A 49,310-nucleotide genomic window follows, 5' to 3' on the forward strand; every position below is an offset into this window, starting at 1 on the left:
CCGGATAACGCGACGCTGACAGGAAGGACACGGGCCTGGATGCACCTGTGGCCGACGTCGATGACGCTAAGGAACGGGTACGGATAACACATGGTGCCCCTCGCCGAGGGCTGGCGCTCCGGCGCGGCCGGCTGGGACGCGGCCAGGCGCAAGGCCTTCGCCAACGACCTGACCCATCCTCAGCTGCTCGCCGTCACCGCGTCCTCCAACCGGTCGAAGGGCGACCAGAGCCCCGACCTGTGGCAGCCGCCGGAGCGTTCGAGCTGGTGCCAGTACGGCCGGGCCTGGACCACCGTCAAATCCGCGTACGACCTGACCGTCACCGAGCCGGAGAAGAAGATGCTCACCACCATGCTGGACACCTGCGCCTCATGACCGGGGCACGGCAGTGGCAGGACGAGGTGCTCGCCGGGCCGGGCGGTGCGATGACGGACGAGGTCGGGGTGATCACCGGCCCGCTCACGCTGCGCTCCACCGTGGCCGGGGACCTGCTGCGCATCGACGTCCAGTACAAGGACGCCGACGAGTGGTACACGCTCACCGGCAGCCCCCTCCCCCACCACGGCGGCCCCGCCGCGCTGCACGCCGCCGCGCTCGCGGCGATCCGTGCGGGCGGCGGCGCCCAGGTCCCCGGCTCCGCTCCCGCCTGAGCGCTCAGAGGACGGCGATGCCCAGCGGCCTGGCGCCCGCGGGAAGGCGGCGGGTGCTGCCCTTGTCGAGGTCGACGACGGTGATGCCGTTCCAGTAGCCGTCACGGGTGTAGCCGCCCGTGACGTAGGCGGTGCGGCCGTCCGGGGAGACGGCCACGTCCTCGTGGGGACCGTCGAGCGGGTGGACGCGCTCCGCGCCGTCCGGGGAACGGACCGTGAGCGAGGGGCCCTTGCCGTCCCCGGGCCGCACGGCCCCCGTGCCGACGACCAGGAGGCGGCCGTCGGGGGTGCCCGTCGCACCGTGCTGATGGGTGTCGGCGGTCATCGGCTCGACCGCGGTGGCGCCGGTCCGCGGGTCTACGACGGCGAGCCGCTCGCCCTCGAAGGGCAGCAGCAGCCTCCCGTCGGACGGCCGTACGACGGCGTAGTGCGGCTTCAGCCAGGAGGCGAGCCCGCCCTCCGTCCCGTACGGGGCCACCTCGATCCGGCGCGGCCGGAGCGGGCCCGCCTCCACCACGGTGACGTCGAAGGAGTCGTGACCGGTGACGTAGACCTCGGCGCCGTCCCTCGAGACGTCCACGTCGAAGGGGCGCCGGCCCACCGGGACCACGGCCGTGACCTCGGACTTCGCCGTGTCGACGACCTCCAGCACCCCGGTGGTCCCGGGCACGTTGACCCCGACGTAGGCGCGCGCTCCGTCGGGCGAGAGCGCGATGCCCATGCCGCCGCCGCGGTACTCGCCGTCCGTGACGGGTCCGGTGCCGGTGCGGTAGGGGATCAGGGCGGTGCGCCGGCGGGTGTGGGTGTCGACGACCGCGACCCCCTCGGCCGTGGCCACCCAGGCCCGGCCGTCCGCGCCGACGGCCAGCCCGTACGGCGCCCTGCCCACGGGAACCGAGGCGACCGCGCCGCGCTCCGCGTCCACGAAGGTGACCGTGTCGGCGCCGAAGTCGGCGGTCAGGAGGGTGCCCTGGGGGGTCCGCGCGGTGGACGGCAGCGGGGAGGCGGCGGAGGGCGCCGGCGCGGCCGGGCGCTGCGCGGAGTCCTGCGGCTGCGGGGTGCAGGCTCCGGCCGCCAGGACCACGGCCAGCGCGGCGAGGAGCGTACGGGTACCCGTGGCGCGGCGGCTCATCGGCCGGCCTCCCGCTCCGCCGCCTCCCGCAAGAGGCGCGCCATGCCGTCGAAGCCGCGGCGCGCGGCGTGCTCGTACGGGGTCACCCCGTCGTGGTCGCCGAGGGCGGGGTCGGCGCCGGCGGCGAGCAGCGTAGCGACGATCTCCTCGTGGCGCGGGCCGCCGTCGCCGAGGATCACGGCCTCCAGCAGGGCGGTCCAGCCGAGCCGGTTGACGTGGTCGGCGTCGATGTCCGTCTCGTCCAGCACGGCGCGCACGTACGCGGTGTGCCCGCGCTCGGCGGCCGGGATGAGGGAGATCCCGCCGAAGCGGTTGCGCAGCTTCAGATCGGGCCCGGCGGGCAGCAGCAGCCGCATCATGCGGACGCTGCCGGTGACGCCGGTGACCAGCCAGGGGCTGTCCTCGCGGGAGTCCTGGGCGTTCGGGTCGGCGCCCGCGGCGAGCAGCAGCCCCGCGGCGTCCAGGTGGTCGCCGAGTACGGCGAGCAGCAGCGGGGTGCGTTCCTGCGCGTCGCGGGCCTCCACGGCGGCGCCCGCGGCGAGTGCCGCGGCCACCTCGGCCGCGTCGCCGCGCCCGGCGGCGGCGAGGAGCTGTCGGTCGTGCGGGGTCATGGTGTCCCTCTCGGCTCCGGGGCGGGGAGGGACCACGTACGCCCTCCCGCTCCCCCGTTCCATGGTCACCGCGGCGGGGGCCGGGGCCGGTCCGCCCGCCGGGCGGAGCCCGCGAGCGGTCCGGACGAGGCCCCAGTCATCCGATCGGCCGATGCGCGGAACGGGAGCCGGAGGGTGTGTTGCCGACAGGGCCGGATCAGGCCTCGTACTCGGTGAGGTCGATGCCGTGGATCTGGAGGAGGTAGCCGTCCTGGGGGTGGGTGGTGTCGCGCTCCAGCACCATGCCCAGTTTGCGGATCACGTTCTCGGACTCGTCGTTGCCCGACCGGTTGATGGCGACGACCCGGTCCAGCCCCCGGTCCTGGAGGGCGAACTCCAAGGTGGCCTGGGCGGCCTCGGAGGCGTAGCCCTGGCCCCAGTACTGGCGGCCCAGCCGCCAGGTGATCGCGACGGCCGGGTACACCTCGGGCAGGTACTCGGGCAAGGAGAGGCCGACCGCGCCGATCAGCTCGCCGGATCCGAGGAGCTCGACGGCGAAGATCCCGAAGCCCTCCTCGTCCCACTCCTCCTCCCAGCGCTCGATGTCCTCGGCGGTCTCCTCCAGGTCGCGGACCGAGCCGTCGCCGATCCACCGCATCACTTCGGGGTCCCCGTTGATCTCGGACAGGGGGACGAGGTCGTCGTCGTGCCAGCGGCGGAGCAAGAGGCGGGGGGTGAGGATCTCGGTCATGCGGCCCATCCTGCCGAACACCGGTGCGCAGCGGTAATCGGGGCCCTCATCCCGGGGTCGCGGTGCCCTGCGGCTCGGTGACGCTGATGGCGTCCAGCTTCGCCCGCAGGTACGTGTGGGAGTCGACCGGGTCGTGCACCACGCGGCCGACCGGGGCGGGCAGGGACTCCACCCGGGTGTGCGGGTCGCACTCGTAGAAGTAGACCAGCGAGATCAGTTCCTCGGCCGGTGCGTCGGCGGGCGGCGGCAGTACCCGGTGGCGGCCCGCGCGCCAGCGGTCTCCCGTCCAGCGGGCCATCAGGTCGCCGATGTTCACGGTGAGCGCGGCCGGGTCGTACGGGGCGTCCTGCCAGCCCTCGGCGTCGGTGTGGATCTGGAGGCCGCCCGTGCCCAGCTGCCGGTCGAGGACCGTGACGGTGCCGAAGTCGGTGTGCGCGCCGATGCGGAACTGGCCGGGCAGGGGTGGGCCGACGACCTCGGTGCCCGGGTACCAGTTGACGTTGAAACCCCAGGTGGGGTGGGAGGTGTGGCGGGTGAAGTGGTCCTCGGCGAGGCCGAGGGCGGTGGCCAGGAGTTCCAGCAGCTCGTCCGAGAGGGCCCGCATCCGGGACAGGTACTCGGTGACCAGGGGCCGCAGCGCCGGCACCTCGGCCGGCCACGCGTTCGGGCGGAACCACTCCTGGTCCACGGACGGGATCCCGGTCGGGTCCTCCGCGGCCCAGGACCAGGACTCCTTGAGGTCGGGAGGGGAGGCGGTGCCCTCCGCGTAGCTGTTGGCCTCGGCCCCCGGGCCGAGCCAGCCCCGGCCACCGACCGTGACCGCGTACGGCTCCTTCGTACGGGCCGGCAGCCGGAAGAACGCGGCTGCCTCCTCCCGGATCCGCGCGGGCAGCGCCGGGTCCACTCCGTGCCCGGTGACCAGCAGGAATCCGGCCGCGCGCAGGGCCTCGTCGACGCGGGCCGCCGTACGGGCCTGGGCGCCGGCGTCGCCGGAGCGCCACGGGCCGAGATCGATCACGGGTACCTGGGTGCTCACCATGCGGGGACCTGCCTTCCGAGCGGGATCCGGGCGTCCGGGAGAGAGGTTAGCGCCGTACGGGGCCGGGCGGTGAGGGCGCGGGGGCGTGTCCCGGCGCCACGGGGAAGGTCGTGATCCGTCCCGAAAGGGACCAGAATGAGACTCGGGGCTCACGGAGGGACGGAGCTGTGAAAGTTTCCACCAGGGAGGTCTTCGGGGCTCCGTGCTGGGTGAGCCTGATGGCCCGCGACCTCGGCACCGCGCAGCAGTTCTACGGAGCGGTCGCGGGCTGGCGGTTCCGGCGGGGCCGCCTCGGCGAGGCCTTCTCGGTCGCCGAGCTCGACGGGGTACCGGTGGCGGGTATCGGGGCGCTGGCGGCGGACCTGGGGGTCGCGGTGGCCTGGACCCCGTACTTCGCCGTCGACGACGCCGACGTGGCCGTGGACCGCATCCGCGAGCGCACCGGCACGATCGCCGTCGGCCCGGTCTCCTTCCCCTCCGGCGGCCGCGCGGCGCTGGTCGCCGACCCGGACGGGGCGGTCTTCGGGATCTGGGAGGGCGATGTGTCCTCGGACTGGCGGGTGGGCCAGGGCCCGGCCCCGGCCTGGCTGGAGCTGCGGACCAGGAACGCCTTCGACGCGGCGATCTTCTACGGCGCGGTGCTGGAGTGGGCCACCGGCCGGGTCGGCTGCTGCGAGGTCTCGTACGAGGAGGACCAGGTCGTGCTCCGGCAGGGCGGGGAGCCCGTCGCCCGTCTCAACAGCGGCCCCGTCGAGCTCGCCGGCTACGCGGCGCACACCAGGCCCCGCTGGCACGTCCACTTCCGCGTCCCGCGGCTCGGGCCCGCGCTGGAGGCGGCTCTGTCCCTCGGCGGGCGGACCGTCTCGGACGTCACCTCGAACGCGACGGAGCGGTGGGTGGCGATGCGTGACCCGGACGGGGCCCTGTTCACCCTCACCACGGCCCTGAAGGACGAACCGGACGGGCCGGGTCAGGGCGGTTCCGGGATGAACGGCAGGTAGTCCTCCCCGGGAGGCGAGGGGATCACCGTGTAGCTGGCCTCGGGAAGTTCGTTCCACACCCCGGGGAGGTCTCCCAGGGGTTCGGAGACCACGACCCGGGTGGCGTCGGAGACCTCGCTGAGGAAATGCGTCTCGGGGTGCAGGCGCCGGACGGTCTCGGCCTTGCTGCTGTAGTAGAGCGAGCGGGACCTGCCCTGGCTGGAGTAGCGGAAGGCCCACACCCGCTCGCCGTCGCTCACGGCCACGGTCATCTGGAGCGGGTCCGCCACCCCGTGTTCCTTGCCGAGGCGCTCCACCAGGCCCGCCATCCGGGCCACGGCGCCGGGGACGTCCTGGTCGAGGCCGTAGGTGACCGCCAGGTAGAACATCACCTCGGAGTCCGTGGAGCCCTCGATGGAGGAGAAGAGCGCCGGGTCGACGGCCATGCACAGGTCGCGCTGGAGGCGTTCGAAGTCTGTGATGGCCCCGTTGTGCATCCACAGCCAGCGTCCGTGGCGGAAGGGATGGCAGTTGGTCTGCTGGATCGCCGAGCCGGTCGAGGCGCGGACGTGCGCGAAGAACAGCGGGGAGCGGACGTGTCCGGCGAGTTCGCGCAGGTTGCGGTTGTTCCAGGCCGGTGCGATGTCGCGGAAGACCGCCGGGGTGCCGTCCCCTACGCCGTCGGCGCTGTACCAGCCGATGCCGAAGCCGTCCCCGTTGGTCGATTCGACGCCGAGGCGGGCGTTCAGGCTCTGGTTGATGAGCGAGTGCTCCGGGCGGTAGAGCACGGCGTCGAGCAGCATGGGGGAACCCGAGTAGGCGAGCCAGCGACACATGAGCACCATCCCCTTGTCGGCCTGGTCCGAGCCTAAGCCCGGGGCCGGGGGGCAGGCGCGGCTGGGGCGCGGCTGATCGGCCGGACGGCCCTACGGGGTGGCGGTGATCCGCGCGCACGCGCGCACGACGGCCTTCAGATCGCCGCTCGCACGGTACAGCCGCCGCTGTACTTGCGCCCCGCTGCCACGCTCGAAGAGCTCGTCGATGCCCCGGAGGGCCGCCGCCGCGTCCCCGTGGTCCTCCAGGGCGTCCCGTACGTGGCCGAACAGGGCGTCGACGGCGGCCCGTGCGGAGGTCTCCCGCATGGTCGCCGGGTGGATCAGGGGGCCGTCCAGACCCGAGCGGGCCGCCCGCCAGGACGCGAGGCGGAGCAGGCTCACGCCGATGCGGGCCGGCGGCTCCCCGGCTTCCCAGGCGCGGGCCGCGGTTTCCACGAGGCCGCGGACGAGGGTCGCGACCAGGACGGTGGTCTCGGGATGCAGGCAGACGTCCGCCACCCGGGTCTCGACGGTCGGGTAGTTCACCCCGAGCCGCGCGTCGAAGTAGATCATGCCGTTGTCGCGGAGCACTCCGGTGTCCACCATGGCGGCCACCTGCCCGTGGTAGCGGTCGGCGCTCCCGAAGATCTCGGTGGGGCCTGCCGAGGGCCAGCGGTTCCACACGCGGCTGCGGTAGCTGCCGTAACCGGTGTCCTCGCCCTGCCAGAAGGGCGAGTTGCCGCTGATCGCGGTGATCACGGGCAGCCAGGGGCGGATCCGGTCGAGGACGGCCACGCCCTCCTCGTCGGAGGCCACGGAGACGTGGACGTGACAGCCGCAGGTCAGCTGTTCCTGGGCGGTCATGCCGTAGCGCTCCGCCATCCACGCGTAGCGCTCGCCTGGGCTGTTCGAGGGAATCACGCGCACCGGTGACGTGGCCAGTGCGGCCACCGCGGCCCCGGCCGCCCGCGCGTGCCGGGCGGCCACGGACCGCCACCGGGTGATCTCCTGCGAGAGCTCCTCCATGGCGGTCACGGGACGCGTCGCGAACTCCACCTGCTCGCGTTTCAGCTCCTTCTCGAAGATGTGGTCGGTGCCGCATGCCGCATCGCGGGCCGCCCCGTCCAGGACCAGGGCCGCCACGGACAGCGGCTCTCCGCTCTCGGCTCCTACGAGGAGGAGTTCCTCCTCCACACCCACGCTCCGCACGCCCACCGCCCATGTCCGAGTCCCGCGCTGTGCCGATGCTGCACGACTGCCCCCCTCACGGCCTGTCATGCCCGGAAGGGTCGGCATCACGCTCAGTAATGGTTCGAGATGCGATCGTACGGTACTGCTGCTTCGCTGGATCCGCCCGCTCTCCCCACGGATCTAGGAGTGATCATGAGCGTTGCAGGCGGTTCGCAGGGCCGGTCCCAGCAGTTGCGTGCCAAGGCCAAGGAGCTGAACGAGGCGGCCCAGCGCGCCACCGACCCGGAAGAGAGCCGGCGGCTGCGGGACAAGGCCCGGCGCCTCCAGGAGCAGAGCGAGAAGGAGGGCGGCATGGACGACCGCGGGATGGACCCCATGTAGCCACCGTCCCGCGGAACCTCCTCCGCGCCCGGCTCCGGCCGGTGTCCGCCGCGACCGCTCGTCGCCGCGGGCACCGGCCGGGCCCGTTCCGGCACGGCCTGATCGACGAGACACCCTCTGGAGACGCAGCTGCCGGAGACACGGCTGGAGGCACCGGCTGGAGACGCACCTGCTAGAGACGCACCTGCCATTGCGCGGTGGAGCGCAGGGTGCGGGCGATCCCGGGGTCGCGGACCGAGGGGGTGCGGTCCTCGGCCGTGACCGTCAGCCGGTGCGTGCGCAGGTCGAAGAGCCACAGCTCGGCCACCGCCACCTCGGTCCGGCCCTCGAACCTCTTCAGCTCCCGGCCGTCCAGGTACCAGCGGACCACGAGCTGTCTGCCGTCCGCGCCGGTCAGCCGGGGTACGGCGGCCTTCGCGGTGTGGCGCAGCCGCAGGGTGCGGTCCGTCGGGGTGAGCGGGGTGACGGTCCTCGCGTGCCGGTGGAAGCCGGCGATCATCGCCTCGATGCCGGGGAGGTTGAAGGGCTTGCCCAGGACCCGCATCAGTGAGGCGTCGGTGGGCCGGTGGAGCCCGGTGACGAAGTAGCCGCCGCCCTCGTACGCGCCGACGGCGCCGCCGTCCGGCGACTCCTCGCCGAGCCAGCGGTACCACTTGGCGCGCTGCGCGGCCATCCGGTCGGCGGGGAGGGTGGAGCTGTTGGAGTCGGCGGGCTCGGGGCCGGTGTACTTCTCGTAGTCCGGGACGCCGGGGTAGAAGTACTCGTCGGCGAGCTTGCCGAGGGAGTGGCCGGTCTCGTGGATGGCGACCTGGCCGGACTTGGCGTGACCCGCCGAGGCCGTCGATATGCCCTCGTAGCCGAGGGTGGCGCTGGGCTCGTTGTAGCCCGCCCCGCCGTACTTGGCGCTGTTGGCCAGGACGAGGACCAGGTCGGCCGCCGGCGCCTTGGCCACGTAGGTGTCGACCTTGGGCTGGTCGATGCAGAGCAGCCGCTCGATGTCCCCGCACCAGAAGTACGAGCCGAGGGCGGTGTCGCGCACGGTGGCCGGGTCGGGGTCACCGGAGACGCCGGATTCGTTCGAGACCGCGTCGACCGTCCAGACGTTGAAGAGGTTGCGGTAGGTGGTGTACGGCTCGACGGCCGTCACCTCGTCCCATTTCTGCCGGGCGTCGGCGTGGAACTTCGCCAGTTCGGCGGCGGTGTATCCGTCGCCGACGACGACCACGTCGAGACGGTCGTCCGTGGGTCCGTTGTCGATCATCTTGGTGACGTCGCCGTCGGCCGACCGCTCCGCCTCGGAGAGGCGTGCGGTGGACTTCGCCCGGCCGCCGGCCGGTACGAGGGTGTGGCCGGAGCCGGCGTCGCCGCCGTGCTCCGGCCCCGGTATCTCGACCTCCACCCGGGCTTCCGCGGGCGCGCCGGACGCGCCGGCGGGTGCGACGGCCAGCAGCATGGCGCTCGCGCAGATCCCCGCGACGGCCGCCCGCAGTGCTGCGCGGACGGTCGGACGCCTGACTGGGACCATGAAGTCCTCCCCCGGGAAAGAAAGTTAAGCAGCTGGATCAATTTGCTGAATCGGTTGCTTAACCTAGGTGGCGCGCGGAAGGTGCGCAATGGCCTCCTCCCCCTGAATACTGGGGAGTTCGAACAACCAGGGGGACTCCATGGACGAACCGGCCCAGATCGGCCGCCGGGTTCAGCGCATGCGCACCGGACTCGGCCTGACCCAGCGCCAGTTGGCGGGCAGCTCGTACACACCTGCCTACATCTCCACGCTGGAGGCGGGCAAGGTCCGACCCTCGGAAACCGCCCTGCGCTTCCTCGCCGAGCGGCTGGGCACCTCGTACGAGGAACTGACCACCGGACGCCCCGCCCATCTGGGCACCGAGCTGCGGCTGGCCCTCACCGACGCCCAGCAGACCCTCGCCACCGGCGCGGCGGACGAGGCCGCCGTGCGCTACCGGCAGCTCCTGACCGACGCGGAGCAGCTGGGGCTGGCCGCGGAGCAGGCAGAGGCCCAGCTCGGACTCGGCGACTGCGCCCTGGAGACGGGGGAACTGCCCGGGGCGATAGCGCACTTCGAAGCGGCCGAACGCCTGCTGGCCGAGCAGCCGCTCCCCTCCCGCGCCCGCCCCATCCGCGGCCGCGCCGTCGCGCACCTGCTCGCCGGCGAGCTGCGCTACGCCTGCTACCTCCTCGAGTCCACCATCGACGAGCTGGGTACGAGCGGGCTGGCCGATCCCGAGGCGCTGGTCCTGCTGTACGCGGCGGTGATCGGGCCGTACATCGACATGGGCGCGCACGCCCGCGCCGCGCACGCCGCCGAACTCGCCCTCGCACTGGCCCCTCAGGTCAGCGATCCGGCGCTGGTGGCGGGCATGCACCGGCAGGTCGCACGGACCTTCCTCGCCGAGGGGCGGGTCGCCGACGCGGACGCCTCCCTCGCCAAGGCCCAGGCGATCTACGCACAGCTGCGGCTGCGTACCGATCTGGCGCACTGCCACTGGATGCGCGGCTACGTCCAGGCACAGAACGGGGAACTCGACTCGGCCGAGCGGGAGTTGCGTACGGCCCGGGAGATGCTGGCGGCCAGGCGGGCCGCGCTGTACACGGCCCAGGTGGAGGTGGAGCTGGCCGACGTACTGCGCCGGCTCGGCCGGTACGAGGAGGCCGCCGCGCTCCTGTCGGCGCTGCTGGAGCTCGGGGACCGGCACGGCGCCGTGCACGCGGGCGGCGCGCACCGGCTCCTCGGCCTGATGGCCGAGGAGCGCGGTGAGACCGAGTCCGCCGAGGAGCACTACGTACAAGCGCTGGCCCTGCTGGAACGCAGCGGGGCCACGGGTGACCTGGCCGATCTGTGCCGGCTGCTGGGTGACCTGCTGCGGCGGGCCGGGCGGACCGAGGCCGCCCTGGACGCGTACCGCACGGGCCTGGGCCACCGGGCGGCGCCCGGCACCACCACGCTGGGTCCGGCGCCCGCCGCGCCCGCCTTCGCGACCTCTGCCGTCAGTGGTTCTCGGTGGGCTGGAGGTCGCGCGGGATGAGCGCCCAGGTCGTCGCCGCGGCGGCGACCGCCAGGGCTCCGGCCATCAGGAACGCCGGGGTGATCGCCAGGGTGTAGGCGTGCGAGGCGGTGTCGGCGAGGGCCTGCCCGACGGCGCCGCCCAGCCGCTCGGCCGTGTGCGCGGCCTCGCCGACGGAGCCGCGTACCGCCTCGGCACTCGGACCGTCCAGGTCGAGGACGGGGAGGTTGCCCCGGTAGAGGGCCGCGGCGGCGGACCCGAGGATGGCCACGCCCATGGCCGAGCCGAGTTCGTAGCAGGTCTCCTCTATCGCGGCGGCGCTGGACACCTCGGCGGCGGGCGCCGCGGAGACCAGGGTGACCGAGGCGACGGTGGTCGCGATGCCGGCGCCCGCCCCCATGACGGTCAGGGCGACGGCGAAGGCGGGGTAGCCGAGGCCGGTGAACTGCTGGAGGGTCCACGGCAGGGCCATGCCCGCGGCCAGCACGACCAGTCCGGCGCCCAGTACGTGGCGGATCGCGAAGCGGTGCATCAGGGTGGGCGCCACCATCGAGGCGCAGATCAGCGCGAGCGGGGCGGGCAGCAGCCGCAGGCCGGCCTCCAGCGGGGTGTAGCCCTGGCCGTACTGGAACCACTGGGTGACCAGGAACAGGATCGCGCCCATGCCCACCATGGGCAGGAAGATCGCGGTGGCCGCGACGCTGAAGGCGGGCTTGGCGAACAGCCGCACCTGGAGCAGCGGGTGGTCCAGGCGCAGCTGCCGGCGGACGAAGACGGTCAGCAGGACGGCGGCGACGAGGAGGAGCGCCCAGGGCAGCGGGTCGCCGACGCCGCTCTTGCCGAGCTGCTTGATGCCGCCCGCGAGGGCGAGCATGCCCACGATGGACTGGGCGACCCCCCACCAGTCCCAGCTACCTGCGGCGCGCACGGAGCGCGATTCGGGCAGGTAGCGCAGTCCGGCCGCGACGATGAGGGCGGCGACGGGCAGGTTGAGGAGGAAGGCGGAGTGCCAGCCGTGGTCCTGGACGAGCAGTCCGCCGACGACGGGGCCGAAGGCCATGCCGCCGCCGAAGACGGCCGCCCAGACGGCGAGCGCGAAGGCGCGCTCCTTGGCGTCGGTGAAGACGCTGCGCAGGATCGACAGGGTGGACGGCATGATCGCGGCGCCGCCGACGCCGAGGAGGGCGCGGGCCGCGATCACGTGCCAGGCCTCGGTGGAGAACACGGCGATCAGCGAGGCCACCGAGAAGATGCCGAAGCCGGCCATGAGGAGCCGCTTGCGGCCCCAGCGGTCGCCGAGGGCTCCGGCGGTGACCAGCAGGCCGGACAGGGCGAGCGCGTAGACGTCGATGATCCACAGCTGCTGTACGGCGCCGGGCTGGAGATCGCCGACGAGCGAGGGGAAGGCCACGTTGAGGATCGTGGTGTCCATCGAGATCAGCAGGAGGCTGCCGGAGAGGATCGCCAGGACGATCCAGCGGCGGGGGTCCCGCGAGGGGGTGTGCATGAGATTCCGTTCAGGATCGGGCTGTGTGGCGCGGCCGGTCCCGGCGCCGTCGGCGATCTGGACCATCGAGGCGCTCCGGTCCCTGGCGAGGACGCGCGCGGCGCCGTCCAGCCGTTCTTTTTCCCGCACGATAGTGAGCCTCCTTCGCCTCGAACGATACAAGATTGTCTCACTTGAGGCAAAGCCGACCCATTGAGCGCCTGCCGTTGCGCAGGCCTGTCATGTGGTGCGTCGCTACGATGGAGAACCGTCCCGATCCGCCAGCCGCCAGGAGCCCCCGTGCCGCAGGACCCCGCCGCCGACGCCGCAGCCTCGGCCGCCGAGGCTGCGGCGAAGCACGAGAAGTGGAAGGAGAACGGCGTGGCTCTGCGCGCCTTCTTCTACATCTTCGGCACGCACGTGTTCGCCGGGTTCGTCTGGCTGCTCTTCTACTTGGGGCAGCACGCCGAGAAGTAGCCCCCGGCAGCAGACGCGGCCGGGCGGGACGCCACACCCTTCAGGGAGGCTCCATGCAGGGCAAGGACGAGGTCAGCAGCGAAGAAGGCAGCAGGGACCAGGGCGGCGGGGACAAGGGCAGGGGCCGGAACGAGAGCCCCGAGGAACGCGCCGACCGGCAGTGGCAGGAGCTGGTCCAGGAGATCCGGGTCGCCCAGACCGGTGTGCAGATCCTCTTCGGCTTCCTCCTGACGGTGGTGTTCACCCCGCAGTTCCAAGGGCTCCCGCAGACCGACAAGACGATCTACCTCGTCACCGTCATCCTCGGTTCCCTGGCGACGGGCGCGCTCATCGCCCCCGTAGCCTTCCACCGCATCGTCTCGGGCCGCCGGATCAAGCTCCAGGCGGTCAGCTGGGCCTCTCGCCTCACCTTCGTGGGCATCGTCCTGCTGCTGGCCACCCTGGTGTCGGCCCTCTTCCTGATCCTGCGGGTGGCCACGCACAACGCCCTCGTGCCCTGGCTGGTGGCGGGGGTCGTCGTCTGGTACCTGCTGTGCTGGTTCGTCCTGCCGCTGTGGGCGCGGTTCCGCTACACCAGCGAGGACGCCTCGTAGCCGGTGGGTGTTCGACCGGCTACGGGGCGTCCGCCGGCTACGGGGCCGCCTCGTCCCCGGTACGGGCGCGGGCGCCCGTACGGGTGCGGCCCGGCGTCTGGGCGCGCTGCGGGTGGCGGCGCACGTACTCGTGCTCGAGCTCGTTCATCCGCTGCGTATGGGTGACCAGGGCATCGTCGGACCCGTGCAGCAGGGTCTCGTGGCGCGTACGGTGGATGGCCTCCAGCTCCTTGAGCAGCCGGCCTTCCTCCAGTCCGCGCGCCGACGGACCGCCGTCGTGCTCGGCCATGGCACGTCCACCTCCTCCGCTCAACTGTTCACGTCTTCAGAAGACGGTTGAAGAACGAGCGGTACCGCTGCAACGCCAGCCGCAGATCCTCCGTCGCGACCTGCTCACCGCGGTCCCACTGGGCCTCCAGCCCCTGCTTGTGCTCCGAGAACGTGCGGGCCAGGGTCTGCATCACCTCCGCGACCAGCGTGTCCGCGGACCTGACCGCCTCCTGCGGGTCGTCGACGAAGCGTCCCTGGATCTCGCTCCACGACGTGCGGTACTCCGTCGTTTCCTCCTCGCTGAGGAGGGGTTCGTCCTGGGCCGTCTCGTCCTGGGCCGTCTCGCCGGCGGCGGGCGCTTCGTCCCGCGCCACTCCATCATCCTCCGCACCGGGCTCGTCGTCGCGGTCGGCCGTGGCCTCGCCGGGGTAGACGGGCTGGTCCGTCGCGCCGGCCGCGTCCGTCGAGCCCGTGGCCCCTGTCGCGTCCGTCGCATCCGTTCCGCCGGGGTCGGCTATGTCCTCGGTGGACAGGCGGCCCTCGTCGGGCCGGTCGTTCCAGTCGCCTTGGTCACGCATGTCGTCCGCCTCCTTCGCTCAGCAGTTCGTCGAACAGGGCCCGGTAGTGCACCATCGCCCCGCGGAGCTCCTCGGTCGTCGCCCGGCCCTCGGCACTGCGCTCCTTGACGGCGTGCGCGGCGCGGTAGTGCCCCAGCGTGTCGGCGTGTTCCACCGACAGGTCCCGGACCTGGTCCTCGTATCCGCCGGTCGGATAGCCGCGCTCGCTCATCAGCCGCGACACCAGCTCGTCGGCCTGCGACACGGACCCTTCGGGACCGTCGACGAATCGCTCCTGGACGCCGCTCCACTGGTCCGCGTACTGGCGGCGGCGCTCGGGCGGCAGCTCCTTGATCTCCAGGTCGGCATGGCGTTCCTCGCGGGAGCGCAGTTCGCGCTCGGCCTTCAGCCGGCCGCCTTCCTCCTCCACGGTGCGGGTGTACTCGGGCCCGAACCGGTCCTGCAGGTGTCGCCTGCGGCTCAGCAGCCACAGTCCCGCGACGAGCGCGACGAGTACGAGCGCTGCGGGGACGATGATGGCGATGAGTGTGCTGGTTGACATGGGGGCCTCCATCCCGGGGCCTCGTCGGTTGGCTCTGCGGGCGTCGGCCGACCCACAGCGGTACGTCGTGTTCCGTCAGCCGCCGAACTCGGTGACGAACGCCGCGCAGAAGGCGTCCAGGTCGCCCGGCTTGCGGCTGGTGATCAGCGCGGACGGCCCGGCACGGCAGATGTGGACCTCCTCGTCCACCCAAGTGCCGCCCGCGTTGCGGATGTCCGTCGCGAGGCTCGGCCACGAGGTCAGGGTGCGGCCCCGCAGGACGTCGGCCTCGACGAGCGTCCAGGGTGCGTGGCAGATCGCGGCGACGGGCTTGCCGGCATCGAAGAAGGACCGGGTGAAGCCGACGGCCCGTGCGTTCATCCGCAGCGCGTCGGGGTTGGCGACGCCGCCGGGCAGGACGAGCGCGTCGAAGCCGTCCGCCGTGTCGCCGGCGAGGACGTGGTCGACGGGGTGGGTGCCGGCCTTGTCGAGGTGCCGGAAGGCCTGGACCCGGCCGGGTTTGGTGGAGACCAGCTGGGGGTTCCAGCCGGCTGCGAGTACGGCTTTCCACGGCTCGGTGAGTTCGATCTCCTCGACGCCCTCGGGCGCCGTCAGGAACGCGATGCGCACGTGGGCCACCTCCTTCGGTCGCTTCAGTCGGGCGGCTCCTGCACCGGGGGCCGCTCGCTGGGGGACGGCTCGGCCGGAGCCGGGCCGGGTCCGGGCGGCCGCTCCGCGGGCGCCGGAGAACCGGGCTCCCTGGGCACCGGATCGGGCCGCTCGGGCGTGGGACCGGGGCCCTCGGGTTCCGGTTCGGTGGTCGATTCCATGCGGCTCTCACCTCGGCTGGCTCGGTCCGGGAGCGGCTGCCCCGGTCGCGCTCACATGTGGGGATTCGAGTAGTGCGACTCGATCTGCCGGATGGCGGCGACGTCGTCCTCGGTCTGGCCGCTCCCGAAGTCCGGCGAGTCCTTCACCTGCTGACGCGTGCAGGACAGGTGGACGGCTTCCTCCTGCAGCTCGACGCGGGTGATGAGCCCTGCCGGGATCACCACGCGCCGGCCGAGGATCCACGGGCCGGTGTCGACCACCACGTAGGAGCGGCCGACGTCCTCGGAGTGCTTGTCGATCTTTCCGACCGACCCGTCGGACGCCTCTACCTTGAAGCCGGCGAGATCCATACCGGGCCGGTGGCCCGAATCGCCGCCGAATGCCCAGATGGCGGAGCCCATGACGAACCTCCTTCGCTCTCCCCCTCCGCTCGTCCCGCGCCTACCCGGGGTGCGGCCCCTCATGCGGACGGGTTCGCGGGCCGGGTCCGCCGTCGGGGCGCTCCTGGCACGGCTCAGCAGATGCGCGGCAGTTGCTCCCCGATCGGCAGATCGACCACGCGGGTGCCGCCCAGGCCGGTCCGCGCCACGACGAGGCCCGGGTGGGCATCGACCGCCTCGCCGATCACGGTCGCGCGGCCGCCCAGCGGATGGGCGCGCATGGCGTCGAGGACGGCCTCGGCATGCTGCCGGGGGACGAAGGCCACCAGTTTGCCCTCGTTGGCCACGTACAGCGGGTCGAGGCCGAGGATCGCGCAGGCGTTCGCGACGGCTTCCGGGACCGGGACCCGGCCCTCGTGGATCACGACGCCGGTGCCGGAGGCGGCCGCGATCTCGTTGAGGGAGGCGGCGAGCCCGCCCCGGGTGGGGTCGCGCAGCACGTGGAGGTCCGGGGTGACCGCGAGCATGCTCTGCACCAGGCCGCCGAGTGCCGCGCAGTCGCTCTCGATGTCCACGCCGAATTCCAGGCCCTCGCGGACGCTCATGATCGCCACTCCGTGGAGTCCGATCTCACCGCTGACGATCACCACGTCGCCCGGTACGACGCGCTGCGGGCGCAGGTCCACGCCCTCGGGGATGATCCCGATCCCGGCGGTGTTGATGTAGATCCCGTCGCCGTGGCCGGCTTCGACGACCTTGGTGTCGCCGGTCGCCACCTCCACGCCCGCGGTCCGCGCGGCCGCGCCGAGCGCCTCGGCCACCCGGGCCACCACCGAGACCTCGACGCCCTCTTCGAGGATGAACCCGCAGGACAGGTAGGCGGCTCGGGCTCCGCTCATGGCCAGGTCGTTGACGGTGCCGTTGACCGCCAGGTCGCCGATGCTTCCGCCGGGGAAGAAGAGCGGCCGCACGACGTACGAGTCGGTGGAGAAGGCCAGCCGGACGCCGCCGAGGGTGACGGCGGCGGAGTCCCCGAGCTGGGCGAGCACGTCACCGCCGAAGGCGGGGGCGAAGAGGTGCTCGACCAGTTCGGCGGAGAGGGCGCCCCCGCCGCCGTGGCCCATCACCACCCGCGGCCGGTCGCGCAGCGGGGCCGGACAGGTCCAGCCCGTGATGTCCAGTGCGGTGTCAGGCAACGGGGCTCGCCTCCAGCGGGGCGCTCGGGGTGGTCGGCGCGGCCTTGATCTCCAGCCGCCGGTAGAGGTAGTACGCGGCGCAGGCCCCCTCGCTGGACACCATGGTGGCGCCGAGCGGGCTGCGCGGGGTGCACAGCGTGCCGAAGGCCTCGCACTCGTGCGGCTTGATCAGCCCTTGGAGGACCTCGCCGCTGCGGCATTCGGCCGGTTCGAGGGTGTTGATGCCGGTGACCGAGAAGCGGTGCTCGGCGTCGAAGTCCCGGTAGCGGGCGGACAGCCGCCAGCCGCTGTCGGGGATGACGCCGATGCCGCGCCAGGCCCGGTCGGTGACCTCGAAGACGTCCTCCAGCATGGCGAGGGCCGCCGGGTTGCCCTCCGGGCGGACGGCGCGCGCGTAGGCGTTGTCGACGGTGTGCTCGCCGCGTTCCAGCTGCCGCACGGCCCGTCGTACGCCCTCCAGGATGTCCAGCGGCTCGAAACCGGTCACGACGATCGGCACCCTGTGGCGCGCGGCCAGCTCCGGGTACTCCCCCATGCCCATGACGCTGCACACGTGCCCGGCGGCGAGGAAGCCCTGGACCCGGCAGCTCGGTGACTGCATGATCGCCTCGATCGCCGGGGGCACCCGGACGTGGGACACCAGCAGGCTGAAGTTGGCGATGCCCAGCTTCTTCGCCTGGTACACCGTCATGGCATTGGGCGGTGCGGTGGTCTCGAAGCCGATGCCGAAGAACACCACCTGGCGCCGCGGGTTCTGCTGGGCGATCTTCAGGGCGTCGAGCGGGGAGTAGACCACGCGGACGTCGCCGCCCTCGCTGCGCACCTGGAAGAGGTCGCGGCCGGTGCCCGGGACGCGGAGCATGTCCCCGAAGGAGCAGAAGATCACGTCAGGGCGGGAGGCGATCTCCAGCGCCTTGTCGATGACCTCCAGCGGGGTGACGCACACCGGGCAGCCCGGGCCGTGGATCAACTCGACCTGTTCCGGGAGGAGTTGGTCGATCCCGTGCCGGATGATGGTGTGGGTCTGGCCGCCGCAGACCTCCATCAGGGCCCAGGGGCGGGTCACGGTGGCGTGGATGTCGTCGAGCAGCCGCCGGGCGAGGGCGGGGTCCTGGAATTCCTCGATGTACTTCACTTCTGCGCTTCCTCCTGCGGTGCGGCGGCCCCGGCGGGCTCGTCCGCGAAGGGCCAGTCGTCGGAGCCCGCCGCCGCGGCGGCCTGCTCCCACGGGTCGCCGAACTCCTCCTGGAGCATCCCGAGCTGCGCGAAGAGTTCGAGGGTCTGCCGGGCCGACTCCTCGTCGAGGCGTTGCAGGGCGAATCCCACGTGGACGATGGCGTACTCACCGACCTGGAGGTCCGGCAGGTACTCCAGGCACACCTCCTTCTGCACGCCGCCGAAGTCGACGGTAGCCATGCGGGTGCCGTCCTTCTCCCCGATGTCAAGCACTCTGCCGGGTACCGCCAGGCACATGGGCTTCTCCTTGCTGTGGGTGGTGTTCCAGGACCGCCGCCACCATGAGCTGGCCGAGGGCCAGTCCACCGTCGTTCGGCGGGACGTGGCGGTGGCGCAGGACGGTGAAGCCCCGCTCCCGCAGGGTGCGGGTACAGGCGGAGGAGAGCAGCGTGTTGGCGAAGACCCCGCCGGTCAGGGCGACCGTGTCCAGACCGGACCGCTCGCGTGCCAGCCCGCAGAGGGTGCCTACCAGCTCGGCGACGCAGGAGTGGAAGCGGGCGGCGATCAGGGCGGGGTCCACGCCCGCGCGTACGTCGGCCACCACGGCGGCCAGTACGGGCGCCGGGTCGGCGGTGACCGGGGCCCCAGCCGGGTCCGGCGGGACGCGCAGCGCGAAGGCATAGCCAGGGCCGGGGCCCGTCCCCTGCGCGGTGACGGCGGCGCCCTCCAGCTCGATCGCGGCCTGGGCCTCGTATCCGGCGTGCTGGCAGATGCCCGCCAGGGAGGAGACCGCATCGAAGAGGCGGCCCATGCTGGAGGTGGGCACACAGTTCAGGTTCCGCTCCAACTGGCGTGTCAGAACCCGCAGTTCGCCGGGCGGGCAGGCCTCCGTACAGGGCAGGCCGGGCAGCCCGCCGATGCCCGCGGCGCGCAGGTGGGACAGCGCCATGCGGTAGGGCCGGTGCACGGCGGCGTCGCCGCCCGGCAGCGGGACGTACGCGAGGTGGGCGAAGCGGGTGTACCCGGCGTAGTCCGCGAGGAGGAACTCGCCGCCCCACACCGCGCAGTCGTCGCCGTAGCCTGTGCCGTCGAAGGCCACGCCGATCACCCGCCGCCCGCCGTCCAGCCCGTTCTCGGCCATCGCCGAGGCGACGTGCGCGTGATGGTGCTGTACGCGGACCAGCGGCCGGGCGCCGGCGGCGCGCCGGGCCCACTGCCCGGAGCGGTATCCGGGGTGCCGGTCGGCGGCCAGCAGCGTGGGGGTGACGCCGGTGACGGACTCCAACTGCCGCTCGGCCCGCTCGAAGGCGTACTGCGTGGCGAGGTCGTCCATGTCTCCGATGTGCGCGGACAGCCAGGCCCGGCGCCCTTCGCCGAGGCAGAAGGTGTTCTTCAGGTCTCCCCCGGCGGCGAGGGTCGCGGGCACCGGGAGCGGCAGGGCGACGGGCAGCGGGGCGTACCCGCGGGAGCGCCGCAGGGTCAGCGGCTCGCCGTCGCAGACGCGCACGACGGAGTCGTCGCAGGGCACGTGGATGGGCCGGTCGTGCGTGAGCCAGGCGTCGGCGATGCCCGCGAGCCGGTCCAGGGCTTCGCCGTCGTCCGTGACGATCGGTTCCCCCGCGAGGTTGCCGCTGGTCATCACGAGCAGACGGGGTCCGGGAGGGTCACCGGGCAGGCCGAGCAGCAGGTGGTGGACGGGGGTGTACGGGAGCATCACGCCGAGGTCGGGGCAGCGCGGGGCGATCGCCTCGGCCGCTCCCTGCGCCCCGGCCCGGCGGCGCAGCAGCACGATCGGGCGGACGCCCCCGGTGAGCAGGCTCCGTTCCTCGGGGCCGAGGTGCACGAGGTGCTCGACGTCGGCGGGTTCACGGGCCATCAGGGCGAACGGCTTGTCCCCGCGGCCCTTGCGCCGGCGCAGCTCGGCGACGGCTCCGGCCTGGCCGGCGTCGCAGGCGAGGTGGTAGCCGCCGAGCCCCTTGACCGCCAGGATCGCCCCGGCGGCGAGCAGCCTGCGGGCCTCGGCCAGCGGGTCGGCGCCCGACGCGGCCTCGCGGGGCGGGTGCCCGGTGAGCAGGCGCAGCCGGGGTCCGCAGGCCGGGCAGGCCACGGGCTGGGCGTGGAAGCGGCGGTCGGCGGGGTCCGCGTACTCCCGGGCGCAGTCGGCGCACATCGGGAACCGGGCCATGGTGGTGTGGGCGCGGTCGTACGGCAGGCCGGTGACGATGGTGAAGCGCGGCCCGCAGTGGGTGCAGGTGATGAAGGGGTGCCGGTGGCGCCGGTCGGCCGGGTCCGTCAGCTCGGCGAGGCAGTCGGCGCAGGTGGCCACGTCCGGCGAGACCAGGGTCCGGGCGAGCCCGCCGGTGCGGGAGGCGACGATGCTGAACCCGGAGCCGCCCGCGACGGGCACTTCGCAGTGGTCGACGGTGTCCACCACGGCGAGCGGGGGCGCCTCCGCGGCGAGCCGGTCGCAGAATTCCGAGACGGCCGCGGGGGCGCCCTCGACCTCGGCGACGACGCCCTCGGGGGTGTTGGTCACGTGCCCGGCGAGACCGAGGCCGGTGGCGCGGGTGTACACGTAGGGCCGGAAGCCGACGCCCTGTACCACCCCCCGGACGGTGACCCGGCGGCGCTGCACCGCATCCATCAACGGGTCTGCGCCACGGCGGGGTGTGCGTGCGGAGGAAGGCCGTCGTGGTCGTGATCGTGCTCGTGGCCCGGCCCGTGGTCGTGCCCGTGGTCGTGGTCGTGGTCACGGGCACCGTGGTGGTGCCCGTGCCCGTGCCCGCCGTCCTGCCGGTACTGCTGTTGCTGCGCCATGACCGGCGCGTGCGTCTTCGCGCCCGCCCCGACGGCCAGCGCCCGGTCGAGCAGGACGCCCGCCCCCTCGTCCGAGCGGGCCGAGGTGAGCACCACCTCCACCCCGGGATTGACCCGTTGCACGTTCGCGCGGAAGGCGGCCTCGTCGAAGCCGACGGCGCGCGCGATGTCCGTCTTGGTCACCACCACCAGCTGGGCCAGCCCGAAGGCGGTCGGGTACTTCAGCGGCTTGTCCTCCCCCTCGGTCACCGACGCGAGCACCACGCGCAGGGATTCCCCGAGGTCGTAGGAGGCCGGGCAGACCAGGTTGCCGACGTTCTCCACGAACAGCAGCCGGGTGTCCTCGGGCAGCCATCCGTCCAGGTGGCGGCTGAGCATCACCGCCTCCAGGTGGCAGAGCCCGTCGGTCAGCACCTGCTTGACCGGTACGCCGGAACGGGCCAGCCGTACCGCGTCGTTCTCGGTGGCGAGGTCGGCGGTGAGTGCGGCGACGCCGATTCCGCGCTCCCGGGCGAGGAGCAGTTCGCGTTCCAGCAGCGCCGTCTTCCCGCTGCCCGGACTGGAGAGGAGGTTGACGGTGACGGTTCCGCGGGCGGTGAGTTCGGCGCGCAGGGCGTGCGCCGCCTCGTCGTTCTTGGCGAGTACCGCCTGCCGCAGATCGACCACTCGGCACATGGTTCAGGCCTCCTCGGGGATCGGTTCGCGGGGGTGCGCGGGGGCGGGGCCGTCCTCCCACCGCACGCTGAGGATCTGCAGCTCACGGCCCGAGAGCAGGGTGACGTCGGTGGCCCGGCCGCAGCCGGGGCAGCACAGTTCGGGTGGCATGCCCACCGGCCACTCGGCCGTACAGGTACCGCAGCGGGCGCGGGCCGGCACGGACTCCGTGGTGAGGGCGGCGCCTTCCAGGACGGTGCCGGCGCAGGCCAGTTCGAAGCAGAAGGCCAGGGCGTCGGGCACCACGCCCGCCAGCTCGCCGACCTGGAGCCGTACGGCGCTCACCGCACCCGCGCCACCGGCCCGCGCGGCCTCTTCCACCTGGCCCACGACGGCCATGGCGATCGACATCTCGTGCATCGGACTCCGTCCTGCCGGGGCTCATTAGACCGGCCGGACGGGGGCGTGGCGCTCGGCACGCCGACCCTCCGCGCGCCCCGTACGCCATTCGGGCGCCGGGACGTCGCCCGGGCGGGCCGGGCCGTGCGGGCCCGTGCCAGGCCGCGCCGCGCCGGGCTGTGCCACGCCGTCAAGGGCCCGGCGCGGCCGGGGAGGACCCGCGCGTCACATCCGGCGCATGCGGAGGTAGCGCCTGATGTCAGGGAGGACCTGCTTCAGTACGGCGGCGAGGGCGGCGGCGGTCGCGCCGCCGATGAGGGCCTTCTTCATGGGGTTCTCCTCAGTTCACGGCGGGGCCGGTCGTCCTCGGGGCTGGTGTCGGCCTCGTCCCGGAGCAGTTCCAGGACCGCGCGTACGGCCTCCGGCACCGCGGCGGCGACCGGTGCGCTGAGCCCGATGCCCTCCTCGACGCAGGCGGGTTCGCACCCGAGGACCAGGGTGCGCCGGGGCGGTGTGGAACCGGTCCCGGCGCACAGGGTGCCCAGCAGGGCGAGGACGGCGTCGGGGGACATGTGGTGGCCGTCGAGCACGGCGCCGCCGGCTCCGGCCCGGCCGGGTTCGCCGGCCTCGATCAGGTAGAGCGTGCCGGGGGCGCCGCCGCGGGCCGCGGCGTCGACCAGGACGAGGGTGTCGTAGCCGTCGAGGAGCTGGTAGGCGAGGTGGACGCCGCGTACGCCGAAGTCCACCACCTCGACGTCGGCGGGCAGTCGGTGCGAGGCCAGGGCCCGCACGGTCTCGACGCCGAAGCCGTCGTCGCCGAGGAAGACGTTGCCGATGCCCGCGACGAGCGTTCTGCCGCTCATACGTCCTCCAGGGGGGTGACCTCGTCGGGCTGGAAGTACAGGAAGCGGCCCTGTTCCCGGCGGATGTCCGCGCCCGGGTCGCCCTCCACGGTGACGGCGAGGTGCACTCCCCCGTCGACGTCGTGCAGGACGGCCTCGACCAGGGCCGTGCTGCCCTGGAGGAAGAGGTCCTGGGCGTCGGTGCGGCGCAGGCCGGGGCGGAGCAGTACCCGGCTGCCCACGCCCACCGAGGCGCCGCCGATCGTGATCCGGTCCCGGGCCGGGTCGGCGGTGTCGGCCCGGGCCGGGTCCCACCACGGGGTGTCGGGCCTGAACACCGCGTCCTCGTCCGGGAGTCCGGTCGGCGTCCCGGGGGGTTCGCGGAACTCCGGGGGCCCGTCCGGGCCGGTGATCTCCCGCAGGGCGCGGACCGCCCCGTGCAGCCGTTCCAGCACCTCGGGCGGCATCGAGTCGGCCAGGTCGATGACGGCGGCCGCGCGGGCGTCCGTCCCGCGTGCCTCGCGCTTCTCCTGGTCGGTCAGGGCCGCCGTGCGCAGCGCGAGGATCTCGTCGATCTCGGTCGCGTCGTACATCGCGCCGGCGCTCTCGGGGGCGATGGCCGGATGGTCCTCCAGGATGATCGGCGAGGACAGCACCACGTCGGCGCGGCCGCCCTCACCGGCGAGGACCGGCCAGGTGCGCAGGTTGACGCAGTCCGCGACCGCTCCCCTGGCCCATTCGGGCGGGTCGGTCAGGGACAGGAAGGAGCCCGCGCTCAGGCCGAGCATGAGGTGGGCGGAGACCAGCGAGCGGGGCAGGGCGGCGTCGCGGTCGGCGTCCCGGTCCGCCGGCCTCCAGGGGCTGGTGTTCTCGACGACGGCGGTGAGTCTGAACACCCGGTAGGCGCCGTCGAGTTCGGTGGCGCGCAGCCGTACGACGCCCTCGGCCTCCTCGGTGCGCCGCAGCAGTCGGCCCACCACCCGGCCCTCGGTGTCCAGGACGGGTTCGGTCTCCTCGCCCGCGGGGAGCCGGAAGGGCAGGGTGACGCCCTCCCCCGCCAGCTCGGCCACGGGGACCAGGAGTTCGACGCGTTCCTCGGCGCCCTCGTCCCAGGGGACGAGCACCCGGTCGGCCAGGTGCAGTTCGGTGACCTCGGCGAAGGTGCCGTCGTCCCGGGCATGCTCGACCGTACGGCGGCGCGCGTGCAGGAAGCGCAGCTCCACCGCCAGCGTCGCGTCGCCCTTGGGCTCCATCAGCAGCTCGGTCTGCTGGAGGGAGTGTTCGTCGTGCGCGGGGCCCCACGCGGGCGGTACGAGTACGCCGAACTGCCAGCGCAGCCGGTTCTTGGCCGCCGAGGCCCGGTACGGGTACAGCACGTAGCCCTCGAAGAGGACGGCGTCGGCCACCTGCCGGGCGGTGGCGAAGCGGGCCGCGGGAGCGGTCGTCGTGGTCATGGCGCGGTCCTCCCGGTGACGCCCGGGACCGCTCCGCCGAGCCGGAGTCCGGCCACCGGCGGGGGTTTCGCGGTGTCCGCCGCGTCGAGCAGGGCCCGTACGGTCGCCTCCCACGAGGCGAGCGCGTGCCGCGAGCGGAAGGCCAGCAGTTCGGCCATGGTGTCGCGGGGCAGCCTGAGCCAGCCGCAGCCCGGGAAGTGCTGTTCGACCATCTCGCGCCACACGGCCACCGGCATCCGGTACGAGGCCTCGCGGTCCCAGGGCACGGGCTCGACGCGGAACCCGCCGGCGCCGGTGAAGGCCGTGCCGGAGAACAGCATCAGCAGGGGCACTTCGCCCGCCTCCAGGGCGCTGAAGTACCGCGAGGCCGCGATGTCCATGTCGTAGCTGCACGGCACGACCAGGTCCGTCTCGGTCTCCCCGGTGAAGCTGGGCACCATGACCGCGACCTGGGCGAACTGCACGGGCTGGAGGGTGGTGCCCCAGCGGGAGCGTTCGCCGAAGAGGTCGGCGAGGCCCTCGGCCTCGGCCGGGCCGTAGCGGCGCCTGGCCGGTTCGATCCGGAGCTGGCAGCGCAGGGCGAGGGCGTGCACCCGGGTGTCCGGGTCGGCGGTGACGCGCAGCCGGAAGACGAGGGTGGGCCCGGCGGCGTAGGCGTCGGCGCGCACTCCGGTGCAGGTGAAGGTGAGGTTCGCCGGCCCCGGCGTGGCTGCTGTTGTGACGGACGCGGCTGTTGTGGCGGCCGGGGCAGCCGGGACGGCGGTTCCTGTCGCAGCGGTCACGGCGGACGTGGCGGTCGTAGGGGTCGTAGCGGTCGTCTCGGTCATGACAGCCGCGCCTCCGCCCCCGCCTCGGCCCCGGCCCCGGCCCCGGCCGGTACCTTGGCCCGGCGCTCGACCTGCTCGAAGAAGGTGCGCAGCGCGGCCCGGGCCTCCGCCCCGCCGTCGAAGCCCTGCCACAGCAGCCGCATCCGCCCCACCAGCTCGTAGCAGATGTCGATCGGCACCAGGTAGCACTCGGTCCGGCCCTCGGAACGGCGCAGCAGCAGCGCCTCCACGTCGGGTTCGAGCAGGCCGGAGAGCCGGCCCGCGCCGAGCACGGTCTGCCAGGTCTCCGGGTCGAGTTCGCTCTCGGTGGCCCCGGCCGGGCTCGGGTAGAGGGCGACCAGCCGGTCGAGCGCGGCGTTGCGGAAGAAGAACGCGACGCCGACCGGGATCTGCAGGAGTTCCCAGGCACCGTCGTCGAGCCGGTGGGAAGGGTCGGTGAGGTAGCGGTCCGGGACGGCGCGGAAGCGCCCGGTCTTCGCGCCCGGCCGGTCGAACAGCAGGGCGCAGGCGGTGCAGGCGCAGACCAGGGCCCGCTTCTCGGTCTCCACCAGGTGGCGGTGGCCGTCCTCGGCCACCGCCGTCCCGCACAGTTCGCAGCGTTCCGGGCGGGGTTCGCGCGCGCCGGTGAACCGGCGCAGGCCGCTCACGCCGCTCCGGACGCCCGGGGCGCCGGTGCGCGCCGCGGGCCCGTTCACGGCACCCGTGCCGGAGCGGGCGGGCGGGTGGAGATCTGGAGCAGCGCCGGCGGCGGGGCGGCCGCCGCTTCCAGCTCCACCCGGGTCACCTCGGGCGCGAAGCAGGCCAGGGCCTCCTCTACGTCCCGCTGGGCCGACCCGGTGGTTCCGGAGCATCCGCACCCACCGCCGGTGGCCGCGGGGCGCAGCCGCAGGACGCCGGTGGCCTCGTCGAACCCGAGCAGTTCCACCGGGTCGCCCGTGCTGTCCAGGGCGCGGCGGATCCGGGTGCGGACGTCCTCGGGGTGCAGGTCGTGCAGGGCGAGCAGGCTCGCCACGAGTTCGTCGTCGAGCAGGGGGCCGAGGGGGCCCTCGCCGAGCCGTTCGAGGATCCGGGCGAGCCCGGCCCCGTAGAACTCCATGAGGACGCGCACCAGTTCCTCGGCGGCCTCGCAGGCCTGGCGGTCGCCGGTGGCGGCCAGCCGGTCGAGGATCTCCTCGACCTGGCGGCCCGCCCGCTGCGCATCGGCGGCCGCGCTCATCCGCCCAGTCCGCTCAGGCCGGTGGGCACGTGCATCTGCTTGACCGTCTTGCCGGGGCCGACGTACATGTGGACGCCGCAGGGCAGACAGGGGTCGAAGCTGCGGACGGCGCGCATGATGTCGATGCCCTTGAAGTTCTCCGGGGTGTTCTCCTCGAAGATCGGGGTGTTCTGGACGGCGTCCTCGTACGGTCCCGGTGTGCCGAAGGTGTCGCGGGTGCTGGCGTTCCAGGGGGTCGGCGGATACGGGTGGTAGTTCGCGATCTTGCCGTCGCGGATCACCATGTGGTGCGAGAGGACGCCCCGTACGGCCTCGGTGAAGCCGACGCCGAGGCCCTCGTCCGGGACCTCGAACTTCTCCCAGGTCTGGGTGCGTCCGGCGCGGACCTCCGCCAGGCCCTTCTCGGCGCAGTGCAGCGCGATGGCGGCCGCGTACGCCTGGAAGTAGGTGCGGGCGCGGTTGCGTTCCAGCGCGTTGCTCCACTTCGGGATCTTCCACTCGAAGCGGGTCTCGGGCTTGGTCATCGTCTTGGGCAGGGTGATGACCACGCTGTGGCCGGTCGCCTGCACGTAGTCGGTGTGGACCAGCCCGGACAGGGCCGTCGACCACAGGCGCGCGATGGGGCCGCCGCCGGTGTCCAGCGCGAGGTGGTCCTTGCCGTCGAACCAGCGGGGCGACATCACCCAGCTGTACTTGTCGTCGAAGTTCCGTTTCTGCGGAGCGGGGATGGTGTGCTGGTTCCACGGGTGGCGGGGGTCGACCGGGTTGCCCAGCGGGTCGTGCCGGACGAACTGCTCCTGGCCCGCCCAGTCGTCGTAGTACGAGCTGCCCAGCAGGATCCGGATGCCGAGGTTGATCTCGGTGAGGTCGTTGGTCACCAGTTTGCCGTCGACGATGACGCCCGGGGTGACGAACATCTTCCGTCCCCAGTCGGTCATGTTGGCGTAGGTGAAGTCGCAGTACTCGGGGTCGTTGAGCGCGCCCCAGCAGCCGAGGAGCACCCGCCGGCGGCCGACCTCCTCGTAGCCGGGGAGGGCCTCGTAGAAGAAGTCGAAGAGGTCGTCGTGGAGGGGGACGACCCGCTTCATGAACTCGCAGTACCGCATGAGGCGGCTCATGTAGTCCGTGAAGAGCTGGACGGAGGCGATGGTGCCGACACCGCCCGGGTAGAGCGTGGAGGGGTGCACGTGGCGGCCCTCCATCAGGCAGAACATCTCCCGGGTGTAGCGGCTGACCTGGAGGGCCTCGCGGTAGAACTCGCCCTCGATGGGGTTGAGGGAGCGCATGATGTCGGCGATGGTCTTGAAGCCGTGGTCGCCCGCGTGCGGGGCCGGGGTGCGCTCGGCGAGTTCCAGGACCCCGGGGTTGGTCTCGCGGACCATCTTCTCGCAGTAGTCGACCCCGACCAGGTTCTCCTGGAAGATGTTGTGGTCGAACATGTACTCCGCCGACTCGCCGAGGTTGATGATCCACTCGGCGAGGTGCGGGGGCTTCACCCCGTAGGCCATGTTCTGCGCGTACACGGAGCAGGTGGCGTGGTTGTCGCCGCAGATCCCGCAGATGCGGCTGGTGATGAAGTGAGCGTCGCGGGGGTCCTTGCCGCGCATGAAGACGCTGTAGCCGCGGAAGACCGACGAGGTGCTGTAGCACTCCGCGACCCGCTTCTGCTTGAAGTCGATCTTCGTGTGGATGCCGAGGCTGCCCACGATCCGGGTGATCGGATCCCAGGCCATCTCCACCAGGCCGCTGCCGTCTCCGGCCGCCTTCGTCTTCGGTGCCATCGTGTCTGCCGTGACCCTTCTCTTCTGAGCGGGAGTTGGTGCGCTGGGGACGTGGCGGGCGTGCGGGCGCTACCGGGCTGCGGTGCCGGGCGGTGCGGGGCGGTGGGCGCCGGTCACCAGGGCGGGCGGTAGCCCGTGGTCAGCTGTCCGCCGGTGTGCCGCCACTTGGGTTCCCGGTCCACGGTGTGGGCCGTGACCGCGCGGAGCTTGCGGATCAGGGCCCCGTACGCGCCGCTGGTCTTGCTGGAGATCTTGGCGCCGGGGGGTTCGTCCATGAAGGGCATGAACTTGTCGGGGAATCCGGGCATGGTGCAGGCGATGCAGATGCCGCCGACGTTCGGGCAGCCTCCGATGCCGTTCATCCAGCCGCGCTTGGGGACGTTGCACTTGACGACGGGACCCCAGCAGCCCAGCTTGACCAGGCATTGCGGGGAGTCGTAGGTGTGGGCGAACTGGCCCTGCTCGTAGTAGCCGGCCCGGTCGCAGCCCTCGTGGACGGTGGCGCCGAACAGCCAGGTGGGGCGCAGCTTGTCGTCCAGCGGGATCATCGGGGCGGAGCCGGCGGCCTGGTAGAGCAGGTAGGTGAGGGTCTCCGAGAAGTTGTCCGGCTGGATCGGGCAGCCGGGCACGCACACGATGGGGATGCCGGCCTTCGAGGTCCAGTCCCAGCCGAGGTAGTCGGGCACCCCCATGGCGCCCGTCGGGTTGCCTTCCATGGCGTGGATGCCGCCGTACGTGGCGCAGGTGCCGATGGCGACGACGGCGAGGGCCTTGGGCGCCAGCCGGTCGATCCACTCGCTGGTGGTGATGGGCTGGCCGGTCTCCGGATCGTCGCCGAAGCCGCACCAGTAGCCCTCGGGCTTGATGCTCTCGTTGGGGATCGAGCCCTCGACGACGAGGACGAAGGGGTCGATCTCGCCCCGTTCCCCCTTGAAGAACCATTCGATGAAGGTGTCCGCGCCGCCGACCGGGCCGCATTCGAAATCGATGAGCGGCCAGTGCACGGCGATCTTGGGCAGGCCGGGCAGCACCCCCATGACGATCTCTTCGATGCTGGGCTGCATGGCCGCCGTCAGGGACACGGAGTCGCCGTCGCAGCTCAGCCCCGCGTTGATCCAGAGGATGTGGATCGGGGGATCCTCGACGGGGTCCTTGGTCGCTGTGTCCATGGGGGTGCCTCCTCGGGGAGGTGTTTCAGGGAGGGGTGCGGGGCGAGGCGGCTCGTGCGGACCTCACCCCTCTTGCTAACAGCCGACCGCCCCCGGTGCGCCGTCTGGTACGGCCAGTCCAGTGACGCCGGTGCGCTGCCGGGAGGGCAGGGGTGCGGTGTGCCGGCCCGGCACGGTGCAGGCCAGGTGGGGCGGGGTGGCGGCCGCGGGCTCCTTGCGTACGAAGGCGCGGCGCAGGGCGTGGTAGGGGGCGGCGGGGTCGTCGAAGGTCTGCCGCATCCGGGCCAGCTCGGCCGCCCGGTAGGCGGCCAGGGGCCGCTCCGCCTCGTCGCGCTCGCGCCGCTCCTTCTTCCCGGCGATCCGGGAGGCGGTGGCGGGCAGGGCGGCCAGGTGGGCGGCGAGCCGCGCCGTCTGTCCGGCGAAGGCCTGCGGCGGGCAGGTGAGCGTACGGTCGACCAGGCCGAGCCGGTGCGCGGCGGCGGCGCTCAGCGGCAGGGCCTCGGTGGTGAGGCGGTCCGCGACGCCGGTGCCGACGCGGCGCGGCAGGGTGTAGGTCCAGTACTCCGAGCCGTGCAGCCCCATCAGGCGGTAGTGCGGGTTCAGGACGACGCCCGCGCGGCACCAGACCTCATCGGCGGCGAGGGCGAGCATGGCCCCGCCGGCGGCCGCGTTGCCGCCGAGGGCGCTGACGACGAGGCGGTCCGTGGTGGTGAGGACGGCTTCGACGAGGTCGTCCATGGCGTTGATGTTGGCCCAGGACTCGGCGGCCGGATCGGCGGCGGCCTCGATGACGCCCAGGTGGATGCCGTTGGAGAAGAAGTCACGGCCGCCGCCGAGGACGAGGACCGAGGTGGGGCGGGTGCAGGCGGTGCGGTAGGCGTCCAGCAGGCGCCGGCAGCGGTCGGTGCTCATGGCGCCGCCGGGGAAGGAGAAGGACAGGAACCCCACCTGCCCCTGCTCGTGGTAGCCGATGTCGGACCAGCCCGGGCCGCCCGGGCCGGACCGCGCGGGGGCGGGCCGCTCCGGCAGCGGCGGCAGCCGGTCGGCCAGGGCCGTGGTGGCGGGGAGTTTGACGGTGGCGGGCCCGCCCGGTGCGCGGCGGGCCCGTAGTTCCGGGATCCAGACGGCGCCGTCGGCCGTGGCCCGGCAGATCGCGCCGGCCCGGGTGGCCAGCAGTTCTCCGGGCCGGCCGCGCAGCCCTTCCTCCGGCAGGGCCGGGTGGCCGCCGTGCAGGAACCACTCGCCGCCCAGCAGTTCGTCGCGTACGCCAGGCTGGGAGTCGGCGGCGCGCAGCAGGCGCAGCACCCGCTCGGTGGAGTCCGCCCGCCAGTCGATCCGGCGGTGCTCCTGGCGCAGGGCGGGGCGTGCGTGGCCGGTGGACTGGGGGCGGGGGGTGCAGGTGCCGGAGGCGAAGCGGTGGACGGCGAGGAGTACGGCTTCCAGCGCCGCGTCGGCGATCTCACCGCGGTAGAGGTCGCTCTTGGCCACCGGTGGTACGGGGCATTCGACGGAGGCCCAGACGTCGCCCGCGTCCATCTCCGCGTCGGCCTGCAGGACGGTGACGCCCCATCGGGTGGCCTGGTCGTGGAGGGCCCAGTCGAGGGAGGAGGGGCCGCGGTCGCCGACGGGCCCGGGGTGGACGATCAGGCAGGTGTGGGCGGACCAGACCTCTTCGGGGAGGGCCGTCCTCAGCATCGGGGCGAGGACCAGGTCGGGCCGGTGGCTGCGGACGGCGTCGGCCAGGCGGACGTGGGGCAGGGCGAGTTCGACGGCCACGCTGTGGCCGAGGTCGCGCAGCTCGGCGTGGACACGCTGCGTGAGGCTGTTGAAGGCGCTCGCGACGAGCAGGACGTGCACGTGATCCTCCCCAGCGGCGGCCCGGTTCCGTGGCGCCGACGCGCCCCGGCTGAACGGCCGATCGATTCAGCGAATGATCATGACCAGAACAGGACCGGCCGCCTGAGATGCTCGGACACCCGGGCGGGGCGGGCCCGGCGACGAGCGGTGGGTGTCACTCGAAAGCGCGCCCGCCGGGGGCCACTCGGCCGCAGGTCACCCGCGGGCCTCGCGGGCCGGGTCGGGCGGGAGGGCTCAGGGCTGCGTCCGGTGCGCGGCGGCGCGTGCCGTGCAGTTGCGGGCGACCTCGTCGGCGAAGACGCGGGCCAGCGGGGCCAGGGCCGTCCAGCGCCGGACCGCCCAGCCCACGGCCAGGGGCGGCAGGGCGGGGATCGGGACGAGCCGCAGCGGGCCTCCGGTGCCGGGCACCCGCCAGCCGGGCAGCGCGGGCACGACGGCGTGGCCCAGGCCCAGTTCGGCGAGCAGGAGGGCGGTGTCCCAGTCGGCCACGCTGGTGTCGGAGCGTACGCGCAGGCCCGACTCGGCGAAGGCGGTGTCGAGGTGGGCGCGGGAGGCGGAGTTCTCCGGCAGCCGGATGTGGCGGATTCCGGCGAGGTCGGCGAGTTCGACGCGGGGGCGGGCGGCGAGGGGGTCGTCGGCGCCGACGGCGAGCACCCAGGGCAGTTCCATGACGGGGCGCTGCTCGATGCCGCGGACCGGGCCGCCGATGGTGATCCAGGCGAGGTCGAGGTCGTCGGCGGCGAGGGCGTCGAAGCAGCCGCGGCTGGAGTTCTCGGTCTGGAACTCCAGGCTCACGTCGGGGTGGCGGCGGCGGAAGGTGACGACGGCCTCGGACATGAAGTGCCGGACGGTCGTGGCCCCGGTGGTGACCCGCACCGAGCCGCTGTCCCCGCGTACGAGGTCGTCGAGGCGGCGCAGGGCGCCGTCGAGGCCGGCGATTCCGTCGGCGGCTGCCGCCTGCAGGATGCGGCCCGCCTCGGTGGGGACGACGCCGCGGGCGTGGCGCTCCACGAGGCTCGCGCCGGTCTGCTTCTCCAGCCGCCGGACGTGCTGACTGACGGCGGACTGGGTGCAGCCGAGGTCGCGGGCGACGGCGCTGAGGCTGCCGGCCCGGCAGACGGCCACGAACACGCGCAGATCGTCGAGGGTCATGGGAGCCACCCTACGAGACCCAAGTCATCACTTGGGTCTGGAGAGCAAATCAGAGGATTGACTTGGGTTTTGCTCTCGATCAAGATCGATGCAGGGCCCGGGCGGCAACCCGTTCCCTCCCTCGCCGCGGTCCGGACCAAGGGCGAGGGAGGGAACGGGTGCCGACCCACCGAGCGGGTGGGCGGGGTCAGGGGGTGAAGGTCCAGCGCTGAGCGGCCGAGTCGTTGCAGGCGGCGCGGGTGAGCGCGGTGCCGTTGGCGGTGGCGGCGCCCACCGGGGCGAGGCACTGGCCGCCGGTGCGCAGGGTGCTCTGGGCTCCTGCCTGCCAGGTCTGGCCGGCGCTGCCGTCGCAGGTCTGGACGGTGACTCGGGCGGCCTTCGCGCCGTCGAGGCAGACGCCCGAGAGGCCGGTGAGGCGGCCGTCGTTGTGCAGGGTCCAGCGCTGGTTGGGACCTCCGTGGCAGGTGTAGAGGGTGGGTTCGGTGCCCGGGGCGGTGGCGCTGTGCGGCAGGTCGAGGCAGCTCGCGGAGGCGGCGTTGACGAGGGTGGCGGCGGCCGGGAGCGGGGCGGGGCGTCCGGTGAGGGTGATCTCGGCGGCGCTGGTCCAGGGTCCGCGGCCGCCCGCCTCGGTCAGGGCTTTGAGGCGGAGGTAGCGGCCGGACTTGGCGGCCACGGCGGTGTTCTTGACGGCGGCCGTGTCGGCGAAGGAACCGGTGGCCACCGGGCTGCCCCAGTCGGCGGTGGTGTCGGATACGTAGACCTCGTAGCCGCCGATCCGGCCGTTGACCCCGCCGTCCTGACGGGGCAGGTAGCCGAGGCCGTCCACCGTGTGGCGGGCACCGAGGTCGATCTGGATCTCGTGCGGGAGCGGAGCGGGGGTGCCGGTGGACCAGGCGGTGTGCCAGAGCGTGGCCGGGTTCCCGTCGAAGGCGTTGCGGGCGGCGCCGTTCTCCGCGCGGGTCTCCTCGCTGTCGGCGGACACCAGGGACCAGGCCGACCGGTCGATCGGGGCGGAGGACGGCAGCGCCTCGGGCGAGGGGAGGGTGGTGCCGGTGGCCGACAGGCTGAACGCGCCGGACTTGGCGCCGGTCTTGACCCACAGGACCCCGGCGCGGTCGGCGGCGTCGAAGAACCAGCCGGTCGCCGCCGCGTCGTAGGCGGACTTCGATGCCAGGCGGGGCAGGGCGGCACCGTCCACCGTGAGGGCGGTCGGCGCGGAGGCCACGTGCAGGGTGAACTCGTAACCCCGGGAGGCCGGTTTGCCCGTGTAGCTGCCGGTGGGGGCGGAGACGGCGACCGAGACCGTGCCGGAGCCGGCCGCCGGGGCGCTGACGTCCACCCGCTGGCGGGCGTAGGCCCCGGACTGGTGGGCGCGGGTCAGGCCGTCGTCCTCGTAGAGGCTGAAGGAGGAGTTGCCGCGGGGGTGGATGTCGTAGGTGAGGGTGGAGACGGGCTTCTCCCCCGTGTGGTTCATCTGGGGCCACATCGGAACCACGGCGCCGCCCTTGACGAAGAGGGGCAGGGTGTCGAGCGGGGCCTGGTAGCCGTTGAGCCAGCCCGGGCCCGCGTACGTCCGGCCCGTCCAGTAGTCCGTCCAGGTCCCGGCGGGCAGGTAGATCCCGTCCCGGACCGAGGTGTCGGAGACGACGGGCGCGACGAGGAAGGAATCACCGGCCATGAACTGGCCGCTGGTCAGGTTCCCGCGGGCCACCGGGTCGTCGGGGTACTCCAGGACCATCGCGCGGGTGCTCGGGACCCCGCTCTCGTGGGCGACGCGGCTCATCGTGTACAGGTACGGCATCAGGCGCATCTTGAGCTGGAGGTACTTGCGGTTGATGGAGAGGTACGGTTCCGCGAACCGCCAGGGCTGCTTGTCCTGGTAGCCGGCGGACGGGCCGGTCGCGCCCCAGCCGGACATCGTCATGAAGGCCGGGGTGAAGGCCTTCCACTGGAGGTCGCGGGTGTAGGTCTTGGGGCTGCCGCCGAAGATGCCGTCGACGTCCCCGGCCGCGTAGTTGAGGCCGGACAGGCCCGCTCCGGCGATGGCGGGGACGTGCCAGCGCATGTCGTCCCAGGTGCCGTGGGTGTCGCCGGTCCACACGACGGCGTTGCGCTGGGTTCCGGCCCAGCCGTCGACGGTCCAGACGTAGCGGCGGGCGTCGGAGTTCTTCTCGATGCCGTCGACGGCCTGCTGGACGCCGTCGAAGGCGTACTTGTAGCCGCTGCCGATCCACGCCACGTCGGTCTTCACGCCCCGGGTGCCGGCCTTGCCCACCTCGTCGGCGATGCCGCCGAGTCCGGTGGAGGTCCACAGCCCGGTCTGGAAGCCCTTGGCCTTCAGCGCGTCCACCGTCGCCTTCAGGGGCGCCGTGTAGCCGCAGCCGTACCCGTCGTTGGGCAGGAACCAGCCGGAGGGCATGTCGGCGGCGCGGGCGTCGGCGGCGTAGCCCACCACGTCGGGGGTGGTCTGGTGGCGGAGCCGGTCGTGATCACCCTGGTATTCGGGGTTGGAGGCGTTGAAGCAGTCCGCGTTGCCCAGCTCGAAGCCCCACATCGGTGCCATGAAGGGCTTCCCGCTCACGTCGGTGTAGGCGTCGAGCACCGACTTGAGGGAGTCCCCGGTGAAGTACCAGGCGTCGAAGCGGTTCTCGTCGTGGGTGAGGGTGCTGGGGGCGTGGAAGCCGTACGAACCCGGGGCCCAGGTGTTGCGCATGACGCCGTAGCCGTTGGTCGACATGTAGAAGGGGGCCGGGCTGGCGTTGTCGTTCTCGCGCCACCTGTTGTCGACGGCGACCGGTACGGTCTTGCCGCGCAGCGCCCATTCGCCCAGCCGCAGGCCGGTGCCGTAGAACTGCTCGTCCGCGCCCCGGGCCAGGTACTGGGTGGTCCGGCCGGGGCCGAAGCTGGTGGGCTGGGTCTCCTGCCAGACGGGGGTGGTGTTGTCGGCGCGGTAGACGGAGAAGCGCAGGGGGGACTTGTTGACCCGGATGGAGAGGGCTCCGGTGGTGACCCGGTGGTACGCGCCGGCGTCGGTGGAGGTGCTCGCCACGGAACCGAAGTCGGTGGTGGGGGCGAGGTCGGTCCCGGCCGGGTCGTCGGTGAAGGTCCCGTCGGGCGAGAGCCAGAGCCGGAAGATGTCCGCACGGGCGATGACCAGCCGGGCCTTGGCGCCACTGGACGTCGTCACCGTGTAGGTGTTCCCGGACCGGGTGAAGCCGGTGACGTCGCCCGCCGTCGCGGTGGCACCGGCGGGCGCCGCGGCGGCGGGTGAGGCGGCCGGGCCGGCGGCGGCCAGGCCGGCGACGGTGAGGGCGGCGGCGAGCAGGGCGGCGGCCGGGGAGCGCCGACGGGGCAGGGCGCGGGTCCGGCGGACCCGCTCGAACTGGCCGGCCCGGTCCCCGTGGCGGGCTCGGTCGCCCTGGCCGGCTCGGTCCCCGTGGCTCCTTCGGAAGCGTGGCAGTCTCATGGGCAGCTCCTCGTGCGCTCCGGATCGCGGACACAACGCTTTGGCATGCACCCGGCAAGATAGCGCTCCGATGGAGTCACTTGAAGGAAGATGCTCGAACTGGCCTGCAATCAAGCATCTTTGAACATCCGTCCGCCACGGGGCAGGCGGTCAGCAGACCGACCGGTAGGGCAGGTCGGGCACGTTCTGCTCCCACTGCGCGCGGGTGAGGTCCCTGCCGACCCGCTCGCACAGCGCACGCGCCACGGCCTTCGGATCGAGGTCGAAGACCCGGTGCGGGCGGTACGAGGAGGAGACGTGCAGCCGCCCCCGGGGATCGAAGGCGAGGGCGCGCAGCTTCCCGGCCGCCCCGCGCAGCGGATCTCCGAGCCGGCGCCGTGCGGGTACGTCCCACAGCTGGACCCGGCTGTCGCCGACGATCGCGGCCAGGGTCCTGCCGTCACGGGAGAAGCGCAGCCCCGCCACCCGCCCGCCGAAGTCGTCGCCGCGGGTGGCCGCCGTGCTCGACAGGCCTCCGAGGCGGCGGCGCCCTGCGCCGTCCCAGAGGGTGACCGTGCCCTGGAGGAGACTGACCGCCAGCACCGAGCCGTCGTCGCTGAACTCCAGGTCCTGGATGACACCGGGGCCGAGGACCTCGCGCTCGACGGCGCGGGTGGCGAGGTCCACGCGCTCCCCGGCCGAGGTGAACAGGAACGCGCCGTCGGGACTGATCGCGAGGTTGACCGCCCCGACGTCCTCGATCTCGTACTCCTGCCGGCCGGACCCGAGGTCCCACATCTGCACGGCGCGGGAGAGGGCCCCGGGCCCGGTGTTCTTGGTGACCGCGACGGCCAGGCGGCTGCCGTCCGGGGTGAACGCGAAACCGCTGACGCGCAGGACGGGACCGGGCGGTGCGAGCTCGGCGCGCAGCCGGTTCTCGCGGACGTCCCACACCGTCACGCGCGGCTTCTCGTCCTCGTGCCAGGAGGCGGTGGCCAGCAGCCGCCCGTCGCGCGAGTAGGCGGACGTACCGTCCTCGTCCTCGTCGACCGCGTCGCGGATGGGCGGCCCGACCGGGTGATGCGGCAGGTCACGCACCTGGCCGTCATCCGTGGTCCACAACCGGAAGCGGTCCTTCGCGTCGCTGTCCGAGACCCCCACGGTCCCGAGCGTCCGCGCGTCCGGGGCGAAGACCGCGTCGGAGACGTCCGCCTCGGCGGCCGCGTCCTGGAGTCCGTACGTCAGGTCCAGCGAACGGACCTGACGGTCCCTGGCCACGTACCGCAGCAGCCGGCTGTCCGCGTCGAAGGCGAGGGAGAGGTTGAAGGCCATGCCGTCCGTGTCCAGCCGGGGATAACTGAGCAGGGACGCGGAGGACGTGGTCGCGTCGTCGGCCCACACCCGCAGCTGGGTCTCGGTGACCTCGACGGCCAGGGTTCCGTCCGCGCTGAGGGCGGCCACCGACTCCGCGCCGAACTCGCGGACCACGGTGCGGGAGGCCACGTCCCACAGGGTGGACGTGCGGCCGGTGTTCGTGTGGATCAGGCGCTTGCCGTCCGCGCTGAAGGCCAGTCCCTGGTTGCGCTCGCAGGTGACCGTGGGATAGGGGGACTCCCGGCGCAGTTCGGCGGTCCGCCCGGTGGCCGGGGAGTACAGCTGCACGGGTTTGCCCGGCGGGCAGTATGCGTAGGTCGCGCCGTCGTGCGACAGGGCTGCGGCGGTGCTCCCCGGCGCGCGCAGCACCGGCCGGCCGGAGCGGCCGTCGACGAGGACCACCTCCTCGGGGGTGCTGGTGGCGATCGCGACCAGGGCGGCCTCCCGGGAGACCGCGAGGACCCTGGGCGTCCCGTGGTCCGGCAGGAGCAGTTGGCCGGCCTTGCCGGTCCTGAGGTCGATCAGCCGGACCCCCTGGCCCATGGACTGCGCCGCGACGGTCCCCGAGGGGTCCACAGCGGCCGGCAGATCCGGGGTGCCCTCGGGCAGTTCGGCCCGGCCCGTGCGCTTGCCGCCGGCCAGGTCCCAGACCTCCACGCTCTTCTGGGCGTTGAGGACGGCCAGGGTCCGGCCGTCGAGCAGCAGGTCCGCCCTGTCGTCGTAGTAACCGGTCGACACCCGGGCCGGGTTGTTGGTGACGGCGCGCTCGTCCTGGCCCAGGGACCCGTACAAGGCGGCCCGCGCGTCGTCGACCGGGGCGGTCCGCCAGGCCGCGACGCTCAGCAGGGCGGCCGTTTCGGGGTCCGAGGTGCGCAGGCTCTCGGCGATGGAGGCCATCGTACGGGCGGACGCCTGGCGGGCCCGTTCGTCGCCGACGCGCTTCTGCTGCCAGGCGACCAGCCCCGCCACCAGGGCGAGGGACAGCAGGGCCGCCGCGCCCCCGCGCAGCCGCCGGGTGCGCCTTCGGCGCGCCGCGGCGGCCTGGCGGCAAGCCTCCAGGAACGCGCCCTCGAGCCGGCTCGCGCGGAGCCAGACCGGCGCCCCGGCAGCGCAGGCGCGGGCCGCCTCCGGGGCGCTGCCGGCCGGGAGGTCCTCGGCCCGCCTGCCCTGCCCGTCCCAGTGCCCGGCGGCCGCGGTCAGCCAGCGCAGCAGGAGCAGGGCCTGGCGGTCCTGGTCCACCCAGTCGCGCAGCCGCGGCCAGGCGCGCAGCAGGCCGAGCGCGGCGAGCCGCGCGGTGTCGTCCTCCAGGACGAGGAGCCGGGCGACGGCGAGGGAGTCGAACGCGTCGCGCAGCGCGCCGCGTTCCTCGTACGGGCGGCCGTCGAGCCATTCCGCCGTGGCGGCGGTGCGGAGCGTGTCCTGGGAGCCGTCGGCGGCGCTGCCGGGGACGACCAGCCGGAGCGCGATCTCCCGTACGGCCTGCCGGACCGGTTCCGGAAGGCGCTCGTACATCGTCTCCGCGGCGGCGCCGAGGGCCGGCTCGGCCGCGTCCGCGGTGGCGTCGCGCAGCCGTCCGGCGTTCTCCCGGCCCGCCGCGAGCAGGGCTGCGTCGGCCTCGTCGGCCGGTCCGCCCAGCATCCTCAGCAGCAGTCCGGTGGCGGTGGGGCGGTCCGCCGGGGACTTGGCCAGGGCCTCGCCGACCAGCTGGCGCAGGGCGGGCGGCAAGGGGGTGAGGTCCGGGTGGTGTTCGGTGACCCGTACGACGACCTCGCCGATGTTCTCGCCGCGGAAGGGGTCGCGTCCGGTGGCCGCGAACAGCATCACGGCTCCCCAGGCGAAGACGTCGGCGGCGCCGTCGGCGCGCCGTCCGGTGAGCACCTCGGGGGCCATGTAGCCGGGCGTGCCCATCAGGTGGCCGGTGGCGGTGAGCGACATGTCCTCGGTGCGGGCGATGCCGAAGTCGATGACGCGGGGGCCGTCGGGGCCGAGGAGGATGTTGTCCGGTTTGAGGTCGCGGTGGACGACGCCGGCGCGGTGGATGGCGGCCAGGGCGGTGGCGGCCCCGGTGGCCAGCCGGACGAGTGCGTCGCCGGTGAGCGGTCCCGAGTCGCGGACGGCCTTGCGCAGATCCCGGCCGGGGACGAACTCGCTGACGATGTAGGGCCGTTCTCCGTCGGTGCCGCTCTCCAGGACCCGTGCGGTGCAGAAGGACTCCACGCGCTGCGCGGCGAGCACCTCCTTGGTGAACCGGCCCGCGATCTCGGGGCGGGCGACGAGCTCGGGGCGCAGCACCTTGACGGCGACGCGTTGCCCTGCCTCGTCGTAGGCCTCGTACACCGTTCCCTGGCCACCCGCGCCGAGGCGGGCGGCGAGCCAGTACCCGGCGATCCGTTCCGGGTCCTCGGAAGTGAGCAACTCGGCCATTTTCCCCCCTGGTTCAGCGGCCCCCGATGCGCGCGCGGAGGTTACCAAGCGATGCGGCCGCGGGGTAGGGGGACATGGTCCAGGGGCTCAGTGCCTCACAGGTCCAGTGCGCGCGGCCCGCCCGCTGCGCCGCGTCCCGCCGCCGGGAGGACCGCGAGGACCGGCGCGGCGGGCGAGGAGGCGCGGTGGCCGCAGGGGTCGAAGGCCAGCACCACCGGTTCTCCGGGGCGCTGGCGCCAGGAGATGCGCTCCGGTACCCGGTCGCACACCGGGCAGCAGGGAAGCGGACCGGGCTCCGGCGGACACTCGGGTGCGGCCGCGAAGGGCGTGGAGTGCGGATCGCGCATGGAGGCTCCCTGGTCGTGCGGTTGGGCTGATCGCACTGTGCCATGGACGGGGCCTCGTCCGCACGGGCGAATCATCCAGTGTTCTGGCTGGTCAGAGGTGTGGTCGCCAGGAGGATTCCGGTCTTCTTGGGGGCACTTTGTGATCAACCGCTCCCCCTGCCGGCCTCAATCGCTCCCCCCGCCGGCCTCCACAAGCCCCGATTCGTACGCCGCGATGACGGCCTGGGCGCGGTCGCGGACGCCGAGCTTGCCGAAGATGCCGGTGATGTGGTTCTTGACCGTGGAGACGCTGATGTCCAGTTCGCGGGCGGTTTCCGCGTTGTCCAGGCCGGTGGCCATCAGCTGCCAAATCTCCCGTTCCCGCGGGGTGAGGTCGGCCGGGGTCACCGCGCCCGTGGGGCGGGGCCGCACGGGGGTCCGTACGTAGGTGGAGATGAGCCGGGTCAGCAGCCGCGGGGCGACGGCGGCCTCCCCGGTGTGGACGGTGCGGACGGCGGCGATCAGCTCCTCCGGGGAGATGTCCTTGGGCAGGAAGCCGTACGCGCCGGCGCGCAGGGCGGCGACACGTACTCGTCCATGTCGAAGGTGCTGAGGGCCAGGACCCGGGTCTCCGGGAGGACGCGGGCCAGCTCCCCGGTGGCCTTGACCCCGTCGAGGACCGGCATCCGGATGTCCATGACGACCACGTCGGGCCGCAGTTGCTGTGCGAGGGCGACGGCGCGGGCCCCGTCCTCCGCCTCGCCCACGACCTCGAACTCCGGGTCGGGGCCCAGGATCAGGGCCAGGCCGCGCCGCACCAGCGGCTGGTCGTCGGCGATGAGCACGCGGATCATCGGTGTCGTTCCCCTCCCTGGCCGCCCCCGGCGCCTCCCGGGACCGGGAGGCGGGCCGCCACCCTGAAGCCGCCGCCGTCGAGTGCGGCGGCCTCCAGGGTGCCGCCCTGCAGGGCGACGCGTTCGTGCATTCCGATCAGACCGTACCCGGAGCGGCGCGGTCCGGAGCGAGGAGCGGGCGGCGGGGCTCCCGCTCCGTCGTCCCGCACCTCCACGGCGACTTCGCCGGGTCCGTAGGTGATCCGTACCCGGGCCCGCGCCTCCCCGGCGTGTTTACGGGTGTTGGTCAGGGCCTCCTGCACGATCCGGAAGACGGTGAGGCCCACGGTCGGCGGCAGCGGCCGGACCGGCCCGTCCACGGTCAGCTCGGTGTCCGTGCCGGCCAGCCGCGACTCGGTGACGATCCGGTCCAGGTCCCGCACGCCCGGCTGGGGAGCTTCGGGCCCGGCCTCCGTCTCCTCCCCGGCCCGCAGCACGTCCAGGAGTTGGCGCATCTCGCGCAGCGCCATCCGCCCGGAGTCCTCCAGGGTCACCAGGGCCTCGCGCGCCACCTCCGGATCGTGCGCCAGGTTGGCCCGCGCACCGCCCGCCATCAGCTGCATGGTGGTGATGTGGTGGGCGACGATGTCGTGCAGCTCACGGGCGATCCGGCGGCGCTCCTCGGCCACCGCGCGCTCCGCCCGCAGCAGTTGGTGGGCCTCGGCCTCCCGCTGCCGGCGGTTCATGACCACGGCCGAACCCCCGACCAGCACCACGACCACCGCATTCGCGACGACGCCCCAGCCGGGCGGCAGCAGCATGCCGCCCTGGCCCACCGAGGGCAGGGGGACGGCCGCGAGGCAGGCCGCCGCGGCCACCGCGGGACGGCGGAACCTGACGACCGCGTACAGGGCGACGGCCAGGCTGATCGGGACGTGGGGAGTGGGCACCGGGGTCGCCAGGTTGGGCACCACGCCCAGGACCAGCACCACGGCGAGCACGGTCACCGGGTGGCTGCGGCGGGCGACCAGGGACAGCGCCGCCAGGACGAGCGCGAACGCCGCCGCGAGGCTGAGGGCCACCGTCTCGGACGGGTCCCCCTGCGAGAAGCCCACCAGGTCGACCGCCGCGGCCGCGATGGCCATGAGCGCGTCGTGGCGCGTCCAGGTCAGCCGGTCGGCGCCCTTGTCCATCACTGCCGGTCCTCCCCCGCCGACTGTCCCTCCCGGCCCGTGCCGGAAGCCGCGCAGCCGGTCCCCGTGATCCATTCTGGCACCGGCCGCGCCCCCTGCCACCGGCCCGGAGTCGGGTCCCGGACCAGGACCGGAGTCCTGGTCCGGGCCCGCGACCGGACCCGGGTCCCTGGCCGCGGATCCTCCTCCGCCCGGACGCCGGCGCCCGTCCCGCCTGATGGTCTGGAAACCGGCCGGGAGACCCCGGCCGCACCGCACCACCGGAGGAGCCACCGTGATCCGCGACCTGACCGGATTCTCGACGAGAAGTCCGTGGAAGGTGATCGCCGTGTGGGCCGTGCTCGGCATCGCACTGACCTTCCTGGGCCAGGCCATGGTCTACCGCGTCACGCAGACCAGCGGCGGGGACTTCCTGCCTGCGTCCTACGACTCGGCCGCGGCCCTGAAGGTCGCCGAGGAGAAGTTCGGGGTGAAGCCCGGCGCCAGCCCGCTGACCGTCCTGGTCGCCCGCACGGACGGCGCGCCGCTGGCGGAGGCCGACGAGCGGCGCATCGACGAGAAGGCCGCGGCGCTGGCGCGGCACCGGGTCGTCATGCCCCCGTCGGAGGACGACCTGTTCTTCGCCCCGGACCATTCCCAAGTGCCCCGCGTCAGCCCGGCCATGACGGCCCCGGACCGCAGCTTCCGGCTGCTGTCCGTGGAGCTGACGGGCAACTCCCAGGACCCCCGGGTCCACGACACCTACCGGGCCTTCCGCGAGTACGCCCGCGCCGAGTTCGCCGAGGCGGGACTGCGGACCGGGTTCACCGGCGGGCTCGCCGACGGCGTGGACACCGCCGACGCCGAGAAGACCCGGTCCACGGTCATCGGCATCGTGATGCTCGCGGTGATCGTGCTGCTGCACGTCCTGGTGTTCCGCAGCCTGCTCGCCGCCCTGCTGCCGCTGCTCGTCGTCTCCGTCGTCGGCGGGGCGGCTACGGGAACGGTGGTCGGGGCCGCCGCGCTGACGGGGATCGACCTCGACCCCTCCACCCCGCAGCTGATCAACGTCGTACTGGTCGGCATCGGCATCGACTACTTCCTCTTCCTGCTGTTCCGCTTCCGCGAGCAGTTGCGGCGGCGGCCGGACCAGTCCGGGCGCGCCGCCGCGGCCGAGGTCGCCGGACGGGTGGGGACGGCGGTGACCTCGGCGGCACTGACCATCGTCGCCGCCTTCGCCACGCTCGCCGTCGCCTCCTTCGGACAGTTCCGGGTGCTCGGTCCGGCCATCGCCGTCTCCGTGCTGGTGATGCTGCTGGGCAGCCTCACGCTGATGCCCGCCCTGCTCGCCGTCACCGGGCGCCGGATGTTCTGGCCCTCGCACTCCCTGAAGCGCGAGCCCCGCGGGGGCAGCGCGGCGCGGCTGGGCGACCGGCTGGTCCGGCGGCCCCTGGCGGCGGCCCTCGTGTGCGTGGCGCTGCTCGGCGCCCTGGCCGCGGGAGTGGCCGGGATCCGGATGGACTACGGGCCCGGCGACGGGGGCGGCGAGCGTACGGCGGCCGTGGTCACCGCGTCCGAGATCTCCCGAGCCCTGCCCGCGGGCGTGTCGGACCCGGTCAGCGTCTTCCTCACCGCGCCGGACGCGGGCGCGCTCGGCGCCGACGGACTGGGGGCACTGGCCGGGGCGCTGGGGAAGGTGGACGGCGTGGGCCGGGTCGTCCCGGCCGTGCTGAGCGAGGACCGGCTGGCGGCGCGGATCGACCTGTTCCCGAACGCCGGACCGCACACCCAGGAGGCCCGCGACCTGGCCTCCGGTCCGGTCCGGGAGGCGGTCGCCGCGCACCGGCCCGCGGGCACCGAGGCCCATGTGGGCGGTACCTCGGCGGTGTTCGCCGACATCGCGGCCGCGGTGGACAAGGACCTGAAGGTCGTGTTCCCGGTGGCCGCGGTACTGATCGGGCTGATCCTGTTCCTGCTGCTGCGGAGCCTGCTCGCGCCGCTGGTCCTGCTGCTCGCCGTGGGGCTGGGGTTCGCCGCGACGCTGGGGGCCTCGGCGCTCGTCTTCCAGCACGCGCTGGGGCAGCCGGGGGTGGCCTTCACCCTCCCGCTGATCCTGTTCCTGTTCGTTGTCGCGCTGGGCACCGACTACAACATCCTGGTGGCCGACCGGATCCGCGAGGAGATGGAGCGGCCTGGTCCGGCCCGCGCGGCCGTGGCCCGGGCGGTGCGGCACACCGCTCCGGCCGTCGCGACCGCCGGACTGGTGCTGGCCGCCTCCTTCGGCAGCCTCGCCGTGAACCCGGCGCCGGCCACCCAGCAGATCGGCTTCGCGACGGGGCTGGGGATCCTGCTCTCGGCCTTCGTCCTGTCGATCGTCCTGGTCCCCGCCTGTGCGGCGCTGCTGGGCCGCTCCCTCTGGTGGCCGGCCAGGCCCCGGTCCGAGGAGTCGCGGCAGGACCCGGCGGTACTGCCGGAGGGCGTCCTGGTCCGCTGAACCGCCGCCCCGGCGGGCCCGGACAGCGGTGCGCGGGTCCCCGTACGGTCTCGTACGGGGACCCGCGCGGCGTCCGCTCCGGGATCAGGCCAGCTGGTCGATCTCGGGGTGGTCGGCCAGCCAGGCGCGCACCGCCTGCTGCTCCTTGCCCTTGCCGGTCTCCTGGATCTTCGCCTCCAGGCCGGTGAGCTGCTCCTCGGTGAGCTTGAAGGAGCGCAGCCATTCGGCGACCTTCGGTTCGTCCTCGGCGAAGCCCTTGCGGGCGAGGGTGTGGATCCCGTCGCCGGTGCCCCAGACCCCCTTAGGGTCCTCCAGCTTGGTCAGCTCGTACGAGGAGTACGCCCAGTGCGGCGACCACAGCACGGCCACCACGGGCTCCTTCTTGTCGTACGCCCGCTTGAGTTCGGCGAGCATGCCGGGCGTGGAGCCGTCGACGACCTGGTACTCGGCGTCGAGCCCGTACTCCTTGAGGACCTTGTCCTTCAGGATCGCCATGACCCCGGCGCTCGGCTCGATGCCGATGATCCGGCCCTTGAACTGCCCGGACTTGCCCTTGAGGTCGGCGAGCGAGCGCACGTCCTTCACGTACGAGGGCACGGACAGCTCCAGCGAGGTGGGGCCGTACCAGGAGCCGAGGTCCTCCAGCTTGTTCCCGTACTTCTCCCAGTACTGGGCGTGGGTGACGGGCAGCCAGGCGTCGGTCTGGAAGTCGAGCTGGCCTCCGGCCAGGCCGGTGTAGAGCGCGCCGGCCTCCAGCTGGCGGGCGTCGACCTTGAAGCCGCGGCGCTCCAGGAGCTCCTTCCACAGGAAGGTGGAGGCTATGCCCTCGTCCCACGGGATGTAGCCGACGGAGAGGGTGCGGCCCTTGCCGATGTCCGCGGCCCCGGCCGGGCCCTCCTCGCGGGCGGAGCCGCCGAAGGTGCTCATGCCGCCAGCGACGAGGGCGAGGACCACGGCCCCGGTGATCGCGTACGCGGGCTGGGGGCGGTGGTTCCACACCTTGGCGGCGCCGGTCGCGGCGGCCCGCGCCTTGGCCAGCGTACGGCGGCCGAGCGGGGAGACCTGGCGGCCCAGCGCCCCGGTCATCCGGTCCAGGTACATGGCGAGGATGACGATGGAGATGCCCGCCTCGAAACCGAGGCCGATGTCCACGTTGCCGATGGCCTTGTAGACGGCGCCGCCGAGTCCGCCGCCGCCGACCATGCCGGCGATGACGACCATGGACAGGCCCAGCATGATGACCTGGTTGACGCCCGCCATGATCGTGGGCAGGGCCAGCGGGAGCTGGACGCGTACGAGGGTGTCGCGCGGGGTGGTGCCGAAGGCCTCGGCGGCCTCGACCAGTTCCCCGTCGACCTGGCGGATGCCGAGCTCGGTCATCCGGACGCCCGGCGGCAGCGAGAAGATGATGGTGGCGATGATGCCGGGCACCACGCCCACCCCGAAGAAGATGATGCCGGGGATCAGGTAGACCATGGCCGGCATGGTCTGCATGAAGTCCAGGACCGGCCGCAGGACCGCGCTGACCCGGTCGGAGCGCGAGGCCCAGATGCCCAGCGGGACCGCGAACACCAGCGTGACCAGGGTGGCGACCAGGACCAGGGACAGGGTGGACATGGCCTCGGCCCACAGGCCGACGGAGTCCACGAGCGCGAAGCCGGCGAAGGCGAGCAGGCCCGCCAGCAGACCGCGCAGCCACCAGGCGGCGACGGCCAGGATGCCCGCGAAGAGCAGCGGGGCGGGGGCGGAGAGGACGGCGTCGATGCCGTCGTAGAGGCCGGTGACGAGCGCGCTGATGGCGTCGAACAGCCAGGACAGGTGCCGCTGGAGGAAGTCGACACCGCTGTCGACCCAGGCGCCGAGGTGCAGGCGGGGCATCAGGCAGCCACCTCCACGCAGGCCATCGGCGGCCGCTGTTCGTCGCCGATGAAGGCGATGAGACGGTCCTGCGGTACGGAGCCGACGACGGCGCCGTCGGCGTCCGTGACGGCGACCGGGTGCGGGACGCGGGCGCTGACGGAGCACAGCTCGGCGAGCGGGGTGTCTGCGCTGACGGTGGGGCAGCCGCAGGCATCGGTCCCGGTGGAGGGGTCGTCCATGACGGCGTCGGCCGTGAGCACGCGCGAGCGGTCCACGTCCTGGATGAAGGAGGCGACGTACTCGTCGGCGGGGCGCATGAGGATGTCCTCGGCGGTGCCCTGCTGGACGATGCGGCCGTCGCGCATCACCGCGATGCCGTCGCCCAGGCGCATGGCCTCGTTGAGGTCGTGGGTGATGAAGACGATGGTCTTCTTGAGGCGGCGCTGGAGTTCGAGCAGCTGGTCCTGCATGTCGCGGCGGATCAGCGGGTCGAGTGCGCTGAAGGACTCGTCCATCAGCAGCAGCTCCGCGTCGGTGGCCAGGGCGCGGGCGAGGCCGACGCGCTGCTGCATGCCGCCGGACAGCTCGTCGGGCCAGGACTTCTCCCAGCCTTCGAGCCCGCACAGGGCCAGCGCCTCGGCGGCGCGCCGCTCGCGCTCGGCCCGGGGCACGCCCTGGACCTCCAGCCCGTAGGCGGCGTTCTCCAGCACGTCGCGGTGCGGGAAGAGGGCGAAGTGCTGGAAGACCATGCTGATCTTCGTGGACCGTACGCGGCGCAGCTCGCGCGCGCTGAGCACGGTGAGGTCCTGGCCGTCGAAGAGGATGCGTCCAGCGGTGGGCGCCAGCAGTCCGTTGAGCATGCGCAGCAGCGTGGACTTGCCGGAGCCCGACAGACCCATGACGACGAAGATCTGGCCGGGCTCGACGCTGAAGGAGGCGTCGATGACCGCAGCCGTCGTTCCGCCGGACCGCAGCTCGGCGCGGCCGACGCCGCCTTCGAGCGCGCGGACCGCGGCGGCGGCGTCGCCGGGTCGTCTTCCGAACACCTTGTACACGTGCTCGGCCTGGAGCGTGGACACATAAACCTCGCGGGTCGTACCGGGACGGCGGGCGCCGGGCGGGGCCGGCGGGCCGTAGAGCGGGACGGGATCGGCCCGCGTGCGCCGTGCCCGCCGGCAGGTCTGCCGGCGGGCCCGGGTCCGCTCCCGCAGCGCGGGTGCCCCGCCATAGCCCCACCAAAACCCGAGGTGACCCCCCACACCTGCAGGGGCCCTGGGATGGTCGGGGAGGGCCCGGCGTGGGCGGTGCCCGCGGTCTTGGGGGCGGGGGGCCACGGGTCCGCTCCAGCTGCGCGGGTGCCCCGCATTCGCCCGAGCAAACGCGGAGGTGACCCACCTCACGTGCAGGGGCCGTTGGATCCGGCGGACCGGGGTGTGACGAAACAGACACCCTCGCACTGGTTGACCCGGCGGTGGTCCGCCGGGTCAACCAGTGCGAGGGTGTGGGGCTCGCCGCGCATCGGGCCCGGTCTGTCCGGGCCGGCGCGTGTCAGGCCTGGCCCGTGGCGGGTTCGGCCGGGTGCGCGGGGGCCGCCGGATCCGCGGGGTCCTCCAGCATGGAGGTGCGCAGATGGGCCAGGAGGCGGGTGAGCAGCCGGGAGACCTGCATCTGCGAGATCCCGAGCGCGGCGCCGATCTGGGCCTGGGTCAGCTCCTCGCCGAAGCGCATCTGCAGCATGCGGCGCTCGCGGTCGCTGAGCTCCTCCAGCAGCGGCGCCAGGGTCTGGATGTCCTCGACCAGTTCCATGGCCGGCTCCTCCTCGCCCATGACGTCGGCGAGGGTGTGGCCCTCGGTCGAGGCTTCGCCGTGTTCGGCGTGGGGCGCGTCCAGGGAGCCGCTGGTGTGGCCGTTTGCGGCGACGAGACCCTCTATGACTTCCTCGTCCGAGAGGCAGAGGCGGGCGGCGAGATCGGCGACGGTGGGCGAGCGGTCGAGTGTGACGGTCAGCTCCTCCTTCGCCTTGGCTATGTCGATGCGCAGCTCCTGGAGCCGGCGCGGGACGCGGACGGCCCAGGAGGTGTCGCGGAAGTGCCGCTTGATCTCACCTGTGATGTACGGCATGGCGAGCGTGGAGAACTCGTTCTCGCGGGCCGGATCGAACCGGTCGATGGCCTTGATCAGGCCGATGGTGCCGACCTGGACGATGTCCTCCATGTCGCCGCCGTCGCCGCGGCTGCGGAAGCGGCGTACCGCGTACTGGACGAGTGAGGCGTTCATCTCGATGAGCGTGTTGCGGACGTACTGGTACTCCGGCGTGCCCTCGGTCAGTTCGCGCAGCCGCCGGAAGAAGACCTTCGACAGCTCCCTGGCGTCCGCGGGGGCCACTTCCCGGGGCTCGTCGATCCGGGGCAGGCCCGCGATCCGGGCGGCCTCGGCGCTGCGGCGGGGGCACGGAACGGCGGCGGGGACGGCGGGAACGGCGGCGGGGGCGGCGGCGGTATGGGAGGACGGGGCAGGGACCGGCATGGGGGTTCGCTCCTTGGGCTTGTCGGCTTGCGGCGCGGGACCTTGACTGCCGTAGATGGTGGACCTCTTCTGCTCGTACGTCAAGAATTACCGGAAATCCGTTTCGCGTCTTGCAACACGTGAATCGCCTGTCGCATCATGTGCGCATGGGGAGTATGTCGCAGCGTCAAAATTGGACATTTCTGACTAATCACGCACGAGTTCTGGTGGCCATCGCCCGGGACCCGGCCGTGCGGCTCAGGGATGTCGCCGCGGTGTGCGTACTGACCGAACGCACCGTGCAGACGATCGTCACCGACCTGGAGTCGGACGGGTACCTGCGGCGCGTCCGCGACGGCCGGCGCAACCGGTACGAGATCTCCCCGGGAGCCGTCTTCCGCCACCCCGCGGAGGCCGGGGTCCAAGTGGCCGGTCTGCTCGCCCTGCTGACCGGCGCGGCCTCGGACCCGGACGCCCCGCCCCTCCCCCAGGACATGACCGAGCCCGAGGCGACGGACCTCCTCGGCCTCCCCCCGGCGCCGGACCTCACCGTCGACTAGGTCCTGTCCGGGCGATCTTCGTGGATCAGCCCGCGTCGTCTGGTGCGGTGCATCGCAAGGCGGAGGATCGCAGCTCGTACTCGGCCGTAC

General features: G+C 73.2%; 44 protein-coding genes and 2 pseudogenes. 9 read left to right on the plus strand and 37 right to left on the minus strand.

All coding sequences use genetic code 11. The features are described from left to right. Positions 1-87: 87 nt before the first annotated feature. Together AB0D94_RS30110 and AB0D94_RS30115 are read left to right on the plus strand one after the other, a co-directional pair. A pseudogene (locus tag AB0D94_RS30110) lies at positions 88-375 on the plus strand (DUF1524 domain-containing protein); the annotation flags it as partial. Beyond that, the gene (locus tag AB0D94_RS30115; RefSeq protein WP_362058082.1) at positions 372-650 is read left to right on the plus strand and encodes a hypothetical protein; all 279 of its coding nucleotides are present in this window, start codon (positions 372-374) and stop codon (positions 648-650) included. The pseudogene AB0D94_RS30110 and the gene AB0D94_RS30115, both read left to right, overlap by 4 nt. Positions 651-654: 4 nt before the next feature. Here the strand turns inward: AB0D94_RS30115 and AB0D94_RS30120 are convergent, their stop codons facing one another. The 4 genes from AB0D94_RS30120 to AB0D94_RS30135 form a co-directional block, all read right to left on the minus strand. Beyond that, complete coding sequence (locus AB0D94_RS30120; protein WP_362058085.1) at positions 655-1,782, minus strand: YncE family protein; 1,128 nt, start codon at positions 1,780-1,782, stop codon at positions 655-657. Continuing rightward, positions 1,779-2,393: an ankyrin repeat domain-containing protein gene (locus tag AB0D94_RS30125; protein WP_362058088.1), complete on the minus strand. Its 615-nt coding sequence runs from the start codon at positions 2,391-2,393 to the stop codon at positions 1,779-1,781. The genes AB0D94_RS30120 and AB0D94_RS30125 overlap by 4 nt, the downstream gene beginning before the upstream one ends. Before the next feature lie 196 nt (positions 2,394-2,589). After that, positions 2,590-3,123 carry a GNAT family N-acetyltransferase gene (locus AB0D94_RS30130; RefSeq protein WP_362058091.1) on the minus strand — a complete coding sequence of 178 codons (534 nt, stop codon included), beginning with the start codon at positions 3,121-3,123 and terminating at the stop codon, positions 2,590-2,592. Between the two features lie 46 nt (positions 3,124-3,169). Continuing rightward, on the minus strand, positions 3,170-4,162 hold the full coding sequence (locus tag AB0D94_RS30135; protein ID WP_362058094.1) for a 2-oxoglutarate and iron-dependent oxygenase domain-containing protein: 993 nt from the start codon (positions 4,160-4,162) through the stop codon (positions 3,170-3,172). Between the two features lie 218 nt (positions 4,163-4,380). Here AB0D94_RS30135 and AB0D94_RS30140 point away from each other — a divergent pair, with 218 nt between their 5' ends. Then, positions 4,381-5,163 carry a VOC family protein gene (locus AB0D94_RS30140; RefSeq protein WP_362058208.1) on the plus strand — a complete coding sequence of 261 codons (783 nt, stop codon included), beginning with the start codon at positions 4,381-4,383 and terminating at the stop codon, positions 5,161-5,163. Here AB0D94_RS30140 and AB0D94_RS30145 read toward each other — a convergent pair. Then, complete coding sequence (locus AB0D94_RS30145; RefSeq protein WP_362058097.1) at positions 5,133-5,978, minus strand: class II glutamine amidotransferase; 846 nt, start codon at positions 5,976-5,978, stop codon at positions 5,133-5,135. The genes AB0D94_RS30140 and AB0D94_RS30145 overlap by 31 nt on opposite strands. A gap of 90 nt (positions 5,979-6,068) precedes the next feature. Continuing rightward, entirely contained in the window at positions 6,069-7,166 is a 1,098-nt protein-coding gene (locus AB0D94_RS30150) for a glutamate--cysteine ligase (RefSeq protein ID WP_362058100.1), read from the minus strand. 174 nt (positions 7,167-7,340) lie between these two features. Here AB0D94_RS30150 and AB0D94_RS30155 point away from each other — a divergent pair, with 174 nt between their 5' ends. Continuing rightward, positions 7,341-7,529, plus strand: coding sequence for a DUF6381 family protein (locus tag AB0D94_RS30155; protein WP_362058103.1), 189 nt, complete (start codon positions 7,341-7,343; stop codon positions 7,527-7,529). Between the two features lie 172 nt (positions 7,530-7,701). Here the strand turns inward: AB0D94_RS30155 and AB0D94_RS30160 are convergent, their stop codons facing one another. Then, positions 7,702-8,982, minus strand: coding sequence for a M64 family metallopeptidase (locus tag AB0D94_RS30160; RefSeq protein WP_362058211.1), 1,281 nt, complete (start codon positions 8,980-8,982; stop codon positions 7,702-7,704). A gap of 211 nt (positions 8,983-9,193) precedes the next feature. On the opposite strand from AB0D94_RS30160, the gene AB0D94_RS30165 reads away from it, so the two are divergent. Beyond that, positions 9,194-10,573 carry a helix-turn-helix transcriptional regulator gene (locus tag AB0D94_RS30165; RefSeq protein WP_362058106.1) on the plus strand — a complete coding sequence of 460 codons (1,380 nt, stop codon included), beginning with the start codon at positions 9,194-9,196 and terminating at the stop codon, positions 10,571-10,573. Here the strand turns inward: AB0D94_RS30165 and AB0D94_RS30170 are convergent. Continuing rightward, entirely contained in the window at positions 10,536-12,188 is a 1,653-nt protein-coding gene (locus AB0D94_RS30170) for an MFS transporter (protein WP_362058109.1), read from the minus strand. The genes AB0D94_RS30165 and AB0D94_RS30170 overlap by 38 nt on opposite strands. A gap of 150 nt (positions 12,189-12,338) precedes the next feature. Between AB0D94_RS30170 and AB0D94_RS30175 the strand changes: the two genes are divergently transcribed. Then, positions 12,339-12,515: a DUF6126 family protein gene (locus AB0D94_RS30175; protein WP_362058112.1), complete on the plus strand. Its 177-nt coding sequence runs from the start codon at positions 12,339-12,341 to the stop codon at positions 12,513-12,515. A gap of 53 nt (positions 12,516-12,568) precedes the next feature. Then, the gene (locus tag AB0D94_RS30180) at positions 12,569-13,108 is read left to right on the plus strand and encodes a DUF6328 family protein (RefSeq protein ID WP_362058115.1); all 540 of its coding nucleotides are present in this window, start codon (positions 12,569-12,571) and stop codon (positions 13,106-13,108) included. A 37-nt stretch (positions 13,109-13,145) separates the two neighbouring features. Here AB0D94_RS30180 and AB0D94_RS30185 read toward each other — a convergent pair whose 3' ends face one another. From AB0D94_RS30185 to AB0D94_RS30310, 26 genes and pseudogenes are all read right to left on the minus strand, one after another. Next, on the minus strand, positions 13,146-13,397 hold the full coding sequence (locus AB0D94_RS30185; protein WP_362058118.1) for a DUF6158 family protein: 252 nt from the start codon (positions 13,395-13,397) through the stop codon (positions 13,146-13,148). A gap of 28 nt (positions 13,398-13,425) precedes the next feature. Further along, a complete protein-coding gene (locus AB0D94_RS30190; protein WP_362058122.1) occupies positions 13,426-13,956 on the minus strand; it encodes a hypothetical protein in 531 nt (176 codons plus the stop codon). Continuing rightward, positions 13,949-14,497: a hypothetical protein gene (locus AB0D94_RS30195; protein WP_362058125.1), complete on the minus strand. Its 549-nt coding sequence runs from the start codon at positions 14,495-14,497 to the stop codon at positions 13,949-13,951. Before AB0D94_RS30195 ends, AB0D94_RS30190 begins: the two co-directional genes overlap by 8 nt. Positions 14,498-14,572: 75 nt before the next feature. After that, positions 14,573-15,106, minus strand: a complete 534-nt coding sequence (locus AB0D94_RS30200; protein ID WP_362058128.1) for a type 1 glutamine amidotransferase domain-containing protein — start codon at positions 15,104-15,106, stop codon at positions 14,573-14,575. 23 nt (positions 15,107-15,129) lie between these two features. Continuing rightward, on the minus strand, positions 15,130-15,306 hold the full coding sequence (locus AB0D94_RS30205) for a hypothetical protein (protein ID WP_362058131.1): 177 nt from the start codon (positions 15,304-15,306) through the stop codon (positions 15,130-15,132). A 51-nt stretch (positions 15,307-15,357) separates the two neighbouring features. Continuing rightward, entirely contained in the window at positions 15,358-15,708 is a 351-nt protein-coding gene (locus AB0D94_RS30210; protein WP_362058134.1) for a PRC-barrel domain containing protein, read from the minus strand. A 113-nt stretch (positions 15,709-15,821) separates the two neighbouring features. Further along, positions 15,822-16,883, minus strand: coding sequence for a hydrogenase expression/formation protein HypE (gene hypE, locus AB0D94_RS30215; RefSeq protein WP_362058137.1), 1,062 nt, complete (start codon positions 16,881-16,883; stop codon positions 15,822-15,824). Continuing rightward, positions 16,876-18,018: a hydrogenase formation protein HypD gene (gene hypD, locus AB0D94_RS30220; protein WP_362058140.1), complete on the minus strand. Its 1,143-nt coding sequence runs from the start codon at positions 18,016-18,018 to the stop codon at positions 16,876-16,878. The genes hypE and hypD overlap by 8 nt, the downstream gene beginning before the upstream one ends. Further along, on the minus strand, positions 18,015-18,356 hold the full coding sequence (locus AB0D94_RS30225; RefSeq protein WP_362058143.1) for a HypC/HybG/HupF family hydrogenase formation chaperone: 342 nt from the start codon (positions 18,354-18,356) through the stop codon (positions 18,015-18,017). Before AB0D94_RS30225 ends, hypD begins: the two co-directional genes overlap by 4 nt. Then, on the minus strand, positions 18,325-20,703 hold the full coding sequence (gene hypF / locus AB0D94_RS30230; RefSeq protein ID WP_362058146.1) for a carbamoyltransferase HypF: 2,379 nt from the start codon (positions 20,701-20,703) through the stop codon (positions 18,325-18,327). Before hypF ends, AB0D94_RS30225 begins: the two co-directional genes overlap by 32 nt. Beyond that, positions 20,703-21,551, minus strand: coding sequence for a hydrogenase nickel incorporation protein HypB (gene hypB, locus AB0D94_RS30235; RefSeq protein WP_362058149.1), 849 nt, complete (start codon positions 21,549-21,551; stop codon positions 20,703-20,705). Before hypB ends, hypF begins: the two co-directional genes overlap by 1 nt. A 3-nt stretch (positions 21,552-21,554) precedes the next feature. Next, positions 21,555-21,950, minus strand: a complete 396-nt coding sequence (locus tag AB0D94_RS30240) for a hydrogenase maturation nickel metallochaperone HypA (protein ID WP_362058152.1) — start codon at positions 21,948-21,950, stop codon at positions 21,555-21,557. Between the two features lie 305 nt (positions 21,951-22,255). Then, a complete protein-coding gene (locus AB0D94_RS30245; protein WP_362058155.1) occupies positions 22,256-22,792 on the minus strand; it encodes a hydrogenase maturation protease in 537 nt (178 codons plus the stop codon). Beyond that, positions 22,789-24,225, minus strand: a complete 1,437-nt coding sequence (locus tag AB0D94_RS30250) for a hypothetical protein (RefSeq protein ID WP_362058158.1) — start codon at positions 24,223-24,225, stop codon at positions 22,789-22,791. The genes AB0D94_RS30245 and AB0D94_RS30250 overlap by 4 nt, the downstream gene beginning before the upstream one ends. After that, the gene (locus AB0D94_RS30255) at positions 24,222-25,052 is read right to left on the minus strand and encodes a DUF6084 family protein (RefSeq protein WP_362058161.1); all 831 of its coding nucleotides are present in this window, start codon (positions 25,050-25,052) and stop codon (positions 24,222-24,224) included. Before AB0D94_RS30255 ends, AB0D94_RS30250 begins: the two co-directional genes overlap by 4 nt. Further along, positions 25,049-25,747 (minus strand): DUF5947 family protein, encoded by a 699-nt coding sequence (locus AB0D94_RS30260; protein ID WP_362058164.1) that lies wholly within the window; start codon positions 25,745-25,747, stop codon positions 25,049-25,051. Before AB0D94_RS30260 ends, AB0D94_RS30255 begins: the two co-directional genes overlap by 4 nt. Further along, positions 25,744-26,268, minus strand: a complete 525-nt coding sequence (locus AB0D94_RS30265) for a hypothetical protein (RefSeq protein WP_362058167.1) — start codon at positions 26,266-26,268, stop codon at positions 25,744-25,746. The genes AB0D94_RS30260 and AB0D94_RS30265 overlap by 4 nt, the downstream gene beginning before the upstream one ends. After that, positions 26,265-28,049 (minus strand): nickel-dependent hydrogenase large subunit, encoded by a 1,785-nt coding sequence (locus AB0D94_RS30270; RefSeq protein WP_362058170.1) that lies wholly within the window; start codon positions 28,047-28,049, stop codon positions 26,265-26,267. Before AB0D94_RS30270 ends, AB0D94_RS30265 begins: the two co-directional genes overlap by 4 nt. Positions 28,050-28,162: 113 nt before the next feature. Next, the gene (locus AB0D94_RS30275; protein ID WP_362058173.1) at positions 28,163-29,218 is read right to left on the minus strand and encodes a hydrogenase expression protein HypE; all 1,056 of its coding nucleotides are present in this window, start codon (positions 29,216-29,218) and stop codon (positions 28,163-28,165) included. 75 nt (positions 29,219-29,293) lie between these two features. After that, positions 29,294-31,075, minus strand: a complete 1,782-nt coding sequence (locus AB0D94_RS30280; protein ID WP_362058176.1) for a hydrogenase maturation protein — start codon at positions 31,073-31,075, stop codon at positions 29,294-29,296. A 234-nt stretch (positions 31,076-31,309) separates the two neighbouring features. After that, positions 31,310-32,227, minus strand: a complete 918-nt coding sequence (locus AB0D94_RS30285; RefSeq protein WP_362058179.1) for a LysR family transcriptional regulator — start codon at positions 32,225-32,227, stop codon at positions 31,310-31,312. 187 nt (positions 32,228-32,414) lie between these two features. Continuing rightward, positions 32,415-35,693 carry a TIM-barrel domain-containing protein gene (locus AB0D94_RS30290; RefSeq protein WP_362058181.1) on the minus strand — a complete coding sequence of 1,093 codons (3,279 nt, stop codon included), beginning with the start codon at positions 35,691-35,693 and terminating at the stop codon, positions 32,415-32,417. Between the two features lie 150 nt (positions 35,694-35,843). Beyond that, positions 35,844-39,470: a WD40 repeat domain-containing serine/threonine-protein kinase gene (locus AB0D94_RS30295; RefSeq protein ID WP_362058184.1), complete on the minus strand. Its 3,627-nt coding sequence runs from the start codon at positions 39,468-39,470 to the stop codon at positions 35,844-35,846. Positions 39,471-39,565: 95 nt separating this feature from the next. Next, on the minus strand, positions 39,566-39,817 hold the full coding sequence (locus AB0D94_RS30300) for a hypothetical protein (RefSeq protein WP_362058187.1): 252 nt from the start codon (positions 39,815-39,817) through the stop codon (positions 39,566-39,568). A 165-nt stretch (positions 39,818-39,982) separates the two neighbouring features. Beyond that, positions 39,983-40,650, minus strand: a pseudogene (locus AB0D94_RS30305) (response regulator transcription factor). Further along, a complete protein-coding gene (locus AB0D94_RS30310) occupies positions 40,647-41,822 on the minus strand; it encodes a sensor histidine kinase (RefSeq protein ID WP_362058190.1) in 1,176 nt (391 codons plus the stop codon). Before AB0D94_RS30310 ends, AB0D94_RS30305 begins: the two are co-directional and overlap by 4 nt. A 274-nt stretch (positions 41,823-42,096) precedes the next feature. Here AB0D94_RS30310 and AB0D94_RS30315 point away from each other — a divergent pair, with 274 nt between their 5' ends. Continuing rightward, positions 42,097-44,295, plus strand: coding sequence for an MMPL family transporter (locus AB0D94_RS30315; protein WP_362058193.1), 2,199 nt, complete (start codon positions 42,097-42,099; stop codon positions 44,293-44,295). An 84-nt stretch (positions 44,296-44,379) separates the two neighbouring features. Here the strand turns inward: AB0D94_RS30315 and AB0D94_RS30320 are convergent, their stop codons facing one another. The 3 genes from AB0D94_RS30320 to AB0D94_RS30330 form a co-directional block, all read right to left on the minus strand. Next, positions 44,380-46,173, minus strand: coding sequence for an ABC transporter permease/substrate binding protein (locus AB0D94_RS30320; protein ID WP_362058196.1), 1,794 nt, complete (start codon positions 46,171-46,173; stop codon positions 44,380-44,382). Beyond that, entirely contained in the window at positions 46,173-47,234 is a 1,062-nt protein-coding gene (locus AB0D94_RS30325) for a betaine/proline/choline family ABC transporter ATP-binding protein (protein WP_362058199.1), read from the minus strand. Before AB0D94_RS30325 ends, AB0D94_RS30320 begins: the two co-directional genes overlap by 1 nt. Positions 47,235-47,703: 469 nt before the next feature. Then, positions 47,704-48,681, minus strand: a complete 978-nt coding sequence (locus AB0D94_RS30330; RefSeq protein ID WP_362058202.1) for a SigB/SigF/SigG family RNA polymerase sigma factor — start codon at positions 48,679-48,681, stop codon at positions 47,704-47,706. Between the two features lie 146 nt (positions 48,682-48,827). Between AB0D94_RS30330 and AB0D94_RS30335 the strand changes: the two genes are divergently transcribed. Continuing rightward, on the plus strand, positions 48,828-49,220 hold the full coding sequence (locus tag AB0D94_RS30335) for a helix-turn-helix domain-containing protein (RefSeq protein WP_362058205.1): 393 nt from the start codon (positions 48,828-48,830) through the stop codon (positions 49,218-49,220). The last annotated feature ends 90 nt before the right edge of the window (positions 49,221-49,310 follow it).

This window comes from Streptomyces sp. NPDC048255, assembly GCF_040652415.1.
Lineage (GTDB): Bacteria > Actinomycetota > Actinomycetes > Streptomycetales > Streptomycetaceae > Streptomyces.

Excerpts from the sequence above, each read along its gene's own strand:
- hypB (WP_362058149.1), bottom strand. The coding sequence starts at position 21,551 with ATGTGCCGAGTGGTCGATCTGCGGCAGGCGGTACTCGCCAAGAACGAC.
- AB0D94_RS30310 (WP_362058190.1), bottom strand. The coding sequence starts at position 41,822 with ATGGACAAGGGCGCCGACCGGCTGACCTGGACGCGCCACGACGCGCTC.
- AB0D94_RS30320 (WP_362058196.1), bottom strand. The coding sequence starts at position 46,173 with ATGCCCCGCCTGCACCTCGGCGCCTGGGTCGACAGCGGTGTCGACTTC.
- AB0D94_RS30155 (WP_362058103.1), top strand. The coding sequence starts at position 7,341 with ATGAGCGTTGCAGGCGGTTCGCAGGGCCGGTCCCAGCAGTTGCGTGCC.
- AB0D94_RS30335 (WP_362058205.1), top strand. The coding sequence starts at position 48,828 with ATGGGGAGTATGTCGCAGCGTCAAAATTGGACATTTCTGACTAATCAC.
- AB0D94_RS30185 (WP_362058118.1), bottom strand. The coding sequence starts at position 13,397 with ATGGCCGAGCACGACGGCGGTCCGTCGGCGCGCGGACTGGAGGAAGGC.
- AB0D94_RS30115 (WP_362058082.1), top strand. The coding sequence starts at position 372 with ATGACCGGGGCACGGCAGTGGCAGGACGAGGTGCTCGCCGGGCCGGGC.
- AB0D94_RS30180 (WP_362058115.1), top strand. The coding sequence starts at position 12,569 with ATGCAGGGCAAGGACGAGGTCAGCAGCGAAGAAGGCAGCAGGGACCAG.
- AB0D94_RS30125 (WP_362058088.1), bottom strand. The coding sequence starts at position 2,393 with ATGACCCCGCACGACCGACAGCTCCTCGCCGCCGCCGGGCGCGGCGAC.
- AB0D94_RS30270 (WP_362058170.1), bottom strand. The coding sequence starts at position 28,049 with ATGGCACCGAAGACGAAGGCGGCCGGAGACGGCAGCGGCCTGGTGGAG.
- AB0D94_RS30135 (WP_362058094.1), bottom strand. The coding sequence starts at position 4,162 with ATGGTGAGCACCCAGGTACCCGTGATCGATCTCGGCCCGTGGCGCTCC.
- AB0D94_RS30130 (WP_362058091.1), bottom strand. The coding sequence starts at position 3,123 with ATGACCGAGATCCTCACCCCCCGCCTCTTGCTCCGCCGCTGGCACGAC.
- AB0D94_RS30240 (WP_362058152.1), bottom strand. The coding sequence starts at position 21,950 with ATGCACGAGATGTCGATCGCCATGGCCGTCGTGGGCCAGGTGGAAGAG.
- AB0D94_RS30290 (WP_362058181.1), bottom strand. The coding sequence starts at position 35,693 with ATGAGACTGCCACGCTTCCGAAGGAGCCACGGGGACCGAGCCGGCCAG.
- AB0D94_RS30245 (WP_362058155.1), bottom strand. The coding sequence starts at position 22,792 with ATGAGCGGCAGAACGCTCGTCGCGGGCATCGGCAACGTCTTCCTCGGC.
- AB0D94_RS30225 (WP_362058143.1), bottom strand. The coding sequence starts at position 18,356 with ATGTGCCTGGCGGTACCCGGCAGAGTGCTTGACATCGGGGAGAAGGAC.
- AB0D94_RS30190 (WP_362058122.1), bottom strand. The coding sequence starts at position 13,956 with ATGCGTGACCAAGGCGACTGGAACGACCGGCCCGACGAGGGCCGCCTG.
- AB0D94_RS30120 (WP_362058085.1), bottom strand. The coding sequence starts at position 1,782 with ATGAGCCGCCGCGCCACGGGTACCCGTACGCTCCTCGCCGCGCTGGCC.
- AB0D94_RS30160 (WP_362058211.1), bottom strand. The coding sequence starts at position 8,982 with ATGCTGCTGGCCGTCGCACCCGCCGGCGCGTCCGGCGCGCCCGCGGAA.
- hypF (WP_362058146.1), bottom strand. The coding sequence starts at position 20,703 with ATGGATGCGGTGCAGCGCCGCCGGGTCACCGTCCGGGGGGTGGTACAG.
- AB0D94_RS30330 (WP_362058202.1), bottom strand. The coding sequence starts at position 48,681 with ATGCCGGTCCCTGCCCCGTCCTCCCATACCGCCGCCGCCCCCGCCGCC.
- AB0D94_RS30145 (WP_362058097.1), bottom strand. The coding sequence starts at position 5,978 with ATGTGTCGCTGGCTCGCCTACTCGGGTTCCCCCATGCTGCTCGACGCC.
- AB0D94_RS30165 (WP_362058106.1), top strand. The coding sequence starts at position 9,194 with ATGGACGAACCGGCCCAGATCGGCCGCCGGGTTCAGCGCATGCGCACC.
- AB0D94_RS30275 (WP_362058173.1), bottom strand. The coding sequence starts at position 29,218 with ATGGACACAGCGACCAAGGACCCCGTCGAGGATCCCCCGATCCACATC.
- AB0D94_RS30295 (WP_362058184.1), bottom strand. The coding sequence starts at position 39,470 with ATGGCCGAGTTGCTCACTTCCGAGGACCCGGAACGGATCGCCGGGTAC.
- AB0D94_RS30210 (WP_362058134.1), bottom strand. The coding sequence starts at position 15,708 with ATGGGCTCCGCCATCTGGGCATTCGGCGGCGATTCGGGCCACCGGCCC.
- AB0D94_RS30265 (WP_362058167.1), bottom strand. The coding sequence starts at position 26,268 with ATGAGCGCGGCCGCCGATGCGCAGCGGGCGGGCCGCCAGGTCGAGGAG.
- AB0D94_RS30285 (WP_362058179.1), bottom strand. The coding sequence starts at position 32,227 with ATGACCCTCGACGATCTGCGCGTGTTCGTGGCCGTCTGCCGGGCCGGC.
- AB0D94_RS30140 (WP_362058208.1), top strand. The coding sequence starts at position 4,381 with ATGGCCCGCGACCTCGGCACCGCGCAGCAGTTCTACGGAGCGGTCGCG.
- AB0D94_RS30255 (WP_362058161.1), bottom strand. The coding sequence starts at position 25,052 with ATGACCGAGACGACCGCTACGACCCCTACGACCGCCACGTCCGCCGTG.
- AB0D94_RS30205 (WP_362058131.1), bottom strand. The coding sequence starts at position 15,306 with ATGGAATCGACCACCGAACCGGAACCCGAGGGCCCCGGTCCCACGCCC.
- AB0D94_RS30300 (WP_362058187.1), bottom strand. The coding sequence starts at position 39,817 with ATGCGCGATCCGCACTCCACGCCCTTCGCGGCCGCACCCGAGTGTCCG.
- AB0D94_RS30250 (WP_362058158.1), bottom strand. The coding sequence starts at position 24,225 with ATGACCACGACGACCGCTCCCGCGGCCCGCTTCGCCACCGCCCGGCAG.
- AB0D94_RS30195 (WP_362058125.1), bottom strand. The coding sequence starts at position 14,497 with ATGTCAACCAGCACACTCATCGCCATCATCGTCCCCGCAGCGCTCGTA.